This is a genomic window from Roseburia sp. OF03-24 (assembly GCF_003463035.1).
GTDB classification, from domain to species: Bacteria; Bacillota; Clostridia; order Lachnospirales; family Lachnospiraceae; genus Roseburia; species Roseburia rectibacter.
In genome coordinates this window covers 57,672-115,342 of sequence record NZ_QSCK01000004.1, presented here as the reverse complement: position 1 = coordinate 115,342, position 57,671 = coordinate 57,672, and the positions used below count along the sequence as shown (strand labels likewise).

The window sequence follows — 57,671 nt, the reverse complement described above, 5'->3', positions numbered from 1 at the left end:
ATTGCGGATGTGAATAAAGAATTAGTGAGACAGATCCCATCGGCAATGCAGATGGGAAAAGTATATCAGCGTTTGATTGTCGATACGGCTCTTTGGAATGAAAATTATGTTGATGGAATATGCAGGGTTTATAATAATGATATTTGTGATATAATAGATAATTATAATTGTAGCGCATATTACGAGCCATCCTATATTATTGCCAGAGCATATCAGAATGGCGGTTTTTAAGGGAGTAAATAAGGTATTTTATCTCACAATCTGATCCCATAAATTCGGATTTGCAGGGCTGCGAGCAGCCCATAGGGGATGATGTAGATGGAAGAAATTAAACGTATTCAGTTATCTGAAATAGCTGATTTGATTACAAAAGGTACAACACCAACAACGCTTGGTTATGAATTCAAAGATGAAGGTGTAAACTTTTTAAAGATAGAATGTTTTGATGAGAATGGTGCTTTTTTGGAAAGTAAAGTAACTCATATTTCAGAGGAATGCCATAAAAAACTCAAAAGGTCGCAGTTAAAAGCGGGAGATGTATTGTTTTCAATTGCTGGAGCTATTGGTAGAGTTGCAATTGTTACAGAAGAGATGATTCCTGCAAATACTAATCAGGCGTTAGCCATTATTCGAATTTCGGATGAACAAGTGTATTTGCCATATATTAAGCTTATACTCACTTCTCCGATAGTTATTGAACAGTTCGAAAGAAAAAAACAAGGTGTGGCTCAGTTAAATCTGTCTCTTAAAGATATTAATGAGATTTCTATTCCTTTACCTAACAAAGATAAGCAAATAGAGTTAGCAGAGCTATTTGATAAGGTTGCAGATATTATTGTAAAGAGAAATATGGAATTAACTTCGTTAGACAACCTCATCCAAGCCCGATTTGTCGAGATGTTTGGTGACCCTGTTCAGAACACAAAAGGATGGAATATAGATACTTGTAAAAACTTGACATCAAAGATTGGTTCTGGAGCTACTCCAAAAGGTGGAAGAGAAAGTTATGGAACAGAAGGAATATCACTCATTCGTAGTATGAATGTATATAATAATCGGTTTGAATATAAGGATTTAGCTTATATTACTGATGAGCAGGCAGATAAGTTATCTAATGTAACAATAGAAGAAAATGATGTTCTTCTTAACATTACAGGAGCTTCGGTTGCAAGATGTTGCGCGGTTCCAAAGGAGCTGATTCCAGCAAGAGTAAATCAGCATGTGGCAATTGTAAGATGCAAGGATAGACTATTACCAGAATTCCTTTGCAGCATGTTTACAGAAGATAGTTACCAGAGATTACTATGGAGTATTGCTACAAGCGGCGGAGCTACAAGAGAAGCTATTACAAAGCAACAGATTGAGGATTTGGTATTGATTGTGCCCCCAATTGAACTTCAGCAACAGTTTGTGGATTTTTGCAAACAAGTCAACAAATTGAAACTTGCAACCTCCCCACAAACCACTCTCGCTGCTTGATATTAAAATTGTAATACTAACATCATCATCCAACAATAAATAAACGAAAAAGGACTTAATCACTATCCACACAAGAAAAAGGAGCATCAGCCATGGAAACTAATTTTGATTATCTTTTAGAAAAAGAAGAGTATTCCGATTTTGCAAAACAGGCGATAGAGGCAGAAAAGAGCATCAGCATATCGCCTGCGACATGTGCGATTCTCTCCAGAAGAGCGTTAGAACTCGCGGTTCGATTTGTGTTTTCCTATGATGCGGAACTGACACTTCCGTATCGGGATAATGTGTCGAGTCTGATCCATGAGCCTACATTTCGCAGCATCATTGAACCAAGACTGTTTCCGATGCTGAAATATACGATCCATCTTGGAAATGTCGCAGTCCATACGAACAGTAATATCAAAAGAGATGAGGCAGTCATAGCCCTGCGTGATCTGTTTGAATTTTGTGACTGGATTGATTATTCCTATTCGAAAGAATATACGGAACGTTTTTTTGATGAGTCTATACTGCCATCCGGGGATGAAAAAAGGGTAAAAGCGGAGGAGTTAAGACGTTTATATGAGAGTCTGTCCAGCAAAGATAAAAAATTAGAAGAAATTTGCAGGGAAAATGAGCAGCTGCGAAAACAGATGCAGGCACAGCGTACACTTCACAGCCAGACCAGAGAGTTCCATGTAGATGAGATCAGCGAGGCAGAGACGCGAAAGAGATATATCGATGTGGAATTACAGAGAGCAGGATGGATTATGGGACGGAATTGTACGGAGGAGGAACCGGTTACCGGTATGCCCAATGCCTCAGGAAATGGCTTTGTGGATTATGTTTTATGGGGAAAAGACCATTTGCCGTTGGCAGTGGTAGAGGCAAAAAAAGCATCGGCAGATCCAATCGTTGGAAGCCAGCAGGCAAAATTATATGCGGACTGTCTGCAGAATCAGTATAAGCAGCGTCCACTGATTTTTACCACAAATGGATTCGAAATTTTTTATACAAATGATAATGAGGGATATCCAAGGCGTGAGGTGTCCGGTTTCTTTACGCAGGAAGAATTACAGATTGAGATAGACAGAAGAAAGTTAAGAACTCCGTTAGAAAACATTGAAATTCGGGATGATATTACAAACCGTCCTTATCAGAAAGAAGCGGTAACAGCAGTCTGTGATGCAATTGCAAAAAAGCATCGGAAGATGCTGATCGTGCAGGCTACCGGTTCGGGAAAAACCAGAGTCAGCATCAGCATTGTGGATGTGCTGCGGAAACATAATTATGTAAAAAATATTTTGTTTCTTGCAGACCGGACGGCGTTGGTAAAGCAGGCGAAAAACAGTTATACAAATTTACTGGATGATTTATCCTGCTGTAACCTGGTAGAAGGAAAAGATGATCCGGAAGCCTGCCGCATGATTTTTTCCACTTATCCTACTATGATGAATGCAATTGATGAGACGAAAAATAAATATGGAGATCGTCTGTTTACACCGGGATATTTTGACCTGATCATCTGTGACGAGGTGCACCGCAGTATTTACAAAAAGTACCAGGAAATTTTTGAATATTTTGATGCAATGCTTCTTGGCATGACAGCAACGCCGAAAAATGAAATTGATAAAAATACATACGGGGTATTTGATCTTGAACGCGGCGTTCCGACATTTGCTTATGAATTAGAAAAGGCGGTAGAAGAGGGATATCTGGTCACTTACTCGACACTGGAATACAAAACGAAGATCATGGAAGAAGGAATCCATTATAATGAGTTATCTGAGGAAGAGAAGGAGAAGTTTGAGGAAACTTTCAAAGATGACGAGACGGTGGAGGAGGATATTTCCAATACCGCAGTTAATACATGGCTCTTTAATGACGACACGATTGATTTGGTATTAAAAGAGCTGATGGAGAAAGGCTTAAAGATCGAAGGTGGGGATAAAATTGGAAAAACGATTATTTTTGCAAAAAACACTCCTCATGCGAAAAAGATTGTGGAGCGTTTTAACACGTTATTTCCGGAATATTGTGGAGATTTTATCAAACAGGTCGATTATAGCATCAAATATGCAGATACACTGATTGATGATTTTGGCACAAAAGAACGAATGCCGCAGATTGCAGTATCTGTGGATATGCTGGATACGGGAATTGATGCTCCGGAGATTTTAAACCTTGTATTTTTTAAAAAGGTGCGCAGTTATGCAAAGTTCTGGCAGATGATAGGAAGAGGAACGCGTTTATGCAAAGATCTGCTGGGCGAGGGAATTGATAAAGAGCGTTTTCTGATTTTCGACTTCTGTAATAATTTTGAATACTTTCGGGTGAATAAAAATGGTTCTGAGAATGGAATTCAGGAATCACTTTGTGAAAAAATATATAATGCAAAGGCACAGATATGCAGGGAACTGCAGGCATCACAGTATGTCATGGATGCGGATTATGCAGTGTACCGAAAAGAGCTGGTAATGGGGCTGAATCAGGCAGTGATAGAATTAAATGATGACAGCTTTGTGGTAAAAAGGCATCTCAGATATGTAGAGATGTTTCGGAAGCTGTCAAGCTGGAATCAGTTAGAGACGATTGAAATATCCGAGATTAAAGAACATATCGCACCGTTAATGAAACCCAAAAAAGAAAATGAACTTGCCCGGAGATTTGATTATCTGATTTACAGCATTGATCTGGGATTATTACAGAGCAAAAGCGTCCAGAAACCAATTCAAATTGTGATGACAACAGCCGAACAGCTCTCGAAAGTATATCGGCTTCCACAGGTCGCAGCAAAAAAAGAAATGATTGAAAAAGTTCAGGAGACAAATTTCTGGGATGATGTAACGGTTGTGGAATTAGACAAAGTGAGGGAGGCTTTGCGTGATCTGCTTCAATATCTGGAACATGCAGGAAGAAGAATTTATTATACCGATTTTACGGATGAGATTACAGATAGGAACGAAGGAGAACCTATCTATGCAAGCGTGGATCTGAAAAATTACCGGAAAAAAGTGGAGTTTTACCTTCGGGATCACAAGGGTAAAATTTCAGTATTTAAACTGAGACATAATAAAAGACTTACAGAGGCTGATTTAAAAGAGTTAGAAGAAATTCTCTGGAAAGAACTGGGAACAAAAGCAGATTATGAAAAAGAGTATGGAGATACACCAGTTGGACGTCTGGTACGGCAGATTGTAGGAGTTGACAGGGAAGCAGTCAATGAAGCATTTAGTGAATTCCTGACAGAAGAGCGTTTAAATGTAAATCAGATCCGGTTTGTAAGGCTGATCGTTGACTATATTGTTGCAAATGGAAATATTGATGACAACAGGGTACTGATGGACGAACCGTTCCGGTCGGCGGGTAGTATCACAGCTTTGTTTAAAGATGATATGGATTCGGCAAGAAAGATTATGAGCATTGTGGACAGCATCAAGCGCAATTCCGAGGAAACTGCGTAAAAAATCTGATAGCAAAGAGAAAACTTATTCAACAAAAGGTGAAGTACATGAAAAGAAAAACAAAACGAATACAAGCAGTATGTATCTATATGATGTTATTATTATTGTTGCTTTTGCCACAAACAGCAATGGCAAAAAATACAGAAAAATCCAAAACCACATTTCCGGTTCAGGTAATTCATAAGACTGGTGATGATAAAGAAAACTTTGTGATCGTGATCATGGGAGATGGCTATACCGCCAGTCAGCAGGATCAGTTTTTGGAAGATGCCACCCAAAAGGCGCGTGGAATGCTGACATGGTCACCATATAGGGAATATTCTGACCGTATTAATATTTACGCTGTGCAGGCAGTTTCTAACGAGGCAGGCATTGGAGTGTATGGCGGTAAGAGTCCGGATACATATTTTCATGTCAAAGTATATGGAAAGGCAGCCGGATTTACCAATGGCGGAGATGAAAGAGCCAAAGCGTTAAGGACAGAACTGGAAGAAAATTATCTGGATGAAGGCGCAAATGTTGGAACGATTCATATACTTTGTAATGATACAGGAAGCTATGGTGCATCAGTAAATCCATTATTTTCTTTTTCTACAAATTCTGAGGATAATAGTGATGGAATGGTTATGGCTCACGAGACTGCCCATAGTATAGGCGGACTCGGCGATGAATATGAGAGATATACCAACAAACCAAATATGTCCGACACTACTGATCCGGAGAAAATCAAATGGAGCAAAATGTTAGGATTTCGCGGGATCGGAATCACGAATGCAGGAACGGATACCGCATTTGCGCCCAGTCGCGAATGTATGATGCGGTGGCTCGGACAGCCGTTTTGTGAGGTCTGCAAAATGGAACTGGCAAGAAAGCTGAATAACACGGATTATGTCAGTAAACCGGCGGCTCTTTATATCAGTGATCCTGAAGTTTCTATTCCTCATAACAAAACCGCGACACTTGACAGAGACAGTGAAAAATACAGAATTACCGAGTCTAATATCACAAAAGCCAATGATCATGATTTGGAATTTCGCACGGTTGTACAAAATATGGTGAATAAGGAACAGCATCTTAAGATGAGTTTTCGCATTATCGGCACAGATGGAATAACGGTAAAATATAGTGCAGAAAAAGAATTTACCATCCAAGCCCTTACAAATTTCTATGACCCGGATGCTGCAAGAGAGTCTCTTTCCGTTGTACTTAATGATGTGTATGGTCTGGCAAACGGTGACAGACTGGATGGAAAAATCGTGAACATGGATACGCAGGAAGTCTTAGCTACAGATAAAACAGCTGACCAGGCATGGAGTACCGTAAACATTCATTACCGGTTAAAGATGGAAGACGGAACGGAAACAGATCTTCCTGCTACAAAAACATCTATTGTCCATGCACCACGCAATTCTACATATACCTTAAGAAATCCTGAGTTATCCGGTTATGCCTGTGTGGGAAACAGTGTGGATCAGGATAAGATAACGATCACGGAAGACAGCATGGACATTGTTTATTATTATCAGGAGAACAATGATTCCTCCGGAGACGAAGATCAGGAGATAGCAGAGTGTACGACAAGACCGGTTACAGTGCCGTATGATTCAAACAGGCATACATTTGACATTAGACCAGGGGAGGGTGTGAATCTTCGATACAGTATGAAGGAGGACGGACCTTATACAATAGAAGAACTTCCGGCTTATACAGACGCAGGTAAATATACAATTTATTTTGAAGCATCTTCTGATTCTGCAAAATCCTGTTATGGGCAGGCATCTTTGAAAATTACAAAGGCTGTTACAGAACTAAAGCTTCTTGCAACGCCCACAGGATCAGAGGGTGCTGGCAGCGTAACACTTAAAGTTATAAAACAGGGAATCAGCGCAGATGAACCGGTGGATATTACTTGCAATGATTCCAGCATTACACTGGTTAAGAAGGAAAATGATCAGTGGACGGTATCACTTCCGAACAAGACAAAGACGTATCTATTTACTGCCAGATATAACGGTAATGCAAACTATGCGGGGAGTAAAGCTGCCTGTCAGGTTACTGTGAAAGAAAAGAAGTCACAAACTGGGGGAGGGACATTGATTCCCCCGGAAAAACCGACACCAGAAGAACCAACACCGGAGAAACCGGCACCAGAAGAACCGACCCCGGAGAAACCGGCACCGGAGAAACCAACACCAGAAAAACCGGCACCAGAGAAGCCGAATCCGGGAGAAACAGAAGTGGTTCCAAATGTAACACCTGTGCCAGAACTTGAAAGCAAGACAGATAAAACAATAAAGAATAAGACCGTCACAATAAAATGTAAATCCAGGAAAGGGAAAAAACAGGTTTTAAAACTTGATAAATCAACGATTAATTACCTTATCAAAAAAGAGGCAAAAGCACTGCAATTGGAATTTGGAAATGTTGCAGTTATCATGGACCGCAATGCCTTAAAAGAAATAAAAAAACAGATGAATTCAGATGTGTATTTTCATGTTAAGAAATTAGATAAACGCATTCTTTCTTCAAAGGCAGGTAAAATTGTCAAAAAACGTCCAATGTATGAAATTTCGGTTACAGGTGCAAAGAAAAAAACGTTGGGAAAATTGAAAAAGGGAAAGGTTACCGTAAAGATCCATTATAAGATTTCTAAGAAAGAAAAAAAGAAAGATCTTTTTGCGTACACCATCAACAAAAAAGGAAATGTCAAAAAGATTTCAAAATCTTATTATGATTCTAAGAAACAGACAGTGAACTTTACAACAAAGAGCTTTTCTAAATTTGCAGTGGGCGGTCGTTTGTGAGAGTGATAAAAAGTTCCTGGATCAAAAAATACAGGAAAATGCCTAAATTGCGGGAATTGCAACCATCAATTGACAGATTGACAGGCACATTTGGTAGCCTGCAACCGGTCAAAATGGGTATGATGGAGGCGTAACAAAGATCACATCATTGAAAAAGAAAAGAGGATGAGTTATGATTTTAGCTGAAAAAATTATGGAAGAGCGAAAAAAGAACGGATGGTCGCAGGAAGAACTGGCAGAGAAACTTTCCGTCTCCAGACAGGCGGTGTCAAAATGGGAGAGTGCCCAGTCAATACCGGATCTTCAGAGGGTGATCCAGCTGTCAGAGATTTTTGGGGTGAGTACGGACTATCTTTTAAAGGATGAATGTGAGTCACTGCAGCCCATTGAGGGAGTGGAACCTTCCGATAAAGATTTTCCATTAAAAAAGGTTTCGATGGAAGAGGCAAATGATTTTATGGATGTCCGGAAGAAAAATGCACCGAAGATCGCGGCCGCAGTTGCAGCCTGTATCGTCAGTCCGTCAGTTCTGATATTTTTGGCAGGATTATCGGAGACGCAGATTGGAAATATTTCCGAGGGTGTGGCTGCATCGGTTGGACTGGTATGCCTGCTTGGATTTGTGGCGGCAGCGGTATTTACATTTATTTTCTGCGGTATGCAGACAAAAAGATTCGAGTTTCTGGAAAACGAATGTTTTGAAACCGCCTATGGGGTAGAAGGGCTTGCAAAGGAAAAATTAAAAAATTATGAGGGAACATTTACCAGAGGAATCGCCGTTGGCGTGGTGCTCTGCATCGTTGCGGCAATCCCGCTTTTGGTGGCAGCATGTATGGATGCACCGGATGCTGTATGTACCAGCTTTGTATCGCTGCTTTTAATTCTGGTAGCATGTGGCGTGTATATGATAATCCGTGTCGGTATAATAAAAGGAAGTTATGATATTCTTTTGCAGGAGGGAGATTATACTATTTCAGAAAAGAAACTGAAAAAGAAGTTAGATGCATTTAGCGGAGCGTACTGGTGTATTGCCACTGCAATTTATCTGGGATGGAGTTTCTGGACAATGCGTTGGGATTTTACATGGATCATCTGGCCGGTGGCAGGGGTACTTTTCGCTGCAGCATCAGGTATTTTCCGTGCGGTCATGCAAAATGAAAAGAAAAAAATAGAATGAAAACAGGCTAGTGTGAAAAATAAGATTTTTCACACGCAGGAATGGAGTAAAATGAAATATCAGTCAGTTGCAATACTTGGAGCAGGAGCAGTAGGTTCCTACATCATCTGGGGACTTACCCAAAAGAAAGATATTGATCTGTGTGTGGTTGCGTCAGGAGAACGCAGAGCACGTTATGAAAAAGAAGGATTTTTTATCAATGATAAAAGATACGATCCAGTCATAAAAACACCTGAGGAGGCACACGGCGTAGATCTTTTGATCGTAGCAATGAAATACAATGCACTCCGCCCGGCATTAAAGGATATCCGGACGGTGGTGGGAGAGAAAACAACCGTTATCAGCTTGATGAACGGCGTGGACAGTGAGGAGATCATCTCAGAGGTGATCTCTTCTGATAAAATCGTACATTCACTGATCAAAGTGGCATCGGAGAGAGATGGCAACCATGTAAAATTTGAGCCGGAGACAACGATCGGCATTATCTACGGGGAAGCAGATCTTAGCAGAGGGACAGAGAGAGTTGAAGCATTAAATGATCTTTTTGTGGATACAGGGCTTCATTACAGGGCAACTGATGTGATCCTTACGGAAATCTGGAGCAAATTCCGGCTCAATGTGCCAAATAATCAGGCGCAGGCTATGGTTGGCTGTGGCGTCGGAGCCTATAAAGACAGCGAACATATGGCATTTTTGCGGGACAGACTCAGGGAGGAAGTGGATCTGATCGCAAAGGCAAAAGGAATTGATTTTGACAAATCGGATACATCCTCAACCTTTGGCAGCAAAGTCATGGACCGCGCTAGATATTCCACGCTTCAGGATCTTGATGCAAAGCGTCACACAGAGGTAGATATGTTTGCCGGTGCAGTCGTTCGTATGGGGAGAGAGTTAGGCATTCCTACACCGTATAATGAGTTTACTTATCATATGATCAAAGCCTTAGAAGAAAAGAACGACGGGAAATTTGATTACAAATAAGAAAACAGAATGGGAATAAAGTCAAATTGCGGTGCAGTGCTGCATTTCTTACAGCTTTCATTTTGATGTCATCTGCCTGTGTAAATGGATTAATCTACAAGAAAGTGGTATTTGACAAAGCCGGTTTTACAGACACGCCGAAATCGATCGATGAGTTTCTGGGCATTAAAGGCAGATTTTACTGTTTCCGGTTATTACAGTGTATATTATTATATGCAGGAACAGGGATTTGAACATTTTCGTAGTATCTGCTTTTTTGCGATTAGGGAGAAAAATCAAGAATTAGGACTTCCTATTTAGAAAAAGATGTAGTATAATAGCCACATCGAAAAATTCAATTGTCACATCAGACATCATTTCCGCAGACGATTCCAACAGGTGAAAAAAGTAAGGAGTTTATGAATGAGAGAAAAATATGAGAGTTTATCATTAGTCGTTTTGCGTGATCTGGCAAAGGCACGGGGACTGAAGAATATTTCTTCCATGAAGAAGAGCGATTTGGTCAATCGTATGCTTGAAGAAGATGCACGCAAACAAAAAGAGACGGAGAGTATGCAGACGCAGGAAGAGCGCGGGGAGCGTGTGAAAGCAAAAGAGGGCACAGAGCGTTCGAAAGATCATGCACAGCCGAAAGAATATTCCAGAAAAAGGACGGAATATGTACCAAGGGAACGCGGAACAGATGCAGATCGTCAGACAAAAGAAAAGGCAGAAGAGCCGGTAGAAACACAGGAAAATCAGACGGCATCTGCAGCGGCAGATGATACCATGATGAGTCTTGACAGTGGAATTATGGCAAATGGTATTTTAGAGGTTATGCCGGATGGATACGGATTTATCCGCTGTGAGAATTATCTTCCGGGTGAGCATGATGTGTATGTTTCACCATCACAGATCCGAAAGTTTAATTTAAAAACGGGAGATATTGTCTGTGGTAATACAAGAATCAAGACACAGCAGGAAAAGTTTTCGGCACTTTTATATGTGACTACAATTAACGGCTATCACCCGAGTGTAGCCCAGAAGAGAAAAAGTTTTGAAGATCTGACACCGATTTTTCCGAATGAGAGGATACGTTTAGAACGCCCGGGATGCAGTGTTGCGATGCGTATTGTAGATCTTGTTTCCCCAATTGGTAAGGGACAGCGTGGTATGATCGTTTCCCAGCCTAAGGCAGGAAAAACAACACTTTTAAAAGAAATCGCCAAATCAGTAACATCAGGAAATCCGAATATGCACCTGATCATCCTTCTGATCGATGAGAGACCGGAGGAGGTTACAGATATCAAGGAAGCCATTGCGGGCGATAATGTTGAGGTAATTTACTCTACTTTTGATGAACTCCCGGAACATCACAAACGTGTATCGGAGATGGTGCTTGGCCGTGCAAAACGTCTGGTAGAGCACGGCAAAGATGTCATGATCCTTCTTGACAGTATCACAAGACTTGCAAGGGCATATAACCTTACGGTTCCACCAAGTGGACGTACCTTATCCGGAGGTCTTGATCCGGCGGCACTCCATATGCCAAAAAGATTCTTTGGTGCAGCGAGAAATATGCGTGAGGGAGGAAGCCTTACAATCCTTGCGACAGCGCTGGTTGATACCGGAAGCAAGATGGATGATGTTGTATTTGAGGAATTTAAGGGAACCGGTAACATGGAACTCGTGCTCGACAGAAAACTTTCGGAAAAGCGTGTATTTCCGGCAATCGATATCGTGAAATCGGGAACCAGAAGAGAAGATCTGCTGCTTGATTCCGAAGAACAGGAAGCAGTTGACATCATGCGAAAAGCAATCAATGGAATGCGCAAAGATGATGCCGTGGAGAATATTTTGAATATGTTTGCACGCACTAAAAATAATCGCGAATATATAAATATGGTAAAAAAGAACAGAATTGTTTAAAAATATCTTGATTTTTTGAGAATCGCATGATATAATAATAAAGCTGTTTATCGGGACTTTCCTTTGGAGTAAGTGCCATATGCGGATCGGGCATACGGGTACAAAAGGATTGAACAGGCGAAACTAAATAACGATAAGAACATAAAGAGGTGAAAATCATGAGAGAAGGAATCCATCCAGATTATTATCAGGCAACAGTTACATGTAACTGCGGAAACACATTCGTAACAGGTTCTACAAAAGAGGACATCCACGTAGAAATTTGTTCCAAATGCCATCCGTTCTACACAGGACAGCAGAAATCTGCAAGAACTGACGGACGTATCGATAAGTTCAACAAGAAGTACGGCATTAACAAATAGTACGCAAGTGAACATGGTTAAAGATAAGGTTGAGGTTTATTTAATCTCAACCTTTTTTTAGAGCAGAGGATTAGTATGAGGTATTCCGGTATTGGCGGGCAGGCAGTCATGGAAGGCGTAATGATGAAAAACCAGGAAAAATACGCCGTAGCTGTCAGAAAGCCTGATGGGGAAATCACACTTAAGATTTCCGAATATAAAGGTATAATAAAAAATAAGAAAATCAGAAACATGCCGATCTTACGCGGTGTGTTCAGTTTTATAGAGTCGTTGTATTTAGGCGTTTCAACATTGACATTTTCCGCTTCTTTTTTTGAGGAAGAGGAGCCGGAGCATGAAAAGAAGCAAACAAAAAAACGTGAAAAAAAGGCATTGACAGAAGAGCAGCAGAAAAGACAGGATAGCCTGATGATGGGTGGTACGGTTGCATTTTCCATCGTGCTGGCGGTTGCGATTTTTATGATCCTTCCGTATTATATATCTGTGTTTTTCCAGAAATTTACAGATTCCTATATGCTGATTGCTGTATTAGAAGGGATTATCCGCCTGGCGATCTTTATCGGGTATGTGGCAGCAATTTCATTGATGCCTGACATAAAAAGAGTTTATATGTATCATGGTGCGGAGCATAAGTGTATTAACTGTATTGAGCATGGAATGGATCTTACCGTTGAGAATGTGAGAAAAAGTTCCAGATTACATAAGCGCTGCGGGACCAGTTTTTTGTTGATCGTTATGATCATCAGTATTTTCTTTTTTATGTTTATCCATGTGGATTCGAGAGTATTAAGACTGGTACTTCGTCTTGTGCTGATCCCTGTGATCGCGGGGGTATCTTATGAATTTATAAGACTGGCAGGACGCAGTGATAATGCAGTTGTCAATCTGCTCAGCAAACCGGGACTTCTGTTGCAGCACATTACAACGAAAGAACCGGAGGATGACATGATCGAGGTGGGTATGGCATCTGTTGAGGCTGTGTTTGACTGGAAGGCTTATGTGAAAGAAATAAAGCAAGAGGACAGTAAGGAACATGACATATCGGGAAGCAATTAATCTCGGTGAGAAAGTTTTAAATATGGCAGATGTGGCAGATGCTAAAATCGATGCATGGCTGCTGTTAGAGATGGTCTGCAAGATTGACCGCAGTTTTTATTATCTGCATATGGAGGACGAGGTAGCTGAGGAACAGTTAAGTGAATATGAGATCGCACTGAGAAAACGCGCAGAACATGTGCCGTTACAGTATATTGTCGGTGAGGCTGAATTTATGGGATTGAAATTTAAAGTCAATTCCAATGTGCTCATTCCAAGGCAGGATACGGAAACTTTAGTGGAAGAAGCATTAAAAGTTGTAAAACCGGGAATGAATGTGCTTGACATGTGTACCGGTTCCGGCTGTATTATTGTCAGTATTGTGCATAATATACCGGAGGTGGAGGGAACAGCGACGGATATTTCCAAACAGGCGCTTCTTGTGGCGAAAGAAAATGCAAAGCTGAATCAGGTTTCGGTTACATTTGAACGCAGTGATCTGTTTGATAATGTGACAGGAACTTATGATGTGATTGTATCAAATCCACCTTATATAAGAACAGAAGAAGTACTTAAACTTATGCCGGAAGTACGGGATTTTGAACCGATGGAGGCATTGGATGGCAAAGAAGATGGTTTATATTTTTACCGGAAGATCATGGAGAAATGTCCATCGTATTTAAAACCGGAAGGGCACATTCTGTTCGAGATCGGTTATGACCAAGGCGAGGCGGTATCCGGGCTTTTAAGAGAGGCGGGATTTAAGAATGTGGCGGTCATCAAAGATTTAGCACAAAATGACCGTGTTGTGACAGGAATGCTTTAGCGTGGAATGTGGTGTGTTTGTTAGAAAGATGGTATGTGAAAACAGGGAATGTGTAAAGGTATTCTTTGATACACAGGAATGGAGGATTTATGTTTGATAAATTAGAGGATTTACTGATCCGTTTTGAAGAATTAATGAGTGAGTTAAGTGAGCCGGATGTTGCAAATGATCCGGTGCGTTTCCGTAAACTGATGAAAGAGCAGAGTGACCTGACTCCGATCGTAAACGCATACAAAGAGTACAAACAGTGCAAACAGAATATTGAAGATTCTCTTGCATTGCTTGAGGAAGAGTCTGATGAGGAGATGCGCGAGCTTGCGAAAGAAGAGTTAAACGATTCTAAGGCAAGAGTGGAAGAATTAGAAAAAGAGTTAAAGATCTTATTACTCCCGAAAGACCCGAACGATGACAAGAACGTTATCGTTGAGATCCGCGCAGGCGCCGGCGGTGACGAGGCTGCTTTATTTGCGGCTGAAATTTATCGTATGTATCTGCATTATGCGGAGAGCAGAAACTGGAAGACGGAGATCATGGAGGCAGATGAAACCGGCATCGGCGGTATGAAGAGCGTTACTTTTATGCTGAGCGGTCAGGGTGCTTATTCTGTTATGAAGTATGAGTCCGGTGTACACCGTGTACAGCGTGTCCCGGAGACAGAGTCCGGTGGACGTATCCATACTTCCACCATCACAGTTGCCGTGATGCCGGAGGCCGAGGAAGTGGATGTACAGATCGATGACAAAGATATCCGTATCGATGTCTGCCGTGCATCCGGTGCCGGTGGACAGTGTGTCAACACGACAGACTCTGCCGTGCGTCTGACACATATCCCAACCGGAATCGTGATCTACAGCCAGACAGAAAAATCACAGATCCAGAACAAGGCGAAAGCTTTCGCCCTGCTGCGTACCAAATTATACGACTTAGAGCAGCAGAAAGCCCACGATGCGGAAGCAGAGCTTCGTAAGAGCCAGGTCGGAACAGGAGACCGTTCTGAGAAGATCCGTACCTACAACTTCCCACAGGGACGTGTGACAGATCACAGGATCAACCTCACACTTTACAAACTTGATAAGATCATGAACGGAGATATCCAGGAGATTATTGACGCATGTATCGCAGCAGACCAGGCAGCGAAACTTGCGAAGATGAATGAGAATTAAGGATAGATGTTGTAAATATAGTTGGTATTTTTCACCAGTTAGAGAATTATCAGAGTAAATTATAATATGATTAGAGTGGAGCAGAGTCAGTCGGAAGGCTGGCTCTGATTTTTGCCCTTTTTTGCAGACTGGTGTGAATAACGGTGTAGTTTATGTAACTTTCTACGAAGATTTCATTGTTTCTGATGTTTAAATGGAAAATGTAAAAATGTTCTTGATATGAGAACTGGAGTATGATATTTTATAAATAGAACGTGCGTTCGTGTTCGAGAATAGGGGAAACATAATTGACGAGTGGGGGAAGATAATGAAAATTGAAAACATTATGAAAATGTTAGAAGTGTTTTGGCCAATTGCTATTGCAATTTATGGTTTTTTTATTTACAAATTTATTCCATATATGAAAACAAAAATTTTTATAAATGAATATCATAATTTTGAAGTATCATTTTTTTTGATGGAATACGAATTAGTAGGAACTATTGTAGCACAGGTATTGGTTATATTTTTAATTGTAGCATTTGGAAAATCGACGTGGTCTAATATTATAATAAATGAATATTTTTTTTCTTTAAGTGTCATTGGATTAATATATAGTTTTGGTATAAGTTTAATTGTAAAATTAAAAACAAAAAAAGAAATATGTCGTCAATATGTTTTTTGGAATAGTGGTTTACTTTGTAATTTCAATGCAAGGTTTAGCAATCTTAAAAAATTTATATAACAAACAGTATGATAGAGATATTTATTTTGTAGTTATTAGTTGCATTATTCTTCAAGTTTTGGCAAATATTAAGGCTGAAAAAGTACGGAATGTAAAGTATATAGTTATAACACAAAAAGAAACATATAAAACATTATTTGAACCAGTAAAAAGAGGAAAGTATTATTTTATAAGGATTACAGATAAAAATGAAGTTGAGAAGAAAAGAGTACAGATAGCAGAAGAAAGAATTGAGAAAATAGAGTATATTATTGAAAAAGTAGAAGAGCATGAATAATAGAATGGTAACAAAAACATAGTGAAATTGAATGATATAGACTATGTAGAGATATCAGATATATTAGGAGAAGTTATGATACTATTAGCTAAATGATTTAAGGAAAGTCAGTGTAATGGATTTTGTCTTGGAAAGGTGGTATGCGTATGACAGCAGACGAGTTGAGAAAGATAATTCAGTCCGGCGAAAAAATAGATGTGGAATTCAAACAGTCAGAAAATGATCTGACAAAGGATGTGTATCAATCGGTCTGTTCGTTTAATAACCGCAATGGAGGACATATTGTTCTTGGTGTAGTTGATAAGACAAAAGAGATTCGGGGTGTTAATTTCCAAAAAGTAGATAAGATACTCAAAGATTTTACGACATCTATTAATAATGCAAATAAGCTGAATCCACCGATGTATCTTACACCAGAGGTTTTTGAGATAGATGGAAAGATACTTGTCTATATCTGGGTGCCTGAGGGAACACAGCTTAGACGTTTGAATGGAAGAATCTGGGATAGAACACATGAAGGTGATATTGATATAACAGACAATGCAGAATTAGTGTATAAGATGTATGCGAGAAAGCAGAGCACTTATTTTGTGAATAAAGTTTATCCAAGACTTGGACTGGAGTATCTTGATCTTGACGTGATCCGAAGAGCGAAGCAGATGGCACTTTCAAGAGTAGACAATCACCCATGGGCAAATATGGATGAGAAAGAAATACTTAGAAGCACAGGACTTATTCTGACTGACCCGGATACGGGAAAGGAAGGAATAACACTTGCTGCGATTCTATTATTTGGAAAAGATAATACGATTATGTCTGTGTTGCCACAATATAAGACAGACGCTATTTATCGTGTGAAAAATCTGGACCGCTATGATGACCGCGAAGTTATTATCACGAATTTAATAGATAGCTACCGCAGATTGGTGGATTTTGGAAAAAAACATTTGAATGATACTTTTGTGTTGGATGGAGATCAGAGCGTGAGTGCCAGAGATAAGATTTTGCGTGAAATTATATCAAATATTCTGGCACATCGGGATTATTCCAATGCATATACGGCACAATTTGTGATTGAAAGTAACCGAATCTATACGAAAAACAGTAATCTTCCACATGGTCATGGAGAACTGAAATTGAATCAGTTTGAGCCATTTCCAAAGAACCCGCCGATTTCGAAAGTGTTCCGGGAAATTGGATATGCGGATGAATTGGGCTCTGGGATGAGAAATACGAATAAATATACGAAATTATACTCTGGTGGAACCCCCATTTTTTTGGAAGACAATATTTTTCAAATAGTGATACCGATGGAATCCGTTGCTGATTTGCAAGTTGGACCAGACAACGTTAAAAAGGTGACTGAAAAGGTGACTGAAAAGGTGACTGAAAAGGTGACTGAAAAGGTGACTGAAAAAGAGCAGGAGATTCTTGCATTGCTATTAGAGAATGCAAATTATACCATGCCTCAACTTGCAGAAAAATTAAAGATAAGCAGAAAAACAATAGCGGTGCGGTTGAAGTCATTGAAGGAAAAAAATGTGATAGAACGAGTGGGATCAGACAGAAAAGGTTATTGGAAAATAAATAAATGATACAGAAAAGTTTATATCAGGGGAACGAATCGAACAAAAAAATATTTTCTTACCCAAAACCGCTAATTCATGCTATATTATACTTGCACCCAGACGGTGTATCATGTATGATATAGCATGAGTTGTTATATGAGGAGGACAGACATCATGGAGAACGAGAATGTCTCAAAGAATTTTATCGAACAGTTTATAGATCAGGATATAGAGGAAGGACATTGCAAAACTGTCCATACAAGATTTCCACCGGAGCCGAACGGATATCTTCATATCGGACATGCCAAGTCCATACTTTTAAATTCTGGACTTGCACAGAAATATAATGGAAAATTCAATTTACGATTTGATGATACGAATCCGACCAAAGAAAAATCGGAGTTCGTGGAAGCAATTAAAGAAGATATCAAATGGCTTGGTGCAGACTGGGAGGACAGACTGTTTTTCGCATCCGATTATTTTGACCAGATGTATGAAGCAGCAGTAAAGCTGATCAAAAAAGGAAAAGCATACGTTTCTGATCTGAGTGCAGATGAGATCCGTGAGTACCGTGGTACTCTGACAGAGCCTGGAAAAGAAGATCCGGCGAGCTCAAGAAGCGTGGAAGAGAATCTTGCTTTATTTGAAGATATGAAAAACGGTAAATTTGCTGACGGAGAGAAAGTGCTCCGTGCAAGGATCGATATGACATCTTCAAATATCAATATGAGAGATCCGGTTATTTACCGTGTGGCACATATGACACATCACAGAACCGGAGATAAATGGTGCATCTATCCAATGTATGATTTTGCACATCCATTAGAGGATGCGATTGAGGGAATTACCCATTCTATCTGTACACTGGAATTTGAGGATCACAGACCTCTTTACAACTGGGTAATTGATGAAGTCGGCAAGGACATGATCCCTGACAAGGATGAGATGCCTCCAAGACAGATCGAGTTTGCAAAATTATATCTGACAAATGTTGTAACCGGAAAAAGATATATCAAACGTCTTGTAGAGGAAGGTATCGTAGACGGCTGGGATGATCCGCGTCTTGTATCGATCGCAGCACTCCGCAGAAGAGGATTTACACCGGAATCTTTAAAAATGTTCGTAGAACTCTGCGGTATTTCCAAGGCAAACAGTTCCGTGGATTATGCAATGTTAGAATACTGCATCCGTGAGGATCTAAAGATGAAACGTCCGCGTATGATGGCAATCTTAGATCCGGTCAAAGTGGTGATCGATAACTACCCGGAGGGAGAGACAGAGTATCTTGAGGTAGTTAATAACCTTGAGAACGAGGAACTTGGTGTGCGTAAAGTTCCATTTTCACGCGAACTTTATATTGACCGTGAAGATTTTATGGAGGAGCCGCCAAAGAAATATTTCCGTATGTTCCCAGGCAACGAAGTGCGCCTGATGAATGCATATTTCGTGACATGCAACAGTTTTGTGAAAGATGAAAATGGAGTGGTAACTGAGATACACTGTACTTACGATCCGGCTTCAAAAGGTGGAAACAGCCCGGACGGACGTAAAGTAAAAGGAACGATCCAGTGGGTATCGGCAGCACAGGCAGTTCCGGCTGAAATCCGTCTCTATGAAAATATTGTGGATGAGGAAAAAGGCGTGTATAATGAAGACGGAAGTCTGAATCTGAATCCGAATTCCCTTACGATTTTGAAAAACTGTGTTGTTGAGGAAAACTTAAAAGATGCAAAAGCATATGACAGTTTCCAGTTTGTAAGACAGGGATTTTTCTGTGTGGATGCAAAGGATTCAACCGCAGATCATCTGGTATTTAACAGAATTGTGTCATTAAAGAGCTCATTTAAATTACCTAATGCATAAGCATTAGCTACACCGGGATGGTGCATTTGCACCCGGAAACGGGCGTATCAGGAAAGGATATGAAATACATATGAATTTATTTGCAGGATTGGAAAAATTTGGTATCAAAGCGGATAACACAACGGATCTGTTTGAAGAAGAGAAAAAGCCGGCAGCATCTGCTAATGGAGGAAAAACAGAAGCTGCTCCGACAGAAGACAGTTTTCTGTTAGACAAAGCGATCCGCTGTACTGTATGTGATAAGGTATTTAAGACCAAAATGATCAAAAACGGACGAATCAAACGATTAGAGCCGGATCTGGATCTGCGTCCACGTTTTGAATATATTGATACATTAAAATATGATGTGGCATCCTGCCCGTATTGCGGATATACAGCGATGAACCGCTATTTTGAGCATGTAACATCAGGACAGATCAAACTGGTCAAAGAACAGGTTTGTGCGAACTTCAAACCAAGTGGTTCTGATGAACCAATGGTTTTAGACTATGACCAGGCGATTGAGCGTTATAAACTGGCACTGTTTAACACGATCGTGAAAAAAGGAAAGACGAGTGAGAAAGCATATACCTGTCTGAAACTTTCCTGGCTGTATCGTGGAAAAGGGGAAGAGTTAAAAGGAACTGATCCTGAAACATTAGGGAAGAAAAAAGAGGTAAAAGAGCAGGAAGAAGCATTTTACCAGCAGGCATATGAAGGCTTTATGAAAGCAATGTCTACAGAGATGTTCCCGATGTGTGGAATGGATCAGTGTACCGTAGATTATCTTCTTGCAGCAATGGCATATCATTTTAAAAAATATGATGTGGCATCTAAGTGTATTTCAAGGATTCAGGCTGCGCCTTCCGCATCAAAGAAGATGAAAGACCGCGCATATGATTTAAAAGAAAAGATCGTTGCAGAAATCAAAAAAAGCAAATAGGCAAAATTATAATGATTGAAATAATGATTGATCTACAGGGGGGAGCGAAAGCTCCCCTCTATGAGAAAATATATGAGTATATCAAACGGGATGTCATTGCGGGAAAGATTCCCGTCGGGGAAAAACTTCCATCAACAAGACTTTTGTCAAAACATTTGTCTGTAAGCAGAAGTACCGTGGAAATGGCATATGAACAGCTCCTGGCAGAGGGATACATCAAAGCAGAACCTTGCAGGGGTTTTTTTGTATGCGATATTACGGAATTATATGAATTTGGTCATGCAGAAAATGGATCAAAAGATATAGCTCCATTTGGGAAAAAGGGACAGAAAGAGAAAATGGGGGAAGATATCATTGACTTCTCACCATATGCGATCGATACCGAACATTTTCCATATAATGTGTGGAGAAAATTAAATAAAAATGTGCTGTTAGATGACCGGGAGGAATTGCTTTTATCCGGAGATGGACAGGGAGATTATGGACTCAGAAAGGCGATTGCAGCTTATCTTCATCAGGCGAGAGGGGTTAACTGTGAGCCGGATCAGTTGATTATCGGAGCCGGAAATGAATATCTTGAGATCTTACTGACACAGATTTTGGGCAGAAATAAGCGTGTCCTGATGGAGAATCCGACTTATCTGCAGGCATATCATACATTTTTAAATATGGGATACCAGATGTCACTGGTTACCGTGGAAGAAGATGGAATAGATCCCTGGAAAGTCAGAAAATATGATCCGGATATTGTCTACATTATGCCTTCCCATCAGTTTCCGCTTGGAACGGTCATGCCGTTAAAGCAGAGACTGGAGCTGCTGAAATGGGCTTCTGAAAAAGAAAACAGGTATTTGATCGAAGATGATCACGACAGTGAATACAGGTATCGTGGAAAGCCGATCCCGTCCCTGCAGAGTGTGGATCATTTTGATAAGGTTATTTATATTGGAACTTTTTCTAAGAGCATTGCACCGTCACTTCGAATCAGTTATATGGTGCTTCCGCCGGAATTGTTAAATCATTATCATGAAAAATGTGGATTTTACTCTGCGACTGTTCCTAAAATCCAGCAGGAGGTATTGCGTGCGTTTATTGAAGAGGGACATTTTGAACGTCATCTGAATAAGATGAGAGGAATTTACCGTGCAAAACATGATTTCCTCCTTGCGGAACTAAAAAAGAGAAACTGGGTGGAAAAAGTTTACGGAGATCATGCAGGACTGCATGTTCTGGTGCAGATACGTACAGAAAAAAAAGAAGCGGAGATATGTGACCTTGCAGGAAAGCAGGGAATACGTATCTATGGAATCAGTGAATACGTTGTTCCGGAAATGGCTTCGAATGGATATGAGAATACAAAATACAGCAAGTATTCCATAGAAAGTGAAAAAATCGGATCTGCCGGAACTGCACCGGACAAACCGATTCTTTTACTTGGTTATGGAAGACTGTGTGAAGATGAGATCCGGAAAGGACTTTTGATATTAGATACAATTATATGATGTATTCAATACTGTTTTCGGGCGTTTTCCTGGTATTTGTGTTGAACAGGATCACAGCCTCACGTTCCTCATATGGTCCCATTTCATAAAAGCCGACACCGGTACTAGAAAGCCTGTCGATTGAAATCATGCGGTTAGCACGCTTTGGCTGATCGGTGATAAAGGTGATGCCATCTTCAAAGAATTCTTTGTCGAGTTCAGGGTCATCTATCTCTTCATAATATGGATCAAACACATAAATATCATTGTCCGAAACGCCAGTCAGCAGAATATAATGCGGTACTTCTAAGTAGACACGGAGCAAAACAGCACCACCCTGCTGCAGGGCACCGATAATACAACTGTTTTGGGATAATACGACATCTTTTTTAGATAGAAAATTGCAGGAAATAGGAAAATTTTTCACTTGTCCAAACTGGGTAAGCCAGTTGCTTAAAAACATCATGGCAGATGCGGAAGTACCGCGTTTTCCTACCTCACCGGCTTCATTATAAGAATCGAGACAATAGAGCATAATATATTTGACAATATCAGGATAAATTTCTTCACGGTCAAACAGATATCGGATTGCATTTGTCAAGGTGGTCGGACCACAGTCATATTCAGTGGATTGATAGATTAACAGATTTTTCATGTGTATTGCCTCTTTTCTTTATTCTAAGGAATACTATAATCAGCCGTAATTTTTTTGTCAATCTGAAAGATGCTAAGTTGTGAATCACCTTTTGACACCTGGATATTCTGAAAAAATGATTGACAATTTAAAAAAGAAAAAATATAATTTACCTAATTCCTAGTGGATTACTAGTAATAATGCGCAAAAAGTACTGGTTTATGTGCGAGAAGCGGGCATAATACAGTTTTTTGTCAGAAAGTGAGGAAATTATGAGAAAAGAAAGAAGATGGAAAAAAGTCCTGTCGGCGCTTATGCTTACGGCTGCGATGGGGATTACTGCTGTTGGATGCGGGACTTCTGGCGGCAATACAGGCAGTTGGCCGCAGGGGGAAAATGCTGCAGCAACAGAGATGGCAGAAGTTTCAGATGATATTGTAAACATTGGTGTTACGGATACACTTGGAACATTAAATCCGCTTTTGATGGATGGCGGTGAGATCAATAAATATGCGACCAGCCTGATGTTTCTTCCACTGGTGGAATTAAATTCCAAACTGGAATTTGAAGGTGAGATCGCTGATTCTGTCACAACGGAAGATAATAAAAATTTTATCGTGCATATCGATGAGAAAGCAACCTGGTCAGATGGCGAGAAGATCACTGCGGATGATGTGGTATATACAGCACTTCGTCTGACTTCCCCGGTTATTGGAAATACCTCCATGATGTATTATGTGTTTGAAGGTGTCGGAGATGACGGTTTTACGGAAGAGGGAGCGGAGAGTATCGACGGTATCAAAGCGATTGATGATGCAACAGTACAGTTTACTACAAAAGATGAGATGTCATTAACCACATTTGAAAATTCCTATGCACGTTATCTGATGACACTTCCAAAACATGTGATCGAGCAGTACAGTGAGGAAGAATTAAAGACGGCTGACTGGTTTAATCATCCGGATGTGGTCAGCGGACCATATATGGTGACGGATTTTGATGTCGATCATTATATTTCTTATAAAGCGAATGAAAATTACTGGAAAGGTGCACCAAAGATCGCGAAACTCAATATCAAGATCGTAAGCGGCAGTCAGCTTTATGCCGGATTACAGTCCGGGGAGATCGACATTACACAGCCGACAATGAGTGTTATCCCACAGGAAGATTATGACAGCATTGAAGGACTTTCCAATGTGAATGTTGTATACGGAGAACCGGTAACAAACCAGTCCGTGTTTATCCAGACAAAGAATGTTCCTGATGTGCGTGTGCGTCAGGCAATGTTATATGCAATTGACCGTAAGATGGTTTTAGAGCAGCTTTTAAAAGGAAAAGGTGAAGTTGTAGACGGATTTCTTTCTTCTGCAAGTCCTTTTTATGACGATGGCATCGTTCCGGTAGAACAGGATGTGGAGAAAGCGAAAGAACTTTTAGCAGAGGCCGGATGGGACGGATCACAGACTTTACGTTTTTATGTGAATTCCGGAGACGGCGCATTCGTAAATGCAGCAAATGTGTTTGTGGCACAGTGGGCTGCAGTTGGTATTAAGGTGGAAGTGCAGACAGTGGATTTTGCAACCCTGATGTCTGTAGCAGGTACAAATGATTATGATATTTTGGCGGTACAGTATACTTATGCGCCGGTTGATCCATACCCGGATGTAGCATGGCTTTTAGGTGGCGAGGAGAGCTGGACCGGATACGGAGATGACAGTGTAAATGAAGCACTTGCAAAGACACAGACGACAAGTGATATTGATGAGATCAAAGGTCTTTATTCAGTAGTGGATCAGAAAGTGCAGGAAGATGTGCCGATGTTCTCTGCTTATATTGTCAGTGCGCAGGCGGCTGTTAACAAACGTCTGGTAAATGCCACACCAAGTGTGTATGGTTTCTTTAATAATGTAGAACAGTGGGAAATTACGAAATAAGGAACGGGAAAATCAATGTCAAAATTATTACAGGTAAATGATCTGACGACAGCGTTTACCGGAGATTTTGGAAAAAAGATCAGTGTGGATCATGTCAGTTTTGAAGTTGCAGAAGGAGAAACGGTTTGTATCGTTGGTGAGTCCGGCTGTGGCAAGAGTGTAACATCACTGTCTATAATGGGATTATTAGGAAAGGGCGGAGCTGTTATTGACGGCTCTGTCCTCTTTACAAACAAAAATCTGCTGGATATGGATGAAAAGCAGTTAGATATGATCCGCGGAAATCAGATGACGATGGTTTTTCAGGACCCTTTAACGTCGTTAAATCCGGTGTTTACGATTGGAAGTCAGATTACGGAGAGTATACGCATCCATCTGCATCTTTCAAAAAAAGAAGCAAAAGAGAGGGCTGTTACGATTTTAGAGAAAGTCGGGATGCCGGATGCGCGTGCAGCAATGAAAAAATATCCGCATATGTTATCCGGAGGGATGCGTCAGCGTGTGATGATCGCGATGGCACTTTGCTGCAATCCAAAACTTCTCATTGCGGATGAACCGACAACGGCGCTGGATGTGACGATTCAGGCTCAGATCATGGAGCTGATGAAAGAACTGCAAAAAGAGATTGGGATGTCAGTGATCCTGATCACGCATGATATTGGACTTGTGGCGCAGATGGCGGATCGTGTGCTTGTTATGTATGCGGGACAGATTATAGAGATGGCATCAGTGAAAGATCTTTTTTATCATCCGGCACATCCGTATACGAAAGCACTGCTTGATACGGTTCCGGGTATTTATGATGAGAGTGGAAGGACACTTGCATCAATTTCAGGCATTGTACCGGAAAATTATGACCAGATCACAGGGTGCCGGTTTGCAGACCGCTGTGCATTTGCCGGAGAAGGCTGCGTGGAAAAGCAGGAGATGAAGGAGATAGAAAAGGATCATTTTGTACGCTGCCATAAGGCTTGCAGGAGTTAAATGGAATGGATAAAGAACTGATCAGAGTAGAAAAATTAAAAAAATATTATGACATCAAAGGTGGTATCATTACCCATACTGTCAGTCAGGTACAGGCAGTTGACGGTGTTGATTTTTCAATAAAAAAGGGCGAGACACTTGGTCTGGTTGGAGAGTCCGGATGTGGAAAATCCACGATCGGACAGCTTTTAGTCGGGCTGATTTCACCGACGGACGGAGCGATTTACTATCATGGAGAAAAAATCGCTGCAAAATCACTTACCCACAATGAAAAAAAAGCACGAAAACAGGCAGGAACCGGTCTTCAGATGATCTTTCAGGATTCCTATTCCTCTTTAAATCCCCGGAAACGTATCTATGATATTTTGGCACAGCCAATGTTATATCATGGAATTTCGGATAAGAGAACAATTGACACTGATATAAAACAGCTTTTAGATATGGTCGGACTGCCCCAGAGCACACTTTTAAAATATCCGCATGAATTTTCGGGTGGACAGAGACAGCGTATTGGAATAGCAAAAGCGTTGTCATTAAAACCAGAGTTCATCGTGTGTGATGAACCGGTCAGTGCACTTGATGTGTCGATACAGGCACAGATATTAAATCTGATCCGTGAGTTACAAAATGAACTGGGACTGACAAGTCTGTTTGTGGGGCATGGTCTTGGAGCTGTCCGTTACGTGAGTGACAGGATCGCGGTTATGTACCTTGGGAAGATCGTTGAGATCGCAGATGCCAGTGAAGTGTTCTTACATCCTGCACATCCGTATACAAAAGCGCTGACACATGCAGCACCGGTTGCAGATCCGGGACGCCGGGAAGAAAAGCCTGCAGTTTTAAAAGGCGAGGTTGCTTCCGCGGTGCATCCTCCAAAAGGATGCCGGTTTCATCCGAGGTGTCCGTATGCGAGAGACGACTGCCGGCTGAGTGAGCCGGTGCTTTTACCGATTGCCGGAAAACCGGATCATCTGGTGGCATGTCCTTATTATGAGGGGACAGAAAAAGCGTAAAATGCGGTGATGCACAAAAGCAGTGATGCAAAAGTGCAGGAAATGAGGAATCATATGACAAAATATATTATCAAACGTATCCTGATCGCGATTCCGGTATTGCTCGGTATTACTGTGATCGATTATGCGATCATGTGTATGGCGGGGAGTCCGCTTGAAATGCTGCAGGGACCGCGTGTTTCGGAAGCTGCAGTACAGGCAAAAGCAATAGCACTTGGACTCGACAAACCATTTTATGTGCAGTATTTTGTGTGGCTGGGACAGCTTCTGCATGGGAATATGGGATATTCCATTAAAAATTACCAGCCTGTTGCAGATATGATCGCAAGCCATCTGGGACCAACATTGCTTTTGATGGGGGTATCACTGTTTGTCAGTATATTGCTTGCTGTTCCGTCAGGAATTTACAGTGCGATCCATCAGTATTCAAAAGGTGATTATACGGTAGTGACATTATCATTTCTTGGCAGCAGTATTCCGGGATTTTTCCTTGCCATGCTTCTCATCTATCTGTTTACAGTCAAATTGGGCTGGCTGCCCTCCGGTGGAATGACAACGCTTGGCACGTCCGGTGGTGCAGCAGATGTGGCGGCACATATGGTTATGCCGGTCATTGTCCTTGCGGTGTCCATGGCAGGAACAAATATCCGCTATATCCGCAGTGCAGTGCTTGAAATCTTACAGCAGGATTATCTGCGTACAGCACGGGCAAAGGGAATCGGACATTTTCTTGTCATCAATAAACATGCACTGCGCAATGCCTTAGTTCCGATCGTGACGGTCATTGGAATGGAAATACCGGTATTGTTTGGCGGTTCTATTATTGTGGAGCAGGTATTTTCCTGGCCGGGACTTGGTCTTATGACGATGAGTGCGATCACAAACCGTGATTATCCGGTTATTATGGGAGTCTGTCTGCTCTCAGCGATCGTTGTACTGCTCGGTAATCTTCTGACGGATATTTTATATGCGGTAGTAGATCCGACGATAAAACTTCAGTAAAGAGGTTGAATTTGTATGATAAAAAAGAAAAAAGAAAACTTAAATGAAACATATATGCAGATGGTGCTGCGTCGTTTCCGTGCACATCATCTTGCAAAAATCAGCCTTGTGATACTGGTTGTTGTCGGACTGGCGGCATTGTTTGCACCGGTTGTTGCGCCTTATGACCCGGATGCAATTGTCGGAACGTTTAGTGGAGCACCGTGTAAAGAGTTTATTCTTGGAACAGATCAGATCGGCAGGGACGTATTCAGCAGGCTTTTATATGCAACAAGGATATCACTGCTTGTGGGAATCCTTGCTACAGCCATATCGACGGTGATTGGTGTGGTACTTGGCCTGATCGCGGGATATTTTGGCGGAGTGGCAGATATGATACTGATGCGTTTTACGGATATGGTCATGTCTTTTCCTTATATCCTTCTGGTGCTTGTTGCAGCAGCGATCTTTAAACCGGGATTGTGGAGTATTATTCTGATTCTGGGATTTGTAGACTGGCCTGGGGTAGCAAGACTGGTACGTGGAAATGTGCTCAGCTTACGTGAAACAAATTTTGTCAAAGGAAATGTAGTGGCAGGCATGCCGCTTCGTCATATCCTGTTTTCCGAGATTTTGCCAAATACGGTTGCGCCGATCCTCGTATATGCAACTTCTGTTATGGCAATCTCCATGTTAGATGAGGCGGCGTTAAGTTTCCTTGGCATGGGTGTGCAGCCTCCGATGGCAAGCCTTGGAAATATGCTAAACGGAGCACAGTCTATTACGGTACTGACGTCACAGCCTTGGCTCTGGCTGCCTCCGGGGATCATGATCGTTGTGCTGGTTATTTCCATCAACTTTGTTGGGGATGCACTGCGTGATGCATTTGATCCGTCTGGTGGGCGCAGATAGGTGCCCATGGATCATGAGCTTCCCTGTGTAGGGTGGTTCTGGAGGGTTACGATTGGCAAATTGCATCAAGCCGGGACTGTTTTGTTTCCGTTGTCCGAAAATAAGAAAGCGATTTCGCTCTGATAATAATCAGAGTGAAATTAGTATGCCTGATTCAGGTTGGGGCGGAGTGACGCATGCCTCAACAAACCAGCATTTGCCGGGCGGCTTATGATATTATATTATGCAGAAAAGCAGAATGGAGAAGTATATGGAACAGAAAGTATTAGAGCAGAAACTTACGGATTTCTTTGAGGAACTTCACAGTCACCCAGAGCTATCCTATGAGGAATATGAGACGACGGAGCGGATCAAAAGAGAACTTCATGCAGCAGGAATCGAAATTTTACAGACACCATTAAAAACCGGCGTGGTTGCCATAATACGAGGCGCACAACCGGGAAAAACATATGGATTGCGTTGTGACATTGATGCACTGCCGATCATGGAGGAGACAGAGCTGCCTTATAAGTCAGAAATTCCGGGAAAGATGCATGCCTGCGGACATGATTTCCATACGGCAGCAGTGCTTGGAACAGCATTACTCTTGCAGGAGCGAAAAGAGAAACTGCATGGAAATGTAAAAATTCTGTTCCAGCCGGCAGAGGAGTCGTCACATGGAGCAGAGACGGTTCTGCAGACAGGGATACTTTCTGATGTGGAGGCGATTTTTGGTCTGCACACAGCAGCATATCTTCCGGTTGGCACACTTGGAATCCGTGCCGGAAGTGTTATGGCGGCGGTAGACCGGTTTGAATTAAATATTACGGGTACAGGCTGCCATGGCGGTCATCCGGATGAGGGAGTGGACACGATACTTGTGGCGGCATCTGTGATACAGGCATTGCAGAGCATTGTCGGCAGAAACTTAAATCCGTTTCATACGGGGGTGGTCAGTGTGACAAGGATTCATGGCGGTAATACCTGGAATGTGATTCCGGATAAAGTGGAATTAGAGGGAACAGTTCGTTCCATGGACAAAGAGGATCGTGTTTTTATAGAAAAACGCATGCGCGGGATTGCAGAAAACACAGCCGCAGCGTATGGTGCGAAGGCAGAATTACTATGGTATCCGGGACCTCCTGCAACAGTCAATGAGGAAACATGGAGTGCGTTTGCAGAAGATGTGGCAAAAGAATGTGGCTATGAGGTTGTTCCACAGCGAAATTCAACAGGTGGAGAGGATTTTGCATTTTATCTGGAAAAGATACCGGGATGTTTTATCAATGTCGGGACAGGGGTTGGTTATCCAAACCATCATCCACAATTTTATGCGGATGAGGCTGCACTTGCACCGGCAGCAGAGTATTTTGCAAGACTGTTAGAAGAAGCACTTGGTAAATAATACAAAAACAGGAGTCCTTGCGGGCTCCTGTTTTTTGATCTCAGATCATGAACTGTCTGAATTGAAATCAGAATTTCTGATTAATCCTCGTATTTGTTTTTCTCGCCGATCTCCTGCATTTTCATAGCACGAACTTTTAATGGAAGTCCGAACAGTGTGATAAATCCGGAAGCATCATGATGGTCATAAAGATCACCGGTTGTGAAACTTGCGAGTGACTCACTGTACAGAGAATATTTTGAAGTAGTTCCGGCTTTGATGATGTTACCTTTGTATAATTTGAATTTTACTTCACCGGTTACATATTCCTGTGTGGAAGTAACGAAAGCTCTGACTGCATCACATAAAGGTGTGAACCATTTTCCTTCGTAAACGATCTGGGCAAGTTTGTTTCCCATATCTTTTTTAACTTCCATGGTAGCACGGTCTAAAACAAGCTCCTCTAACTGCTGATGAGCTTCCATTAAGATCGTTCCGCCAGGAGTTTCGTATACACCGCGGGATTTCATACCAACAACACGGTTCTCAACGATATCAATGATGCCGACACCATGTTTGCCGCCGAGACGGTTTAATTCACGGATGATATCGGAAACCTTCATCTCTTTTCCGTTTACGGAAGTCGGAACACCTTTCTCAAATGTCATAGTTACATATTCGCCTTCTTCCGGAGCTTTTTCCGGGGAAACACCGAGAACTAAAAGGTGGTCGTAGTTAGGCTCGCATGCAGGATCCTCTAATTCAAGACCTTCATGGCTGATGTGCCAGATGTTACGGTCACGGCTGTAGCTTGTGTCGGCAGAGAATGGAAGATGAATGCCGTGTGCTTTGCAGTATTCGATCTCTGATTCACGGGAATCCATAGTCCACTTCGGATCTCTCCATGCAGCGATGATCTTTAAGTCAGGAGCAAGTGCTTTGATGCCAAGCTCGAAACGGATCTGATCGTTTCCTTTACCGGTAGCACCGTGGCAGATTGCAGTAGCGCCTTCTTTTCTTGCAACTTCAACTAATTTCTTAGCGATCAGAGGACGTGCCATAGAGGTTCCAAGTAAATATTTGTTCTCGTAAATGGCATTTGCCTGAACACATGGCATAATGTAATCATCACAGAACTCGTCGATGATATCTACAATGTATAATTTGGAAGCTCCACAGGAGATAGCTCTTTCTTCAAGACCGTCTAATTCTTCTTCCTGACCACAGTCGATACAGCAGCAGATAACTTCGTAATCATAATTTTCCTTTAACCATGGAATAATGGCGGTGGTATCAAGTCCGCCGGAGTACGCTAAAATAACTTTTTCCTTCATGTGATACAGCCCTTTCTGTTATGTATATTTGATCCATTTGTTTCCGGATCATTGACTAAAAACAATATACAACAAAAAATATAGAAACGCAAGTGAAAAAATATACATTCATTATTCATAAAAATGCATAAAGATTATACAAAATGCAGAAAAAGGCTTAATATATAGTATGCTAAAGAAAAAAGATAAAAAATGGTATTGCATAAAAAACAAAACGAATGTATAATTATGCAATATCAAACAGCGTATGAAAAAAGATACTTTACGACTGCGATGAGGTGTATTAATATAGGAAGAAAGATGCTTATGCAGGTATGCCTGTATACAATGACAGATAAGAAATTTTAAAAGGCATATAAAATAAGGATAAGCAGAAAGGACGAAAAAATGATAAGAGCAGGAATTATCGGAGCAACCGGTTATGCAGGAAATGAACTGGTTCGTATTTTAATGGGACATAAAGAAGTGGAGATCAAATGGTATGGATCCCGCAGTTACATAGATAAAAAATATGCAGAAGTTTATCAGAACATGTTTGAGATCGTGGATGATGTGTGCTTAGACGATAACATGGATGAACTTGCAAGCCAGGTGGATGTGATCTTTACAGCAACTCCGCAGGGATTTTTAGCAGGGGTGCTGACAGAAGATATATTAAATAAGGTAAAGATCATAGATTTGAGTGCTGATTTCAGAATCAAGGATGTATCTGTTTATGAGAAATGGTACAAGATCGAGCACAAGACTCCGCAGTTTATTGAAGAAGCTGTTTATGGACTCTGTGAGATCAACCGTGATAAAGTAAAAGGAGCAAGATTGATTGCAAATCCGGGCTGTTATACCACTTGCTCTATTCTGACAGCGTACCCGCTTGTAAAAGAGGGCATGATCGATCCTAATACGCTGATCATTGATGCAAAATCAGGAACTTCCGGTGCAGGGCGTGGCGCGAAACTGCCAAATCTGTTCTGTGAAGTCAATGAAAACATGAAAGCATATGGAGTGACAAATCACCGTCATACACCGGAGATCGAGGAACAGCTTGGTTATGCGGCAGGAAAAGAGATCGTTGTTAATTTTACACCGCATCTGGTTCCGATGAACCGTGGTATTCTTGCAACAGAGTATGCGACACTGGTGAAAAAAGCAGATGGCAGCCTTCCTTCTTATGAAGAAGTAAAAGCAGTCTATGATAAATATTATGCGAAAGAAAAATTTGTCCGTGTACTTGAGAAAGATGTCTGCCCGGAGACGAAATGGGTAGAGGGCAGCAACTATGTGGATGTCAACTTTAAGATTGATGAGAGAACCGGCCGTATCGTGATGATGGGAGCACTTGATAATCTGGTAAAAGGTGCAGCAGGTCAGGCGGTACAGAACATGAACCTGTTATTTGGTTTTGATGAGGCAGAAGGCTTAAATATGGTTCCGATGTTCCCATAAAGTGGATGGACGATTACATTGGAGTCTGTGACTACAATTTTATGTGGTAAAAAATAACTGGATGAGACAGTTATGCTAGAAGAGGAATAAAAGACATGAAAGAGAACAAGGTAAATATCCGTGAGATGACAATGGAGGATTTTGAGGAGGTACATGCGCTGTGGATGGGAATCCACGGGTTTGGAATCCGGAGCATTGACGATTCGAAAGAAGGTGTGGAACGTTTTATCAGACGTAATCCGACTACCAGCATGGTGGCGTGCGAAAATGGAAGGATCGTCGGTGCGATTCTGTGTGGTCATGATGGAAGACGCGGATGTTTATATCATGTCTGCGTTCACGAAGATTACAGAAAGCAGGGCATTGGACAAAAGATGGTGGAGGCCTGTCTTGCAGCTTTAAAACGTGAACATGTCAATAAAGTAAATCTGATCGCCTTCAAAAAAAATGATGTTGGAAATTATTTCTGGCAGGGGATGGGATGGACATTCCGTGAGGATGTTAATTATTATGAATATGTCACAAATGAAGAAAACCAGACGATATTTAATCCGTAAAAATACAATTTTCACACGCAGGATTTGAGCTACGCACAAACCTGAGATGCAAAAGAAAACTTTGTCTGCATTAGAAAGCAGTGCAGGAATGGAGGAAACGATGAAACAGATCAAAGGCGGAGTTACCGCAGCAAAAGGATTTGAAGCAGCAAGCACAGCAGCAGGAATCAAATATAAAGACAGAACAGATATGGCAATGATCTACAGCGAGGTTCCGTGTGCAGTGGCAGGTACATTTACCACAAATATTGTAAAGGCCGCTCCGGTAAAATGGGATCAGCATGTAGTCTATGACAGCAAAATGGCGCAGGCAGTTGTTGTCAATGCAGGTATCGCAAATGCATGTACCGGAGAAGAGGGAATGGGCTACTGTAAAGCAACCGCAGAAAAAGTAAACAATCTGCTTCATATCCCGACGGATGAGGTACTTGTGGCATCAACCGGAGTCATTGGTATGCAGCTTCCGATCGAACGTATCTGTGCGGGAGTTGAAACGATGGTTCCACAATTAAATGGCGATATCGAAAGCGGACATAAAGCTGCACTTGCGATCATGACAACGGATACGCATGAGAAAGAAGTGGCAGTTGAGATCGAACTTTCTGGTAAGACGGTCACGATCGGCGGCATGTGCAAAGGTTCCGGCATGATCCATCCGAATATGTGTACCATGTTAAGTTTTGTGACAACGGATGCTGCGATTTCACAGGAGTTGTTATTAGAAGCATTAAAAGCGGACGTGGAAGATACCTATAACATGATCTCTGTAGATGGCGATACATCCACAAATGACACCTGTCTTCTGCTGGCAAACGGAACGGCAGAAAATACAAAGATCACAGAGAAAAATGCGGATTATGAGACATTTACAAAAGCACTCCGTTTTGTCAACGAGACACTTGCAAAACAGATGGCAGGAGACGGAGAAGGTGCAACTGCATTGTTTGAAGTGAAAGTAGTCGGAGCTGAGACAAAAGAACAAGCAAAGATCTTAAGCAAATCCGTCATCACATCAAGCCTTACCAAGGCAGCTATCTATGGACATGATGCAAACTGGGGCAGAATCCTCTGTGCCATGGGCTACTCTGGTGCACAGTTTGATCCGGAAAAAGTAGACTTATTCTTTGAGAGTGCCGCAGGAAAAATGCAGATCATCAAAGACGGTGTCGCCGTCGATTACAGCGAAGAAGAAGCAACCAAAATCTTATCCGAGCCGGCAGTCACCGCCATCGCCGACATCAAAATGGGAGATGCAGAAGCTACCGCCTGGGGCTGCGATCTAACCTACGACTATGTAAAAATCAACGCCGACTACCGCTCATAAAAAGGCGTGCCTTCATTTTATCTGGCAGGTGGTCACAGCAAACAAAATATGGATAGAGTTTCGCACTGCAATATCAACATTTTATAGAGGAGAACCAAAGCAATGGAAGAAAATAACAATATGAAAGAAATTTTGCAGAAAGCCGAAGTGCTCATTGAAGCGCTCCCTTACATACAGCGTTTTAACCGTAAGATCATTGTGGTAAAATATGGTGGAAGCGCCATGGTAGATGAAGAATTAAAAAAACATGTCATCCAGGATGTTACCCTGTTAAAACTGGTTGGATTTAAACCAATTATTGTACACGGCGGTGGAAAAGAGATCAGCAAGTGGGTCGGAAAAGTCGGTATGGAGCCTGTATTTGTCAACGGACTGCGCAAAACAGACGAAGCGACCATGGAGATCGCTGAGATGGTGCTAAACAAAGTCAATAAGTCACTTGTGACACTGGTACAGGAACTTGGAGTAAATGCGGTCGGTATCAGTGGAAAAGATGGTGGACTTTTAAAAGTAGAGAAGAAATATTCAAACGGTGAGGATATCGGTTACGTTGGTGAAATCACTGAGGTAAAACCGCAGATCTTATATGATCTGTTAGAAAAAGATTTCCTGCCGATCATCTGTCCGGTCGGAATGGATGCAGAATACAACAGCTACAATATCAATGCGGATGATGCTGCATGTGCGATCGCAAAAGCAGTAAAAGCTGAAAAACTGGCATTTTTAACCGATATAGAGGGTGTTTACAAAGATCCGGAAGAGAAAGATACCCTGATCTCTGAACTTCGTGTATCAGAAGCAAGAGAATTGATCGGGGATGGATTTATCGGTGGCGGAATGCTTCCGAAGTTAAATAACTGTATTGATGCAATCGAGAACGGTGTTTCAAGAGTCCATATCTTAGATGGACGTATCGCACACTGCCTGCTTCTTGAAATCTTTACAAACCGCGGAATCGGAACTGCTATATTAGGAGATAAGGAGACGAAGTTTTATCATGAATAAAGAAGGATATATAAGTGAAGCAGAGGAGAATATCCTCCATACATATAACCGGTTTTCATTGGTATTAGACCATGGAGAGGGAGTGTATCTGTACGATACAGATGGCAAAGAATATCTGGATTTCGCGGCAGGTATTGCTGTGCAGGCATTCGGATATGGTAATAAAGAGTATGGGGATGCATTAAAAACACAGATCGATAAAATTATGCATACGTCAAATCTTTATTATAATGTGCCGATCATCCATGCAGCAGAGCGGGTAAAAAAGGCAAGCGGTATGGACCGTGTATTCTTTACTAACAGTGGCACAGAAGCAATCGAAGGTGCGATCAAGGCTGCAAAAAAATATGCCTATACGAGAGATGGTCATGCAGGTCATGAGATCATTGCAATGAATCATTCTTTCCATGGAAGAAGCATCGGAGCGCTTTCCGTCACCGGCAATAAACATTACCAGGAACCGTTTGAACCACTGATGCCGGGTGTGAAATTTGCAGATTACAATGATCTCGACAGTGTGAAAAAGCTGATCACGGATAAAACCTGTGCGATCCTGTTTGAAACAGTACAGGGTGAGGGCGGTATTTATCCGGCGACGAAAGAGTTTATGGAAGGTGTAAGAAGCCTTTGTGATGAGCATGATATTTTACTGATATTAGATGAGATCCAGTGTGGCATGGGACGAACAGGAGAAATGTTTGCATGGCAGCATTATGGTGTGAAACCGGATATCATGACAAGTGCAAAAGCCCTTGGCTGCGGTGTACCGGTCGGAGCATTCATGATGACAGAGAGAGTAGCAGAAAAGTCCTTAAAACCGGGCGATCATGGAACAACTTATGGTGGAAATCCATTTGTAGGGGCTGCAGTTGACAAGGTGCTTGAGATGATGGAGCGCGACCATATCACGGATCATGTCAAAGAGATCGCACCATATCTGGAAGAAAAATTAGATGAACTGGTTGATTCTTATGATTTCTTAACGGCACGCAGAGGACTTGGACTGATGCAGGGCGTTGTATCCGAAAAACCGGTCGGACAGATCGCCGCAAAAGCACTTGAGGAAGGTCTGATCGTGATTACGGCGGGGGCGGATGTACTTCGTTTTGTACCGCCACTTATCATTGAGAAGAAACATGTAGATGAGATGATCGGAAAACTGAAAAAAGCCCTGGATCAGATGTAAGGATCATGGAATAGCTGACCTGTCTGCATGATTGATGAATGGATGAAAATAAGACTGCACACGGATTTGTGCAGTCTATTGTCGTAAAATGAGGAATAGGAAAGAGATTATGAAGAATGTACAGAAAAGAAGTGTAATTGCAGCCATAGTGGTATGTGCAGGAGCAGCCATTATGGCTGGTGTCGTTTCAAAGCAGCCTGAAAAAGAAGTGGCATTTCGTTTGCCGGAAAAACAGACGGATGCAGAAGAACAACAGCCGGGTGCAGAAACAGATCCATATGATGCCGCAGAAACAGATCTGACGGTGTGGTATGAGGATGCATCTTATATGGATTTCTTTGAATATGCAGCAAGACAGTATTTTGCAAAGACCGGTGTTAAGGCAGTTTTTAAATGTCAGGATACATTAGATTATATCGGAATGATCTATGATGACACCATAAAAGGAGAGGATTATCCGGATGTTTATCTGCTGAATGGTGACGGACTTGAGGAGGCATATTTATATGGACTTGCCGCATTAAATGAGACACAAAAAGCATATGAAGGTGCATCACAAAAGGCATTGGAGGCTTCCTCTTACGAAGAAAAGCTGCTGGGATATCCGCTCAGTTATGATGCAAATGTGTTTGTTTATCAGAATGGATATTTTGAAAATCGGCCGGAATCATTGCAGGCAATTATTGATTATTCGAATGAGAATGAACCGGGTGAAAATGTGGAATACCTATTGGAGTGGGATGTAAATGATGCATTTTATGATTTCCCATTCATTGGCAACAGCGTGACATTTGAAAAAACAGCACCGGAAATGATGAATGTAACCTATGATGAGGATTTGTATCAGAAAGATCTTGAGTATTTTGAGACGATTCTTGGCTCATTTTCCCTGGATATCAATACAGTTTCCATGGACAGTATATTAGAACATTTTAAAGATGGAAAAACACTCTGTGCATTTGTGAACACAGATTCCCTGCAAAAATTAGATGATATATCTTATTCTGTGATGGAGATTCCGGCATTGAATGAGGAACTTCCATCTGTTGCATGTGCATCTACGGATATGCTGGTTGTTAATGATTTTTCAAAGAATGCGTCCGATGCAGCAGATTTTGCAGAGTTTGTGACTGTACAGCTTGCAGACGTGCTGCATGATATGAGTGGTCATTATTCCGTATTTTTATCGCAAAATGCGTCTGATGCGGAAAAAACTGCATATCAGGCATATGAGGATGCCATTTTACTGCCGGATTCCCAGGATGCAAAAGACTTCTGGGTAGGTTTAAAGGAAAAAATTGCCGAGTATTTTTAAATTTTATAAAAATAAATGAAATAAATTTTATACACTCTTGTAATAAATGAAAAATTTCGTTAAAATATAGAGAGTGGGCATTGAGGACTCCTTCTAATATAAGAGAAGGAGATGCTTATGATTAAAAAAATTATAAAAGTACTATGTTTTTCATGTTTCTGCCTGTTGGCAGCAGCATGTGGAGAAAGAGAAAACGTCTATTTTCAGACAGAAACATCTGTGGCTGGAACACAGCAGAACGAGGATGTGGCGGCGACAGAGATTATGGCAGAGAATAACGCGGATGATACACAGACGGCAGGGTCTGATAAAAAACGCTTTGTGTATATATGCGGAGCTGTAAATGTGCCAGGTGTTTATGAAGTGGAACAGAATGCAAGACTCTATGAGGTGGTTGAAGCTGCCGGTGGTCTGAGGGAGGATGCGGCAGAAGAGTCTGTCAATCAGGCACGTCAGATTGAGGACGGAGAGATGATACGCATCCTGACACAGGAAGAGGCAGCGCAGGCTGGTGATGAAGAAGCAGGGGAAGGGGCAGAGAATGACGTGAAAGCAGAAACAGCAAATGATTCAGACGGCAGGATCGATCTGAATCTTGCAACTGTGGCAGAACTCATGACGCTTCCCGGAATTGGTCAGGCAAAAGCGGACAGTATTGTCCGTTACCGCGAGAAGAATGGTGCTTTTTCTTCTATAGAGGAGATCAAGCAGGTAGAGGGAATCAAAGAGGGCGTTTATAATCGAATAAAAGATAATATAAAGGTGAAGTAAAATGGCAAAAAAGGTTCTTGTTGTAGATGATGAAAAGTTAATTGTAAAGGGTATCCGGTTCAGCCTTGAACAGGACGGAATGGAAGTAGACTGCGCATATGACGGGGAAGAAGCATTAAAAATGGCAACCGAAAATGCTTATGATATGGTGCTGCTTGATATCATGCTTCCGAAGATGGACGGATTTGAAGTATGCCAGCACATCAGGGAGTTTTCTAATATGCCGATCGTCATGCTTACCGCAAAGGGAGATGACATGGATAAGATCTTAGGTCTGGAGTATGGCGCAGATGATTATATCACAAAACCATTTAATATCCTTGAAGTAAAAGCAAGAATTAAGGCGATCATGCGGCGTACAGCAGCAAGTCAGCCGAAAAAAGAGGACAGCAAAGTCATAGAAGCGGGAGATCTGAAATTAGACTGTGAGAGTAGGAGACTCTTTATTTTAGGAAAAGAAGTGAATCTTACTGCAAAAGAGTTTGATCTGTTAGAACTTCTTGTCAATAACCCAAACAAAGTCTACGGCAGGGAGAACCTTTTGAATCTTGTGTGGGGATACGAATATCCGGGAGATGTGCGTACAGTGGATGTTCATGTGAGACGTCTGAGAGAAAAGATCGAGAGTAATCCGAGTGAGCCGAAGTATGTGCATACCAAATGGGGTGTTGGATATTATTATTCTCAGAATTAGTAAGGTGCAGCCATGACGAAATTAAAAAAATTTACCGATTTTCTGAACAGCCTGAGATTCAGGCTGATTCTTTTACTTATTCTTATAGGTGTGATACCGTGTGTTCTGTTACGGATTGGGATGCTGAATTCATATGAAAACAGGGCTGTTTCACTTCGAACCAGTGAAATCTTAAGTCAGGCGAAAATTTTAGCAAATCAGATCGTGTCAAATGATTATCTGGAAAATTCCGGTTCTCCTACTATCAATGCGCAGTTAGAGCAGCTTTCTACTATTTATGACGGACGTGTCATGATCATCAGCGACACGTTTCAGGTAGTGAAAGATACTTATAAGCTCGATGAAAAAAAGACGATCATTTCAGAGGAAGTCATTAAGAGTTTTTATGGAGAAGAGATTACAAAATATGATTCGAAATATCGTTATATTGAGATGACGATACCACTTGTGCGCACAGATCAGGAAAACGAAAGCAGACAGGTGATCGGTGTCATGATGGTAAGTGTATCGACGGACACAATCAGTCTGAATTTAGAATATCTTGCAACCAATACAAGGATTATTGAATTGATCTGTATTTTTTCGGTTATTTTTGCGAGTGTGATCATTGCAGGGCAGATGGTGAAACCATTTCATAAGATGTCAAAATCGATCGATGAGATTCAGACAGGTTATGGAGAGGATGCACTTTCTGTCAATGATTATACAGAAACCAGAATGATCAGTGAGAAGTTTAATAAAATGTTGGGAAGGATGAAGGTGTTAGACGATTCGAGACAGGAATTTGTATCGAATGTGTCGCATGAATTAAAAACACCGCTTACTTCCATGAAGGTGCTGGCGGATTCCATCAACAGTATGGAGGATGCTCCGATAGAGCTTTATAAAGAGTTTATGGGAGATATCGGTAACGAGGTGGATCGTGAGACGAAGATTATCAATGATCTGCTTTCCCTGGTCAAGATGGACAAGGCAGCAGGGGATTTAAATATCACGAATATTAATATTAATGAATTGTTAGAGCAGATTTTAAAACGCCTGCGTCCGATCGCAGATAAGCAGAAAGTGGAGCTTGTGCTTGAGAGTTTCCGGCCGGTCAGTGCTGATGTCGATGAGGTCAAGATCACGCTTGCCTTTACCAATCTGATTGAAAATGCGATCAAGTATAACAAAGAAGATGGCTGGGTACATGTTTCGCTGAATGCTGATCATCAGTATTTTTATCTGAAAGTTGAGGATTCCGGAATCGGAATACCGGAAGATTCCTTAGAACATATTTATGAACGTTTTTACCGCGTGGACAAGTCACATTCCAGAGAGATCGGTGGAACAGGACTTGGTCTTGCCATAACGCGAAATGCAGTGCTGATGCATCGTGGTGCGATCAAGGTATTCAGTACAGAGGGAGAGGGAACGATCTTTAATGTTCGTATTCCGCTCAACTATATTTCATAACAGATTGGATCTATTGAAAATGAAAGGTCAGATTATGGATAAAAAAATAATTATCCTGTTGTCAGGATTTATTCTGGCAGTTATTTTGCTGACAGGATGTGGAAACAATGAGGTAGCCAGTGAATATCATATTGAATATCTGAATAAAGAAAAAACAAAAATCGTAGATGTTCCTTATGAGCCACAGGCTTCCGATACGCAAGGTTTGATCGAAGAATTTTTAGCAAAGTTAAGCTCGGATTCTGACAATGTTGAGTACCGTAAACCGATACCAAACGGGGTGGAGGTTACCGATTATTCACTTGACGGTGTAATGCTTTCGATTCATTTTGATGCAGATTACAGCAGTATGGCAGAGGTGGAGGAGGTATTGTGCCGGGCAGCAGTTGTTCTTACAATGACGCAGATTCCTGGGGTGGACTGCGTATCATTTTATGTGGCGGACGCACCACTTACGGACGTCAGAGGCAATATTGTCGGAAGTATGAATCAGGACAGCTTTATTGAGAATCCGGGGGAACAGATTAATTCCATTCAGTGTACGACATTAAAACTTTATTTTGCAAATGAAGCCGGTGATGGTCTGGTAGAAGAGACAAGAAGTGACGTATATTACAGCAGCAATGTGTCAATGGAAAAACTGATCATGGAACAGCTACTGGAGGGACCACAGACAGAGGGGGCGAAGTCTGCAATCCCGGCAGGAACAAAACTGATCAATGTATCAGTGGTGGATGGTGTCTGCTATGTGAGTCTGGATGAAAACTTTAAAAATCAGGATTATCAGGTAAATGAGGCAGTTGTCATTTATTCAATCGTGGATTCCCTGACAGAATTGTCTACGATCAGTAAAGTACAGATCTCAGTCAACGGAGATACCAGTGGTACTTACCGTGATAATTTTAAATTGAGCGACATGTATGACAGGAATCTTGATTATGTCGTTACACTGGAGGAGACAGGAACAACAGAGGAGGAGTAGATTGGGGAAAAGACCATTTTTAGAAATGGCGGCCGGGTTTATCTGCGGTATTTTCATTGCAGTATATGGAAAACCGTGGATGATCGTGCCCGGATGTATTGGAATTTTGTTATGGACGGCAATCCTGGCGGGATATGGTCTGGGGTGGTCGGAGAATGACAGATATCCTGCCTGGAAGCGGCGATGCTGCGTGGGGGTGTTATGTGCGGCATTTTTTTCCCTGGGCTGGTATCATTGCCGGGCGGTGCAGGCGGCAGAAAATCAGTATTTGCCGTATTTAGAGGATGGAAAAGAAATCTTCTTAAAAGGAAAGATTGCAGGCAAAGAACAAAAAAAGGAACAGTACTTATACTATATGTCATCCTGTCAGATCAGACAGGATCTTAAAATCAAAGAATGGCAGAGGGTATCTGCAAACGTCATTATCTATTGTGAGTCCGACACATATTCTATCGGACAAACGCTTGTATTACATGGAAAAACAAAATTATTTAACCGGGCACGCAACGAGGGAAACTTTGATCAGGCGGCTTATTATAAAGCGCGGGGAATCTCATTTGCTGTAAATGATGTGGATGTAAAGAATGCATACGGAAAAAGGGATCGCATTGCAGAGACAATGTATGGATGGAAATATTACCTTGCTGGTGTGTATGAGTGCGCACTCGGAGCACGGGAGGGTGGAATTTTAAATACGATGCTTCTGGGAGAGAAAAATCTTTTGGATGCAGAGATAAAACAGCTTTACCGTACGTCCGGAATTTCACATATTCTGGCGATATCAGGTCTGCATATATCTATGATCGGTATGACATTTTACCGTTTTTTGCGAAAGAGAAGTCTTGGTTTCTGGGGAGCGGGAATTTTTGCAGCAGTTTTTATGGTTTCATATGGTCTGATGACAGGAATGGGATATTCGTCTTTCCGGGCAGTCAGTATGTTTTGTATTCTTCTGCTGGCACAGGCAGTGGGACGAAGCTATGATTCGTTAAATGCAATGGGTTTTGCAGCACTGCTCATTCTGTGGAAACAGCCGTTTGCACTATGTGATGCAGGTTTTCAGTTTTCGTTTATTGCGGTATCTGGTGTGGTCTGGGCTGGAAAAATCGTTCAAAGTGCATACCAGGGGCATGTATTGTTACAGAAAATTGCTATGGGATTCGTACTTCAGCTTGTAATACTGCCGGTCACAGCGTGGTACTTTTTTGAAATTCCGGTATATGCGATGCTGATAAATCTGCTTGTGCTGCCGTTTGTCAGTATTGCGCTGGCATCAGGGATAGCGGGAGGCATGCTGGGAAGTGTCGTGATACCAAAGACGGCAGTGTTATCTGGGGGATCACTGGTTTCTGCTATAGAAACCCTGCCGCATATGTACAACGGTATGGGATGGAAATGGAAGATGGTACGTATCGTATTGTTACCATGTCATGTGGTCTTAAGCGGCTGTGAAAAAATCTGTACGATCGCATCGGATCTGCCAAAAGCAATCGTAATTACAGGAAGACCATCCGCAGTAAGAATAGTGCTATATTATCTGTTGCTGCTTGGAGGACTTTTTTTACTTTTCTGTGTGACAAAACGACAGGAAAAAGAGTCACATGGGTGGATACCTTTTATCTGTGGTTTTGGTCTGCTTGTTTTTTTGTTTGTACCATTTCAAAAAGACATGAAACTCACTGTGCTTGATGTCGGACAGGGTGACGGAATTTATCTGCATACGGACAAGGGATATGATGTTTTTATAGACGGTGGAAGTACGGATGTGCAGAGTGTGGGAAAATACCGCATCTTACCATATTTAAAGTCAAATGGTGTAAAAGAAATCGATTATTGGTTTGTATCCCACACGGATCAGGATCATATATCCGGTCTGTCGGAACTTTTTGAAGAAAGATACAGGATCAGAAATCTCGTATTTTGGAGGGGAATGGTACAGGATGAAAGTTATAAGAAGCTGGTTTTGCTTGCAAAAGAACATGGAACAAATATATGTACAATGAACCGTGAGGATATATTATTCCTTGGAGAAGGAAAGATAACAGCCATTTCACCGGAATACCATGCAGGAGATGAAAAAAGGAGTGATACATCTGCGGATAAAAATGAGGAATCACTTGTGCTATTATATGAGGAAAAAGGTTTTTCGGCACTGTTTACCGGCGATATAGGGGAAATGCAGGAAAAAAAGATTTTAAACTGGTTAAAAGTTTCTGATATCGATTTTTACAAGGCAGCTCACCATGGCTCAAAATATTCAAATACAAGATCATTTTTGAACGCAGTATCGCCGCGGATTTCTGTTATTTCCTGTGCGAAAAAGAACCGGTATGGTCATCCGGGCAAAGAAGCGGTTGAAAATATAAAAGATACGGGAAGTGCCTTGTTTTATACGATGGAAGATGGTCAGATCACTGTGACACGGTCAAAGAAACATGCGCTTACAGTACAAAAATATCTTGTGCCGGATAAGCAGTTTGTATTTGTAAGGTAATGTATGCTATACTGTGATAAAGCGAGACGGTAAAAAAGGGATGGAATAAAATGAAAACGATTGATGAGGATATTAAGAGCGGAAATTTCAAACAGATCTATCTGTTGTATGGAACGGAAGCATATTTAAAGAAACAATACAAAGATAAACTGAAAAATGCAATGGCAGCGCCGGATGATACCATGAATTTTACGAGGTTTGAAGGGAAAAATATCAATCCGAAAGAAGTGATCGATCTTGCCGAGACACTGCCTTTTTTTGCGGATAAAAGAGTCATACTGATCGAGGACAGTGGTTTTTTTAAAAGTTCCTGTGAGGATCTTGCCGAATATCTGTCACAGGTGGCACCAGCGACACATTTTATCTTTGTGGAGGAGGAAGCAGATAAACGTTCGAAAATGTATAAAGCGGTTAAAAATAATGGAAAAATCGTAGAATTTTCGGCACAGAGTGAGGAACTTTTGACACGCTGGATTCTGACGAGACTAAAGAAAGAGGGGAAAAATATCACCGGTTCTGTGATGCAGCTATTTTTAAGCAGGACAGGAACGGACATGGGAAATATCGACAGGGAATTAGAGAAGCTGATCTGTTATGCTCTGGATCGAGATGTGATCACAACGGAAGATGTGATGGCAGTTACGACAGAACAGACCACCAATAAGATATTTGAGATGGTCAATGCGATAGCGGAGCATAACAAACGCAGAGCACTGGATCTTTACTATGATCTTCTGACGTTGAAAGAACCGCCGATGCGTATCATGTTTCTGATCACCAGACAGTTTCAGATCCTTTTGAATGTGCGTGATATGGCAGGACGAGGGATGGACAACCAGACAATCGCGAAAAATGCAGGAATACCTCCGTTTGCAGTAAAAAAGAATATTTCACAGGCAAAAGGATTTACGATGGCACAGTTAAAGATGGCGCTTTATGATGGAGTGGATTTAGAAGAGTCTGTAAAAACAGGGCGGATGAATGACCAGATGGCAGTGGAACTTTTTATCATGAAGTACAGCAGTACGAAGAGATAAGTCAAAAAAACACCAGTATGACGGTACTGGTGTTTTTTATTATGTGGTCGGGTTAAAACCACATATAAGTTTTATCTATGTTTCAAAAATTAAGCTAATCCGTTAACAAGTTTTGTTAAACGGGAAACTTTTCTAGCAGAATTGTTCTTGTGGTAAATTCCTTTAGAAGAAGCGCTCTCGATGGTTGAGATAGCAACTGTTAAAGCAGCTTTTGCAGCCTCTTTATCATTTGCAGCCACTGCAGCCTCAACTTTTTTAATAGAAGTCTTAACTTCGCTTCTGATCGCTTTGTTTCTAGCAGCTCTTGTCTCTGTTACTAAAATTCTTTTCTTTGCAGATTTAATGTTAGCCAATCCGTACACCTCCAATTTGTAATCGTTATTGTTCATGATTGTTACATTAAAGCCGGACACGGACAGTTCAATGTAAACATACTGGTATATTATAGGTCAGTATATTTTTGTTGTCAAGTATAAAACAGCAAAATAATGAGAAATTATGGATATTTTTTTCACAGATTTGAAATAATATAGGCAGAGATAACAGATGCCGGGAGCAGGGCATTGGGATATAGGGGGAATTTATGTATCAGATCCGGACAGATTTAGCACTTGAAACGCAGGAAAAAATGCAGGAAGATCATGTTGATTTAAAGGGAGTCCGATTTTTAGAAGAGAAAATAGATAAAAATATCACGATCAGCACAGTGGTCATTGAAACAGAAAACGGTGCAAAGACGATGGGAAAACCAAAGGGAACCTATATTACGATCGAGGCGGGAAATATGGATGAGGAGGACGAGGATTACCACAGAGAGATATCTGTGCAGCTTGCACAGATCATTCGTAAGCTGATACGGGAAAGAAAAGAAGAAATGTCAGTGTTGGTTGTAGGACTTGGAAACCGTGAAGTTACACCGGATGCGTTAGGCCCCCGTGTGGTGGACAACCTGTTTATCACAAGACACATTATAAAAGAGTATGGAAAATATGCATTCGGGGAAAAAAATGTAAACCGGATCAGCAGCATCGTACCGGGAGTTATGGCACAGACGGGGATGGAAAGCCTTGAGATCATTCACGGGATCATTGATGAGACAAAACCGGATATTGTCATTGTTATTGATGCGTTAGCTGCGCGGAGTACCAAAAGGTTAAACCGGACGATCCAGGTTACAGATACCGGAATTAACCCAGGCAGCGGAGTTGGAAATCACAGACACGGCCTGAATAAAAAGAGTCTAGGGGTTCCGGTGATCTCAATCGGGATACCGACGGTTGTGGATGCTGCGACCATCGTCAATGACACGATGTTTAATCTGATCGCAGCTATGAGCCAGAGCAGAGCTTTTGATAAGCTGGGAGATTCGTTAAAGGAACTGAATGATGGGGAAAAATATGAATTGATCAGGGAACTGCTCTCACCGAATTTAAATGCGATGTTTGTGACACCAAAAGATATCGATGAGTCAGTGAAAAGATTAAGTTTCACGATCTCTGAGGGCATCAATATCGCATTTATGGGTGAAATGCTGCCGGTATAAATGGATGGGGTACTGACATAATGAAAATTGAAAGAGCATACAGTGTAGTATGTATGCTTATCGTTATCGGTCCTTAAAAAAGAAAAAAATAAAAGCAGCCGTCTGGCTATGGATATTGTTATCGGCTTTCATTGCGCTGCTGATACAGACAGATAAATCCTTTCTGACAAAACTGGGAGAGGAGGGGGCAGAAAGCTGTTGTGAAAAAGTACTTGAATTTTATCTTCCCGGCCTGTCATACAGCATAAAGGATGAAAATGAGTGGTCTTTGGTGGAAAAAGTGATCGGTGTACTTTTTTCGGAGGAGGATGTCAATACAGAAAGTGAATCATATAAAACCCAGATCGAGAGTGATCTGTCTTATGAGACAATCTTAGCGCGGGAGGCTGCAGATGAAAACTATGTGGATGAAAAGACTGGGAAAGTGATACCATCTGTCGGAAGCGCAGATGGTACGAGCCTGCCAGATGATGAAAAAGAGGTTGAGAATACAAAAGAGAATGTGGAAGAACAAGACATGGCACAAGATCAGACTTTGAAAGATACAGACAGTAAAGAAGCGGCAGCAGTGGCAGATGGTAAAGTGGTCACGTTTGCCAGGGAAAAGCTGGATGATTTTGATTATCTGATCCAGAATTTTTATCAGGTAGATAATACGACAACAATCGGGAGCGCACAGCTTAATGCAGATGCCCTGCTTGGAAAGGATGTGCGTTTAAGCCATGATGCATCCACACCGCAGATTCTGATCTATCACACACATTCACAGGAAGGATATGCAGATTCTGTCCCTGGTGATGCTTCCATGACGGTGGTGGGTGTCGGAGATTATCTGACAGAGCTTCTGACACAAAAATATGGTTTTTCTGTTATCCACCACACGGGGCAGTATGATGTCGGAGACAGAGATCATGCTTATGCAAAAGCGGGGCCTGCGTTAGAACAGATTTTAGCGGAGAATCAGAGTATTGAGGTTGTGATCGATCTGCATCGTGACGGCGTTGGGGACAATACAAGGCTGGTGACAGAACAAAACGGTGTGCAGATGGCACAGGTGATGTTTTTTAATGGGTTAAGCCGTACGACGAAAACAGGTGATATCGAATATCTGTATAATCCTTATATCGCAGATAATCTGGCGGTATCGTTTCAGATGCAGCTAAAGGCGGCGGAATATTATCCGGGATTTACCAGAAGAATTTACCTGAAAGGGTACCGCTACAATATGCACTATTGCCCGAAAACGCTCCTGATTGAGGTTGGGGCACAGACGAATACACTCGAAGAAGCAAAAAATGCAATGGTGCCGCTTGCTGATCTGCTCAATAAAGTATTGACGGGACCACAGTAGAAAAGTAAAATATTCGTAAAAATGTAAAAAAATGGGGTAATACATAAGATGGATGCTTTGTTACATTTAGATGGCAATATTTTATTATGGATACAGGAGCATGTGAGAAATGATATGCTGACACCTGTGATGAAATTTATCACACATTTGGGAGACGCCGGATGGATCTGGATCGCACTCACAGTTTTGTTTCTGCTTTTAAAAAAGATGCGAAAGACCGGGCTGCTTATGACGTGTTCACTGATTGGATCTTTGATCATTAATAACCTTATTCTCAAAAATCTGGTTGCCAGAACAAGACCTTATGAAGCAGTGGATGGATTGCAGCGTATCATAGAAGCGCAGAAGGATCTGTCATTTCCATCTGGTCATACCGGCAGTTCGTTTGCGGCAGCAGTTGTTATTTTTCTCACATGTCCGCGAAAGATCGGAGTACCGGCTCTGATCCTCGCATTCCTGATCATGTTCTCAAGGCTTTATGTCGGGGTTCATTATCCGACGGACGTTCTTGCCGGAATGGTCACAGGAACACTGATCGCGGTGCTGGTATGTGCGGTATACCGGAGAAAGTTTCCGGACAATGATGTGCAGAAATTCTGAAATATTTTGTTACATGAATTGGAAAATGGCTTGAAAAGTCAAAAATAAAAGACTTTTCAAGCCATTTTTTATATGGAAAGATGATATTTTTCCATCCAGTAATTTAGCTGTATAAAGTAAGCTAAAAGCTGGGGACCTGCCATGAGCTGTCCAAACCAGGGCTTTCCATATTCTTTTGGAGATTCCATAAATTTTTTAACTTTCTTTTTGTCAATAAGCGGAAGAATGGGAGCATTGCTGTCCGCTAAAATATCCGTCATTCGTGAGATCAGAATTTTTTCATAACCCGGATGATAGGTCTTGGGGTAAGGACTTTTTTTGCGGTGCAGCAGTTCAGGCGGCAGAAGATCACAGAAGGCATCGCGTAAAAGGGATTTTTCTACACCGCCCTGGTATTTCATTTCCCAGGGGACGTTGTATACATAATCGATAATGCGATGGTCAGCAAATGGAACCCTCGCTTCAAGACCGGAATACATACTGGTGCGGTCCATGCGGTCGAGCAGTGTCTGCATAAACCATTTGATATTCAGGTAGGCGATCTCTCTGCGTCTGTATTCTTCGGCAGTTTCGTCCGGAAGATGTGGTGTCTTTTTTAAAGATTCTTCGTATCTGGCATGGGAATAAGAAGAAAGATCAAGATTCTTTACGACATCATCGGCAAGAAAAACAGTACGGGCATTTGTATCTGCAGACCATGGAAAACCGTCCTGATGCATCAGCTCTTTGCGGTAAAACCATGGATAGCCGCCAAAAATTTCGTCAGCACATTCTCCGGTCAGTGTTACCTTGTTCTGTTTTTTTACGAGTGAACAAAAATAAAGCAAAGAGGCATCCACGTCCGTCATACCAGGCATATCTTTCGCATCTACGGCAGTATAGAGCATGTCGGCAAGTGTTTCCTGTGTACATTCCAGATAGGTATGGTTTGTTTTACAATGCTTTAACATGCAGTTTACATATGGAAGATCGCGTTCCGGCTGAAAGGAATTGGACTGGAAATAAATATCATTTTCCGTAAAATCGAAGGAAAAAGTATTTAGGGTTTTGTCATGTGCGCTCTGGTAAGATGCGGCAAGGGCAGTAACGATGCTTGAATCAATGCCGCCGGATAAAAATGTACAGACCGGTACATCGGATACCATCTGCCGTTTTACAGTATCGCGTATGAGGAAAGATACATGTGCTACTGTATCTTTATAGGAGTCCGTATGAGGCAGACATTTCAGATCCCAGTAGATGGTGTCGGAAAGACCGGAGGTGTTAAAACACATGTAATGACCGGGCAGAACTTCGCAGATGCCGCGGAAAATCCCATAGCCGGGTGTGCGTGCAGGACCAACCGCAAGCAGTTCCCTTAAGCTGTTTTTGTCGATGGAAGGTGTCAGATCCGGAAAACAAAATAAGGCTTTGGGTTCGGAAGCAAAAACCAGTTCATTGTCTTTTACAGAATAAAAAAGAGGTTTTGTTCCTACCCTGTCGCGATAGAGTAAAAGCTGTCCGGTGGCACCATCCCAGATGGCAAAAGCAAAAATTCCGTTTAAGTGAGAGACAAAGGAAGCACCGAAATGCATATAGGCATATAAGATCACTTCTGTATCAGAGGTTGTAAGAAAGTCAAATCCAGCAGCGGTAAGTTCTGGTATCAGTTCATCGGTATTATAGATTTCTCCGTTGTAGGCGATAGCATAATCAGCACCGTTGTGGTGGCGTATCATAGGCTGGGCACCGTGCGTAATATCACGGATGGAAAGTCTCTGATGTGACAGGCCGGCATACGGTGCCAGATAGATACCGGAAGCGTCGCCGCCACGGTGTATCAGTTTTTGATGCATGGAGATCAGTACATTCTCCCAAAAGGACTGTCTGTCCGTATAACAGCGTTTCAGACTGCAAAATCCTGCAATTCCGCACATAAGTTCACTCCATTTTTTGAAAACAGATTTATTCCCTGTTAGTATATGCAGACCCATTATATTTATGATAAATTGCTATCCAAAAAATGATAAAAACAGTCGGATTTCCCGGAAAAACTTGGAATTATATATTGGAGTATGTTATACTTAATAAGTTATTATTTTTAATTGGAGGAAACGGCTTTGACGCTGGATAGTTTATATATTGGAGTTCCGATCGGAGCGTTTTTCTGCTTCCTGTTTATATTCTTTTCCTTCCTGAATGCGGCGGATGCAAAAGCTGTCAGGTATTTCAGACAGATTCTTTTATCCTGCCTGATATGGACAGGCGGCATGGTAATGATGCGTATGCAGATCATGCCTGGAATACGGTTCTGGTTTCATGTGTCGGTGTTCGGACTGTTGACGGTGCCGATTTTTATGTATGCCTTTTTGTTTTATATGCTGGAGATCAGAAAGAATGGATTCCTGATCGGATTTTGTATCGCTACTGCAGCAGCAATGGGGATCAATATTGCTACAGAGGTATTTATCCCGGAACCGGATATCGTCAGATATGCGGATGGAAGTATAGGATATACTTATCATATATCGTGGGGAAGTTATCTGTTGGCAGTTGTGGAGGCAGGCGTGATCGTATATGCGACCGTTCTGGCACACAGGGCGATCGGCAATAAACTGGAAAAACGAAAGAAATTATTTCCTTTGCTGCTTGGGACAGTTTTGGTTTTGACCGGCAATCTTTTGGATGCATTGCCGGGCAATCAGTTCCCTTACGATATGCTCGGTGGCATTTTTATGGCGTTGTGTCTGTTGTATATCATGTGGCACAAGTATCTGTTTGATCTGTCAAACCGAATCGTGATCGGATGCATCTATTCTGTTGCACTGGCAGTCAGCCTTCTTCCGGTATTTAATTTTAATCATAATGCACAGAGGTATCTTGGCAGTGTATTGCCGGAAATGCAGCAGAAGATCATAGTGATCGTGCTTGGATTTATGGGATGGTCGTTGTTTATATTTTATCTGGCAAGAAAAATGGCAGAAGGAGTCATGCAGGGACAGAACAGAAAACAGATTGAAGTATTGCGTTGTTTTCAGAATGAGTCGGCATCCGTATTTCGGCAGGAAGAACTGTTTGATAAAATGATCGGTGTGGTAAATGAGATGTTTCCGGTAATTGATGTTTTTATCTTTACCAGAAATGAAAATAAATTTACACTCGCAAAAACAGGCAGTGGACAGATGCCGGGGCAGGAAGAACAGGATGAGATCGCAGCTATGCTGGAGGAACCGGGAATAGGCGAACGTTCTGAGATTTCCCTGATGAAGTATGACAATGAGATACAGGGGTTTATTTATATAAAACTCGAAAGGCGGACCAGACTCAATTATTTAGAGAGAGATTACTATTGGAGAATTGGATTATATGCCAGTGTATGTCTGAAAAATATCCGTACATATCAGGAAGTATACCAGATATCGATCCATGATGAACTGACAGGACTTTATAACCGGGGATATTTTAAAAAATTTCTGATGGAAAACTGGAAAGTGGGACAGCCGGTGGCTCTTTTGTATCTTGATCTGGATGATTTTAAGCTCTTTAACGAGCTGTATGGAGAAGAGTGTGGAGACCGTATCTTAAAATGGTGCGGGCATATCATAGAGAATACGGTAGGATGTCAGGGAGAAACGTTCCGGTTTGGATCAAATGAATATGTTGTTTTGATCAATTCGGGGGAAAAGAGAGAAGTTTCGTTGATCGCACAGAAAATACAGAAGAATTTCCTGATCGAGGATAAGGAAAAGCCGGATGTACTCCAGCCGGTCACTGCAAGTATCGGTATTGCATTTTATCCGGATACAGCTTCCGGAGAGGATGAGCTGCTCAGTCAGGCAGAACGTGCAAATTTTTATGCAAAACGGGATGGAAAGAACTGTATTAAAATTTATGGAGAACGCACGGAAGATGAGATCGAGGATCAGAAGGCAGAAAAACATTATGAACAGATCGCACCGACCATCTATGCACTGACTGCAGCAATTGATGCGAAGGATTCGTATACATTTGAGCATTCATGTCATGTATCGGATTATGCAGTTCTGCTTGCAAAGAAAATAGGACTTTCACCAGATGATATTGAAATTGTAAAAGAGGCGGGACTGCTTCATGATATCGGGAAAATCGGTATTCCGGAAAGTATCCTGAAAAAACAGGGAAGACTAAATGCTGAGGAATATGAGATCATGAAAACACATGTCACAAATTCGATTGAGATGATCCATTTCCTGCCTAATATGAACTATGTGATACCGGCTGTATTATCACATCATGAGAGATACGACGGAAAGGGATATCCGAGAGGTCTGAAAGGAGAAGATATCCCTTTGCTTGGACGTATACTTGCAGTGTGTGATTCGTTCGATGCGATGACAACAAAGCGTTCTTACAAGGAAGCAATGCCGGTAGATTATGCGATCAGTGAGTTAGAACGTAACAAGGGAACACAGTTTGATCCAAAGTTGTCAGAGGCATTTGTTGAACTGCTGAAAGAAGGAAAGATAGAGGTATAACTGCAGCCTGATTTAAAAATTAAGATTTATGAAAAATTTTTAAAAATTTTTTAAGATTGCGCTGTTTATGATGACAATGAAACGTTAATATGTTAAACTGACGAAGTGAAAAATGTTTTTATTTAAGGAGGAGTTTAATATGTGGAACAGAAGTGATTTAAAAAGCAATGCAAAACTTGCATTGAAAGCGAATTACTGGAAAGCGGTATTAGTTGGGGTGATCCTGTCGCTTATTTTGGGATCAGGTTCGACAGCTACCAGAAATTCAGCAAAGTCATCAACGGATGGAATGGCATACATGGACCCGGCAGTTTTATTTTCCGTGATCGGAATTATCTTAGCAGCGGTACTCGTTGCCATGGTGATCAGTATACTGCTCAGTATTTTTATCTGGAATCCGCTTGAGGTAGGATGCCAGAAATTCTTTGTAAACTGTAAATATGGCAATGCACAGTTAGGTGATCTGGCACACGGATTTAAAAACGGATATGCAAATATCGGTGTGATCATGTTCCTTCGCGGACTGTTTACCGCACTTTGGAGTTTGCTGTTTATCATTCCTGGTATTGTGAAAAGTTATGAATATATGATGATCCCATATCTTTTAGCAGAGCATCCGGAAATGACCAGACAGGAAGCATTTGCAGAGAGTAAGCGGATGATGGATGGAAATAAATGGAATGCATTTGTTTTAGATCTTTCATTTATCGGCTGGACATTGTTAGGCATCTGCACAGTCGGTATTCTTCTGGTATTTTATGTAGAACCATACATATATCTGACACATGCAGAGTTATATCATGCATTAAAAAACAATAATAAGTCGGTAGAATTTTAAAAATAAAAACAATAAGTCATAAAATCCCCCGCAGCCGCATTTCTAATAAGTAAAGGAGTGCGATCGCGGGGGATTTTTATGTCCAATGAGAAAATAGAAAATCTGTTGAATCTTGCACTCGATGCGACAGAGCAGGAACGCGAAAAGTCGTTAGATCTTGATACAGGATACGACAAGGAGGAACGAACATGGGAAGTGATCGTGAAGTTTGGAGGAACGGAGGAATCGTTAAAAAGACTGCTTGCACAAAATTTTCCAAAGGAATACGACCGGATAAAAATTACGAATCTGCGGAATGAGTATGCGATCCTGCTTTTGCCGGAGCACATTGTGGAGCTGGTGGCGGCGCTGACAGAGATCGAATATATGGAGAAACCGAAACTTTTGTTTTTTGCAGTGAATAATGGCAGACGTGTGTCGTGCATCAATCCTCTGCAGACCGGACAGATGCAGGGAGGAACAGCCGGAAGGAATGATTTAAGTGGAACCGGCGTAATCGTGGCAGTGATCGATTCCGGGATTGATTATGCACATCCTGATTTCCGGAATGCGGACGGAACGACCAGAATCTTAGATCTCTGGGATCAGACGATTCCAGCAGGCAGTGTGGCAGATCCATTGTCTGAAGAAAACGCGGAACAGTCATTTTTAGAGGCCCCGGCAGGGTATTTTCTTGGAACAGAATTTCCGCAGGCAGTGATAAACCGTGCATTAGAGCAGACGACGGAAAGAGAGCGGTATGCGGTATGTCCCAGCCGTGATATTTCAGGACACGGCACCCATGTGACGGGGATTGCAGCCGGAAATGGTATAGCCTCGCAGGGACGGTACAGGGGAGTAGCATATGAGAGTCCGCTTCTGATCGTTAAATTAGGAACACCGGGTGAGCGGTCTTTTCCAAGAACGACAGAACTGATGCAGGCGGTAGATTACTGTATCAGAAAAGCACAGGAGTATGGGATGCCTGTCGTTTTAAACTTAAGTTTTGGAAATAATTATGGTTCACATTCCGGCAATTCCCTGCTGGAAAGTTATCTTGATGATATGGCAGATTACTGGCGCACATCAATTATTACCGGCAGCGGGAATGAAGGAGCATCGGCGGTGCATGCAGCAGGAACCCTGCGCGAAAATGTTACGGAAGAAGTTGAGGTTGCAGTGAGCGGATATGAAATATCACTGAATCTGCAGATCTGGAAAAATTACGCGGATGAGATTGCAGTTTCTTTAATTCATCCTGACGGAAGCAAAGCCGGACCGATCCAGCAGATTTTAGGGCCACAGCGTTTCCGGCTGGGGAATACAGATGTTTTGCTTTATTATGGGGAACCGAGTCCGTACAGTCCTTATCAGGAAATTTATTTTGAACTGCTTCCGGCAGACGATTTTATTGACAGTGGTATCTGGACAATACAGTTGCTGCCACAGAAAATCGCAGTTGGAAATTATGATATGTGGCTGCCGGCAGGCGGTGTTTTAAATGAAGGTACCGGATTTGTGCTGCCGTCGGTGGAAACGACTTTAACCATTCCATCGACAGCAGCGCGGGTGATCACAGTTGGAGCTTACGATGGCTATTTTGACCGCGCAGCAGCGTTTTCAGGGCGTGGTTATACGCGTGAGACAAATCAGGTCAAACCGGATCTTGTGGCACCTGGTGTGGATATTACTTCCTGTGCACCGGGGGGCGGGTATGTGGTAAGGAGTGGGACATCGATGGCAACTCCCTTTGTGTCAGGTGGGGCAGCACTGCTGATGCAGTGGGGAATCGTGAATAAAAATGATCTGTATCTGTATGGTGAAAAAATGAAAGCATATCTGATCAAGGGGGCAAGGAGACTTCCTGCGATGCAGTACTATCCAAATCCGGTGTTTGGATGGGGAGCACTCTGCGTGGCACAGAGTCTGCCGGATTGAAACCAGAAGTTGTGGAATGGAGACCAGTATGAATATAGGATTTATGTTACTGGGGATAACAGGAATAGCATACGGGATACTGTTAATACGGATCGGATTTGGCAAATGGAGAAGGCGCATCCGTTGTAAAGTACCTGTTGAAGCAGTGTTTGAGCGGACTGTGACAAAGAAAACAGGGGATCATGTCAGAACATATGCGGTGTTTTCTTATGTCTATCATGAAGAAAAATTTCGCCAGTGTACGATGGAGCGGCTTTCACGCAGAGAAAAAAGTTCACTGGAAAAAGGAAAAACTTATGTGATCCGGATCAATGAGGAAAATCCAAAAAAACTATGTTATCTGCGGAAAAATTTTCAGATGGAAGATCTGTTTACATTTTTCTTAGGTGTTGCATTTTTATTAAGCGGTCTTTTTTATCTGCTGCAGGGAATGTTTTTTTAAAATCAGTTGCCGAAAACATATTTTTGATTATAATAGAAATAAGAACACTTTGCTGTGCTAATGTGTGACAGTGCAAGAAGCTATCACACAACAGTTTGAAAAATAGGAAATGAGGAAGATACGAATGGCAGAAAAATACGAATTATGGGATATTTATAATGAGAAGAAAGAGCGCACAGGCAGAACGATGAAACGAAATGACTGGTGCTTAAAAGATGGCGAATATCATCTTACCGTACTTGGCGTGATAAAAAGAACGGATGGGCGTTTCCTGATCACGAAGCGTGTTATGACAAAAGCATGGGCACCGGGCTGCTGGGAAGTTTCCGGTGGTGCTGCGATGGCGGGAGAGGATTCTAAGACCGCGGTACTTCGGGAGATTAAGGAGGAAACCGGACTGGATGTCTCTGCGTGGGACGGCGGATATCTGTTTACCTACCGCAGGGATAATCCGGGAGAAGGAGATAACTATTTTGTGGATGTATACCGTTTTTCCGCAGATTTTGATGAGTCGGACATCAGCCTCCAGGAGGAAGAAACAGATGGGTATATGTTTGCTTCCACGGAGGAGATTAAAAAACTTGGGGAAGAAGGAAAATTCCTCCATTATGACAGCATCAGACAGGCTTTTGCCTAATCAATAATGTGATGGTTTAACCATTTTCTTCCGTGGAAGCGGAGTGAAAATACAATTCCACGGATCGTCCAGTCGGCAAACATACCGATCCAGACGGCGATCGGTCCAAAGCCCCATACACGGCAGAGATAAATGCAGAGGCTTACACGGCACAGCCACATCGTGCAGCAGGAAGTGATCATGGAGAATTTTACATCTCCGGCTGCACGCATTCCATATGCGGGGATAAAAGAAAGCACCCAGGAGATTGGTTTTGTGATCGTGATAAAAATGACCATTTTAAAACAAAGGCTGGCACTTTCTGCTTCCATACCGCCTAAGAGGGTGATCGGTTTCGTCAGTGCGAGCACGGTAAGACAACTGATCACGATCGCTGCTTGGGCAAGCCAGGACAGCTTTTTAATGTAATAGATGACTTC

At 41.8% G+C, this 57,671-nt stretch carries 48 protein-coding genes (2 of these 48 cut by a window edge); 43 read left to right on the top strand and 5 right to left on the bottom strand.

All coding sequences use genetic code 11. From position 1 onward, the window contains the following. The 17 genes from DXA60_RS03160 to pdxR form a co-directional block, all read left to right on the top strand. A protein-coding gene (locus DXA60_RS03160; protein WP_182436992.1) for a hypothetical protein crosses the window boundary here: on the top strand, window positions 1-231 show its final stretch. 240 nt of this gene lie to the left of the window's left edge; 231 of the gene's 471 nt are visible here — the last part of the coding sequence; the start codon falls outside the window, past its left edge; it ends in the stop codon at window positions 229-231. 87 nt (window positions 232-318) lie between these two features. Beyond that, window positions 319-1,479 (top strand): restriction endonuclease subunit S, encoded by a 1,161-nt coding sequence (locus DXA60_RS03155; protein ID WP_117919437.1) that lies wholly within the window; start codon window positions 319-321, stop codon window positions 1,477-1,479. Between the two features lie 92 nt (window positions 1,480-1,571). Beyond that, on the top strand, window positions 1,572-4,922 hold the full coding sequence (locus tag DXA60_RS03150) for a DEAD/DEAH box helicase family protein (protein WP_117919435.1): 3,351 nt from the start codon (window positions 1,572-1,574) through the stop codon (window positions 4,920-4,922). 47 nt (window positions 4,923-4,969) lie between these two features. After that, window positions 4,970-7,726, top strand: coding sequence for a M64 family metallopeptidase (locus DXA60_RS03145; RefSeq protein WP_243006737.1), 2,757 nt, complete (start codon window positions 4,970-4,972; stop codon window positions 7,724-7,726). Window positions 7,727-7,898: 172 nt separating this feature from the next. Next, window positions 7,899-8,903 (top strand): helix-turn-helix domain-containing protein, encoded by a 1,005-nt coding sequence (locus tag DXA60_RS03140; protein WP_117919433.1) that lies wholly within the window; start codon window positions 7,899-7,901, stop codon window positions 8,901-8,903. A 51-nt stretch (window positions 8,904-8,954) separates the two neighbouring features. Then, a complete protein-coding gene (locus tag DXA60_RS03135; protein ID WP_117919431.1) occupies window positions 8,955-9,884 on the top strand; it encodes a ketopantoate reductase family protein in 930 nt (309 codons plus the stop codon). 402 nt (window positions 9,885-10,286) lie between these two features. Continuing rightward, window positions 10,287-11,792, top strand: a complete 1,506-nt coding sequence (rho, locus tag DXA60_RS03125) for a transcription termination factor Rho (protein ID WP_117919429.1) — start codon at window positions 10,287-10,289, stop codon at window positions 11,790-11,792. A gap of 158 nt (window positions 11,793-11,950) precedes the next feature. After that, the gene (gene rpmE, locus DXA60_RS03120; protein ID WP_006859131.1) at window positions 11,951-12,154 is read left to right on the top strand and encodes a 50S ribosomal protein L31; all 204 of its coding nucleotides are present in this window, start codon (window positions 11,951-11,953) and stop codon (window positions 12,152-12,154) included. Between the two features lie 75 nt (window positions 12,155-12,229). Then, complete coding sequence (locus DXA60_RS03115; RefSeq protein ID WP_117919427.1) at window positions 12,230-13,210, top strand: DUF1385 domain-containing protein; 981 nt, start codon at window positions 12,230-12,232, stop codon at window positions 13,208-13,210. Further along, window positions 13,188-14,015, top strand: coding sequence for a peptide chain release factor N(5)-glutamine methyltransferase (prmC, locus tag DXA60_RS03110; protein ID WP_117919425.1), 828 nt, complete (start codon window positions 13,188-13,190; stop codon window positions 14,013-14,015). The genes DXA60_RS03115 and prmC overlap by 23 nt, the downstream gene beginning before the upstream one ends. Before the next feature lie 89 nt (window positions 14,016-14,104). Then, window positions 14,105-15,178, top strand: a complete 1,074-nt coding sequence (gene prfA, locus DXA60_RS03105; protein ID WP_006859129.1) for a peptide chain release factor 1 — start codon at window positions 14,105-14,107, stop codon at window positions 15,176-15,178. Between the two features lie 307 nt (window positions 15,179-15,485). Beyond that, window positions 15,486-15,902 (top strand): hypothetical protein, encoded by a 417-nt coding sequence (locus DXA60_RS03100; protein ID WP_243006736.1) that lies wholly within the window; start codon window positions 15,486-15,488, stop codon window positions 15,900-15,902. Window positions 15,903-15,960: 58 nt separating this feature from the next. Continuing rightward, window positions 15,961-16,179 carry a hypothetical protein gene (locus DXA60_RS19075; RefSeq protein WP_243006735.1) on the top strand — a complete coding sequence of 73 codons (219 nt, stop codon included), beginning with the start codon at window positions 15,961-15,963 and terminating at the stop codon, window positions 16,177-16,179. A 146-nt stretch (window positions 16,180-16,325) separates the two neighbouring features. Beyond that, entirely contained in the window at window positions 16,326-17,774 is a 1,449-nt protein-coding gene (locus tag DXA60_RS03090; protein WP_117919502.1) for an AlbA family DNA-binding domain-containing protein, read from the top strand. A gap of 147 nt (window positions 17,775-17,921) precedes the next feature. After that, a complete protein-coding gene (locus tag DXA60_RS03085; protein ID WP_117919423.1) occupies window positions 17,922-19,610 on the top strand; it encodes a glutamine--tRNA ligase/YqeY domain fusion protein in 1,689 nt (562 codons plus the stop codon). Between the two features lie 70 nt (window positions 19,611-19,680). After that, a complete protein-coding gene (locus DXA60_RS03080) occupies window positions 19,681-20,532 on the top strand; it encodes a DUF2225 domain-containing protein (RefSeq protein WP_117919421.1) in 852 nt (283 codons plus the stop codon). 11 nt (window positions 20,533-20,543) lie between these two features. Further along, entirely contained in the window at window positions 20,544-22,034 is a 1,491-nt protein-coding gene (gene pdxR, locus DXA60_RS03075; protein WP_117919419.1) for a MocR-like pyridoxine biosynthesis transcription factor PdxR, read from the top strand. On the opposite strand, the gene DXA60_RS03070 is transcribed toward pdxR, so the two are convergent. Continuing rightward, window positions 22,027-22,668, bottom strand: a complete 642-nt coding sequence (locus tag DXA60_RS03070) for a peptidase C39 (protein WP_117919417.1) — start codon at window positions 22,666-22,668, stop codon at window positions 22,027-22,029. The genes pdxR and DXA60_RS03070 overlap by 8 nt on opposite strands. A 251-nt stretch (window positions 22,669-22,919) precedes the next feature. Here DXA60_RS03070 and DXA60_RS03065 point away from each other — a divergent pair, with 251 nt between their 5' ends. From DXA60_RS03065 to DXA60_RS03040, 6 genes are all read left to right on the top strand, one after another. After that, complete coding sequence (locus DXA60_RS03065; protein ID WP_117919415.1) at window positions 22,920-24,581, top strand: ABC transporter substrate-binding protein; 1,662 nt, start codon at window positions 22,920-22,922, stop codon at window positions 24,579-24,581. 15 nt (window positions 24,582-24,596) lie between these two features. Continuing rightward, the gene (locus DXA60_RS03060; protein ID WP_117919413.1) at window positions 24,597-25,565 is read left to right on the top strand and encodes an ABC transporter ATP-binding protein; all 969 of its coding nucleotides are present in this window, start codon (window positions 24,597-24,599) and stop codon (window positions 25,563-25,565) included. Between the two features lie 5 nt (window positions 25,566-25,570). After that, on the top strand, window positions 25,571-26,578 hold the full coding sequence (locus DXA60_RS03055) for an ABC transporter ATP-binding protein (RefSeq protein ID WP_117919411.1): 1,008 nt from the start codon (window positions 25,571-25,573) through the stop codon (window positions 26,576-26,578). Window positions 26,579-26,632: 54 nt separating this feature from the next. Further along, complete coding sequence (locus tag DXA60_RS03050) at window positions 26,633-27,580, top strand: ABC transporter permease (protein ID WP_117919500.1); 948 nt, start codon at window positions 26,633-26,635, stop codon at window positions 27,578-27,580. Window positions 27,581-27,595: 15 nt separating this feature from the next. Next, window positions 27,596-28,471, top strand: a complete 876-nt coding sequence (locus tag DXA60_RS03045; RefSeq protein WP_117919409.1) for an ABC transporter permease — start codon at window positions 27,596-27,598, stop codon at window positions 28,469-28,471. Window positions 28,472-28,721: 250 nt separating this feature from the next. Further along, the gene (locus DXA60_RS03040) at window positions 28,722-29,855 is read left to right on the top strand and encodes an amidohydrolase (protein WP_243006734.1); all 1,134 of its coding nucleotides are present in this window, start codon (window positions 28,722-28,724) and stop codon (window positions 29,853-29,855) included. Between the two features lie 80 nt (window positions 29,856-29,935). Here DXA60_RS03040 and DXA60_RS03035 read toward each other — a convergent pair whose 3' ends face one another. After that, window positions 29,936-31,168, bottom strand: coding sequence for an argininosuccinate synthase (locus DXA60_RS03035; RefSeq protein WP_117919406.1), 1,233 nt, complete (start codon window positions 31,166-31,168; stop codon window positions 29,936-29,938). 387 nt (window positions 31,169-31,555) lie between these two features. Between DXA60_RS03035 and argC the strand changes: the two genes are divergently transcribed. From argC to holA, 12 genes are all read left to right on the top strand, one after another. Continuing rightward, on the top strand, window positions 31,556-32,611 hold the full coding sequence (gene argC, locus DXA60_RS03030; RefSeq protein ID WP_117919404.1) for an N-acetyl-gamma-glutamyl-phosphate reductase: 1,056 nt from the start codon (window positions 31,556-31,558) through the stop codon (window positions 32,609-32,611). Between the two features lie 95 nt (window positions 32,612-32,706). After that, window positions 32,707-33,168, top strand: coding sequence for a GNAT family N-acetyltransferase (locus tag DXA60_RS03025; protein ID WP_117919402.1), 462 nt, complete (start codon window positions 32,707-32,709; stop codon window positions 33,166-33,168). A 100-nt stretch (window positions 33,169-33,268) separates the two neighbouring features. After that, complete coding sequence (gene argJ / locus DXA60_RS03020) at window positions 33,269-34,492, top strand: bifunctional glutamate N-acetyltransferase/amino-acid acetyltransferase ArgJ (protein ID WP_117919498.1); 1,224 nt, start codon at window positions 33,269-33,271, stop codon at window positions 34,490-34,492. Between the two features lie 102 nt (window positions 34,493-34,594). Further along, window positions 34,595-35,497, top strand: coding sequence for an acetylglutamate kinase (argB, locus tag DXA60_RS03015; RefSeq protein WP_117919400.1), 903 nt, complete (start codon window positions 34,595-34,597; stop codon window positions 35,495-35,497). Continuing rightward, window positions 35,490-36,683 carry an aspartate aminotransferase family protein gene (locus DXA60_RS03010; RefSeq protein WP_117919398.1) on the top strand — a complete coding sequence of 398 codons (1,194 nt, stop codon included), beginning with the start codon at window positions 35,490-35,492 and terminating at the stop codon, window positions 36,681-36,683. Before argB ends, DXA60_RS03010 begins: the two co-directional genes overlap by 8 nt. Before the next feature lie 109 nt (window positions 36,684-36,792). Then, window positions 36,793-37,998, top strand: coding sequence for a hypothetical protein (locus tag DXA60_RS03005; protein ID WP_243006733.1), 1,206 nt, complete (start codon window positions 36,793-36,795; stop codon window positions 37,996-37,998). Between the two features lie 117 nt (window positions 37,999-38,115). Beyond that, window positions 38,116-38,769, top strand: a complete 654-nt coding sequence (locus DXA60_RS03000) for a helix-hairpin-helix domain-containing protein (protein WP_117919396.1) — start codon at window positions 38,116-38,118, stop codon at window positions 38,767-38,769. Window position 38,770: 1 nt separating this feature from the next. Then, the gene (locus tag DXA60_RS02995) at window positions 38,771-39,463 is read left to right on the top strand and encodes a response regulator transcription factor (protein WP_006858401.1); all 693 of its coding nucleotides are present in this window, start codon (window positions 38,771-38,773) and stop codon (window positions 39,461-39,463) included. A 12-nt stretch (window positions 39,464-39,475) separates the two neighbouring features. After that, window positions 39,476-40,918 (top strand): sensor histidine kinase, encoded by a 1,443-nt coding sequence (locus DXA60_RS02990; RefSeq protein ID WP_117919393.1) that lies wholly within the window; start codon window positions 39,476-39,478, stop codon window positions 40,916-40,918. 19 nt (window positions 40,919-40,937) lie between these two features. After that, window positions 40,938-41,900 carry a GerMN domain-containing protein gene (locus tag DXA60_RS02985; RefSeq protein WP_117919391.1) on the top strand — a complete coding sequence of 321 codons (963 nt, stop codon included), beginning with the start codon at window positions 40,938-40,940 and terminating at the stop codon, window positions 41,898-41,900. A gap of 1 nt (window position 41,901) precedes the next feature. Then, window positions 41,902-44,394 carry a DNA internalization-related competence protein ComEC/Rec2 gene (locus tag DXA60_RS02980; RefSeq protein ID WP_243006732.1) on the top strand — a complete coding sequence of 831 codons (2,493 nt, stop codon included), beginning with the start codon at window positions 41,902-41,904 and terminating at the stop codon, window positions 44,392-44,394. A 50-nt stretch (window positions 44,395-44,444) separates the two neighbouring features. Then, window positions 44,445-45,431, top strand: coding sequence for a DNA polymerase III subunit delta (holA, locus tag DXA60_RS02975; protein ID WP_117919390.1), 987 nt, complete (start codon window positions 44,445-44,447; stop codon window positions 45,429-45,431). Between the two features lie 89 nt (window positions 45,432-45,520). On the opposite strand, the gene rpsT is transcribed toward holA, so the two are convergent. Next, a complete protein-coding gene (rpsT, locus tag DXA60_RS02970; RefSeq protein WP_022112069.1) occupies window positions 45,521-45,784 on the bottom strand; it encodes a 30S ribosomal protein S20 in 264 nt (87 codons plus the stop codon). Between the two features lie 230 nt (window positions 45,785-46,014). Between rpsT and gpr the strand changes: the two genes are divergently transcribed. From gpr to DXA60_RS02955, 3 genes are read left to right on the top strand one after another with little or no spacing between them, the layout of a single operon-like run. Beyond that, window positions 46,015-46,974 carry a GPR endopeptidase gene (gpr, locus tag DXA60_RS02965; RefSeq protein WP_117919388.1) on the top strand — a complete coding sequence of 320 codons (960 nt, stop codon included), beginning with the start codon at window positions 46,015-46,017 and terminating at the stop codon, window positions 46,972-46,974. A gap of 49 nt (window positions 46,975-47,023) precedes the next feature. Beyond that, entirely contained in the window at window positions 47,024-48,325 is a 1,302-nt protein-coding gene (gene spoIIP, locus DXA60_RS02960; protein WP_117919386.1) for a stage II sporulation protein P, read from the top strand. 48 nt (window positions 48,326-48,373) lie between these two features. Next, a complete protein-coding gene (locus tag DXA60_RS02955) occupies window positions 48,374-48,925 on the top strand; it encodes a phosphatase PAP2 family protein (protein WP_117919384.1) in 552 nt (183 codons plus the stop codon). A 68-nt stretch (window positions 48,926-48,993) separates the two neighbouring features. Here the strand turns inward: DXA60_RS02955 and asnB are convergent, their stop codons facing one another. After that, window positions 48,994-50,841, bottom strand: coding sequence for an asparagine synthase (glutamine-hydrolyzing) (gene asnB, locus DXA60_RS02950; RefSeq protein ID WP_117919382.1), 1,848 nt, complete (start codon window positions 50,839-50,841; stop codon window positions 48,994-48,996). 183 nt (window positions 50,842-51,024) lie between these two features. On the opposite strand from asnB, the gene DXA60_RS02945 reads away from it, so the two are divergent. The 5 genes from DXA60_RS02945 (at window position 51,025) to DXA60_RS02925 (ending at window position 57,252) form a co-directional block, all read left to right on the top strand. Further along, window positions 51,025-53,418, top strand: coding sequence for a histidine kinase N-terminal 7TM domain-containing diguanylate cyclase/phosphohydrolase (locus tag DXA60_RS02945; RefSeq protein WP_158570858.1), 2,394 nt, complete (start codon window positions 51,025-51,027; stop codon window positions 53,416-53,418). A 139-nt stretch (window positions 53,419-53,557) separates the two neighbouring features. Further along, window positions 53,558-54,256, top strand: a complete 699-nt coding sequence (locus DXA60_RS02940) for a DUF975 family protein (RefSeq protein WP_117919378.1) — start codon at window positions 53,558-53,560, stop codon at window positions 54,254-54,256. A gap of 78 nt (window positions 54,257-54,334) precedes the next feature. Continuing rightward, window positions 54,335-56,173 (top strand): S8 family peptidase, encoded by a 1,839-nt coding sequence (locus DXA60_RS02935; protein ID WP_117919376.1) that lies wholly within the window; start codon window positions 54,335-54,337, stop codon window positions 56,171-56,173. Between the two features lie 28 nt (window positions 56,174-56,201). Beyond that, entirely contained in the window at window positions 56,202-56,615 is a 414-nt protein-coding gene (locus tag DXA60_RS02930) for a DUF3592 domain-containing protein (RefSeq protein WP_241070701.1), read from the top strand. Window positions 56,616-56,739: 124 nt separating this feature from the next. Then, the gene (locus DXA60_RS02925; protein ID WP_186899160.1) at window positions 56,740-57,252 is read left to right on the top strand and encodes an NUDIX hydrolase; all 513 of its coding nucleotides are present in this window, start codon (window positions 56,740-56,742) and stop codon (window positions 57,250-57,252) included. On the opposite strand, the gene DXA60_RS02920 is transcribed toward DXA60_RS02925, so the two are convergent. Then, window positions 57,249-57,671 carry the 3' portion of an MATE family efflux transporter gene (locus DXA60_RS02920; RefSeq protein WP_117919370.1) on the bottom strand. 933 nt of this gene lie beyond the right edge of the window, so only the last 423 of its 1,356 coding nucleotides appear in the window; its start codon lies off the right edge, out of view; its stop codon occupies window positions 57,249-57,251. The two genes, DXA60_RS02925 and DXA60_RS02920, sit on opposite strands and share 4 nt — an antisense overlap.

Bases quoted from the DNA above. Each gene is read 5' to 3' on its own strand.
- holA (WP_117919390.1), top strand. From the start codon at position 44,445: ATGAAAACGATTGATGAGGATATTAAGAGCGGAAATTTCAAACAGATC.
- DXA60_RS03115 (WP_117919427.1), top strand. From the start codon at position 12,230: ATGAGGTATTCCGGTATTGGCGGGCAGGCAGTCATGGAAGGCGTAATG.
- DXA60_RS02940 (WP_117919378.1), top strand. From the start codon at position 53,558: ATGTGGAACAGAAGTGATTTAAAAAGCAATGCAAAACTTGCATTGAAA.
- DXA60_RS02925 (WP_186899160.1), top strand. From the start codon at position 56,740: ATGGCAGAAAAATACGAATTATGGGATATTTATAATGAGAAGAAAGAG.
- prmC (WP_117919425.1), top strand. From the start codon at position 13,188: ATGACATATCGGGAAGCAATTAATCTCGGTGAGAAAGTTTTAAATATG.
- DXA60_RS03155 (WP_117919437.1), top strand. From the start codon at position 319: ATGGAAGAAATTAAACGTATTCAGTTATCTGAAATAGCTGATTTGATT.
- asnB (WP_117919382.1), bottom strand. From the start codon at position 50,841: ATGTGCGGAATTGCAGGATTTTGCAGTCTGAAACGCTGTTATACGGAC.
- DXA60_RS03140 (WP_117919433.1), top strand. From the start codon at position 7,899: ATGATTTTAGCTGAAAAAATTATGGAAGAGCGAAAAAAGAACGGATGG.
- DXA60_RS02985 (WP_117919391.1), top strand. From the start codon at position 40,938: ATGAAAGGTCAGATTATGGATAAAAAAATAATTATCCTGTTGTCAGGA.
- DXA60_RS03065 (WP_117919415.1), top strand. From the start codon at position 22,920: ATGAGAAAAGAAAGAAGATGGAAAAAAGTCCTGTCGGCGCTTATGCTT.
- argB (WP_117919400.1), top strand. From the start codon at position 34,595: ATGGAAGAAAATAACAATATGAAAGAAATTTTGCAGAAAGCCGAAGTG.
- DXA60_RS03000 (WP_117919396.1), top strand. From the start codon at position 38,116: ATGATTAAAAAAATTATAAAAGTACTATGTTTTTCATGTTTCTGCCTG.
- DXA60_RS03145 (WP_243006737.1), top strand. From the start codon at position 4,970: ATGAAAAGAAAAACAAAACGAATACAAGCAGTATGTATCTATATGATG.
- DXA60_RS03005 (WP_243006733.1), top strand. From the start codon at position 36,793: ATGAAGAATGTACAGAAAAGAAGTGTAATTGCAGCCATAGTGGTATGT.
- DXA60_RS03150 (WP_117919435.1), top strand. From the start codon at position 1,572: ATGGAAACTAATTTTGATTATCTTTTAGAAAAAGAAGAGTATTCCGAT.
- argJ (WP_117919498.1), top strand. From the start codon at position 33,269: ATGAAACAGATCAAAGGCGGAGTTACCGCAGCAAAAGGATTTGAAGCA.
- DXA60_RS02930 (WP_241070701.1), top strand. From the start codon at position 56,202: ATGAATATAGGATTTATGTTACTGGGGATAACAGGAATAGCATACGGG.
- DXA60_RS03045 (WP_117919409.1), top strand. From the start codon at position 27,596: ATGATAAAAAAGAAAAAAGAAAACTTAAATGAAACATATATGCAGATG.
- DXA60_RS03080 (WP_117919421.1), top strand. From the start codon at position 19,681: ATGAATTTATTTGCAGGATTGGAAAAATTTGGTATCAAAGCGGATAAC.
- DXA60_RS03135 (WP_117919431.1), top strand. From the start codon at position 8,955: ATGAAATATCAGTCAGTTGCAATACTTGGAGCAGGAGCAGTAGGTTCC.
- DXA60_RS02955 (WP_117919384.1), top strand. From the start codon at position 48,374: ATGGATGCTTTGTTACATTTAGATGGCAATATTTTATTATGGATACAG.
- DXA60_RS02995 (WP_006858401.1), top strand. From the start codon at position 38,771: ATGGCAAAAAAGGTTCTTGTTGTAGATGATGAAAAGTTAATTGTAAAG.
- DXA60_RS02990 (WP_117919393.1), top strand. From the start codon at position 39,476: ATGACGAAATTAAAAAAATTTACCGATTTTCTGAACAGCCTGAGATTC.
- DXA60_RS03085 (WP_117919423.1), top strand. From the start codon at position 17,922: ATGGAGAACGAGAATGTCTCAAAGAATTTTATCGAACAGTTTATAGAT.
- DXA60_RS03040 (WP_243006734.1), top strand. From the start codon at position 28,722: ATGGAACAGAAAGTATTAGAGCAGAAACTTACGGATTTCTTTGAGGAA.
- rpmE (WP_006859131.1), top strand. From the start codon at position 11,951: ATGAGAGAAGGAATCCATCCAGATTATTATCAGGCAACAGTTACATGT.
- DXA60_RS03035 (WP_117919406.1), bottom strand. From the start codon at position 31,168: ATGAAGGAAAAAGTTATTTTAGCGTACTCCGGCGGACTTGATACCACC.
- DXA60_RS02935 (WP_117919376.1), top strand. From the start codon at position 54,335: ATGTCCAATGAGAAAATAGAAAATCTGTTGAATCTTGCACTCGATGCG.
- gpr (WP_117919388.1), top strand. From the start codon at position 46,015: ATGTATCAGATCCGGACAGATTTAGCACTTGAAACGCAGGAAAAAATG.
- DXA60_RS03010 (WP_117919398.1), top strand. From the start codon at position 35,490: ATGAATAAAGAAGGATATATAAGTGAAGCAGAGGAGAATATCCTCCAT.
- DXA60_RS03050 (WP_117919500.1), top strand. From the start codon at position 26,633: ATGACAAAATATATTATCAAACGTATCCTGATCGCGATTCCGGTATTG.
- DXA60_RS03100 (WP_243006736.1), top strand. From the start codon at position 15,486: ATGAAAATTGAAAACATTATGAAAATGTTAGAAGTGTTTTGGCCAATT.
- argC (WP_117919404.1), top strand. From the start codon at position 31,556: ATGATAAGAGCAGGAATTATCGGAGCAACCGGTTATGCAGGAAATGAA.
- DXA60_RS03055 (WP_117919411.1), top strand. From the start codon at position 25,571: ATGGATAAAGAACTGATCAGAGTAGAAAAATTAAAAAAATATTATGAC.
- DXA60_RS03070 (WP_117919417.1), bottom strand. From the start codon at position 22,668: ATGAAAAATCTGTTAATCTATCAATCCACTGAATATGACTGTGGTCCG.
- spoIIP (WP_117919386.1), top strand. From the start codon at position 47,024: ATGTATGCTTATCGTTATCGGTCCTTAAAAAAGAAAAAAATAAAAGCA.
- DXA60_RS03060 (WP_117919413.1), top strand. From the start codon at position 24,597: ATGTCAAAATTATTACAGGTAAATGATCTGACGACAGCGTTTACCGGA.
- rho (WP_117919429.1), top strand. From the start codon at position 10,287: ATGAGAGAAAAATATGAGAGTTTATCATTAGTCGTTTTGCGTGATCTG.
- pdxR (WP_117919419.1), top strand. From the start codon at position 20,544: ATGATTGAAATAATGATTGATCTACAGGGGGGAGCGAAAGCTCCCCTC.
- prfA (WP_006859129.1), top strand. From the start codon at position 14,105: ATGTTTGATAAATTAGAGGATTTACTGATCCGTTTTGAAGAATTAATG.
- DXA60_RS03090 (WP_117919502.1), top strand. From the start codon at position 16,326: ATGACAGCAGACGAGTTGAGAAAGATAATTCAGTCCGGCGAAAAAATA.
- DXA60_RS03025 (WP_117919402.1), top strand. From the start codon at position 32,707: ATGAAAGAGAACAAGGTAAATATCCGTGAGATGACAATGGAGGATTTT.